39 protein-coding genes and 1 pseudogene (1 of these 40 running past the window's edge) are annotated in these 57,671 nt (G+C 39.2%); 23 read left to right on the forward strand and 17 right to left on the reverse strand.

Annotation, left to right across the window (positions count from 1 at the left end; all coding sequences use genetic code 11):
- Nucleotides 1-398 precede the first annotated feature (398 nt).
- From H6F62_RS07220 to radA, 7 genes are all read right to left on the reverse strand, one after another.
- The gene (locus tag H6F62_RS07220) at nt 399-1,145 is read right to left on the reverse strand and encodes a Uma2 family endonuclease (protein WP_190371683.1); all 747 of its coding nucleotides are present in this window, start codon (nt 1,143-1,145) and stop codon (nt 399-401) included.
- Between the two features lie 98 nt (nt 1,146-1,243).
- Nucleotides 1,244-3,409 carry a caspase family protein gene (locus H6F62_RS07225; protein ID WP_190371684.1) on the reverse strand — a complete coding sequence of 722 codons (2,166 nt, stop codon included), beginning with the start codon at nt 3,407-3,409 and terminating at the stop codon, nt 1,244-1,246.
- A 76-nt stretch (nt 3,410-3,485) separates the two neighbouring features.
- The gene (sat, locus tag H6F62_RS07230; protein ID WP_137906629.1) at nt 3,486-4,667 is read right to left on the reverse strand and encodes a sulfate adenylyltransferase; all 1,182 of its coding nucleotides are present in this window, start codon (nt 4,665-4,667) and stop codon (nt 3,486-3,488) included.
- A gap of 251 nt (nt 4,668-4,918) precedes the next feature.
- Entirely contained in the window at nt 4,919-9,265 is a 4,347-nt protein-coding gene (locus H6F62_RS07235) for an alkaline phosphatase (protein ID WP_190371685.1), read from the reverse strand.
- Nucleotides 9,266-9,520: 255 nt separating this feature from the next.
- Nucleotides 9,521-9,673 carry a hypothetical protein gene (locus H6F62_RS20885; protein WP_242025926.1) on the reverse strand — a complete coding sequence of 51 codons (153 nt, stop codon included), beginning with the start codon at nt 9,671-9,673 and terminating at the stop codon, nt 9,521-9,523.
- A gap of 361 nt (nt 9,674-10,034) precedes the next feature.
- Nucleotides 10,035-21,326, reverse strand: a complete 11,292-nt coding sequence (locus H6F62_RS20890; RefSeq protein WP_242025928.1) for an ExeM/NucH family extracellular endonuclease — start codon at nt 21,324-21,326, stop codon at nt 10,035-10,037.
- Nucleotides 21,327-22,512: 1,186 nt separating this feature from the next.
- On the reverse strand, nt 22,513-24,039 hold the full coding sequence (gene radA, locus H6F62_RS07280; RefSeq protein WP_137906627.1) for a DNA repair protein RadA: 1,527 nt from the start codon (nt 24,037-24,039) through the stop codon (nt 22,513-22,515).
- Nucleotides 24,040-24,314: 275 nt separating this feature from the next.
- Here radA and rpaB point away from each other — a divergent pair, with 275 nt between their 5' ends.
- From rpaB to rsgA, 6 genes are all read left to right on the forward strand, one after another.
- Nucleotides 24,315-25,043, forward strand: coding sequence for a response regulator transcription factor RpaB (rpaB, locus tag H6F62_RS07285; RefSeq protein WP_137906626.1), 729 nt, complete (start codon nt 24,315-24,317; stop codon nt 25,041-25,043).
- Between the two features lie 705 nt (nt 25,044-25,748).
- Nucleotides 25,749-26,390 carry a cofactor assembly of complex C subunit B gene (locus tag H6F62_RS07290; protein WP_190371686.1) on the forward strand — a complete coding sequence of 214 codons (642 nt, stop codon included), beginning with the start codon at nt 25,749-25,751 and terminating at the stop codon, nt 26,388-26,390.
- Between the two features lie 299 nt (nt 26,391-26,689).
- Nucleotides 26,690-27,358 (forward strand): nucleotide exchange factor GrpE, encoded by a 669-nt coding sequence (gene grpE / locus H6F62_RS07295; RefSeq protein ID WP_190371687.1) that lies wholly within the window; start codon nt 26,690-26,692, stop codon nt 27,356-27,358.
- A gap of 931 nt (nt 27,359-28,289) precedes the next feature.
- Nucleotides 28,290-29,423, forward strand: coding sequence for a molecular chaperone DnaJ (gene dnaJ, locus H6F62_RS07300; protein ID WP_137906623.1), 1,134 nt, complete (start codon nt 28,290-28,292; stop codon nt 29,421-29,423).
- Nucleotides 29,420-29,677 carry a sulfurtransferase TusA family protein gene (locus tag H6F62_RS07305; protein ID WP_190371688.1) on the forward strand — a complete coding sequence of 86 codons (258 nt, stop codon included), beginning with the start codon at nt 29,420-29,422 and terminating at the stop codon, nt 29,675-29,677. The genes dnaJ and H6F62_RS07305 overlap by 4 nt, the downstream gene beginning before the upstream one ends.
- Entirely contained in the window at nt 29,674-30,741 is a 1,068-nt protein-coding gene (rsgA, locus tag H6F62_RS07310) for a small ribosomal subunit biogenesis GTPase RsgA (RefSeq protein WP_190371689.1), read from the forward strand. The genes H6F62_RS07305 and rsgA overlap by 4 nt, the downstream gene beginning before the upstream one ends.
- 347 nt (nt 30,742-31,088) lie before the next feature.
- Here the strand turns inward: rsgA and H6F62_RS07315 are convergent, their stop codons facing one another.
- Nucleotides 31,089-32,843 (reverse strand): bifunctional serine/threonine-protein kinase/formylglycine-generating enzyme family protein, encoded by a 1,755-nt coding sequence (locus H6F62_RS07315; RefSeq protein WP_190371690.1) that lies wholly within the window; start codon nt 32,841-32,843, stop codon nt 31,089-31,091.
- Between the two features lie 245 nt (nt 32,844-33,088).
- On the opposite strand from H6F62_RS07315, the gene H6F62_RS07320 reads away from it, so the two are divergent.
- Nucleotides 33,089-34,681: a glycoside hydrolase family 57 protein gene (locus tag H6F62_RS07320; protein WP_190371691.1), complete on the forward strand. Its 1,593-nt coding sequence runs from the start codon at nt 33,089-33,091 to the stop codon at nt 34,679-34,681.
- Between the two features lie 118 nt (nt 34,682-34,799).
- Here the strand turns inward: H6F62_RS07320 and H6F62_RS07325 are convergent, their stop codons facing one another.
- Nucleotides 34,800-35,027: a hypothetical protein gene (locus tag H6F62_RS07325; RefSeq protein ID WP_190371692.1), complete on the reverse strand. Its 228-nt coding sequence runs from the start codon at nt 35,025-35,027 to the stop codon at nt 34,800-34,802.
- Between the two features lie 424 nt (nt 35,028-35,451).
- On the opposite strand from H6F62_RS07325, the gene H6F62_RS07330 reads away from it, so the two are divergent.
- Together H6F62_RS07330 and nifJ are read left to right on the forward strand one after the other, a co-directional pair.
- The gene (locus tag H6F62_RS07330; protein ID WP_190371693.1) at nt 35,452-35,898 is read left to right on the forward strand and encodes a tellurite resistance TerB family protein; all 447 of its coding nucleotides are present in this window, start codon (nt 35,452-35,454) and stop codon (nt 35,896-35,898) included.
- 440 nt (nt 35,899-36,338) lie between these two features.
- On the forward strand, nt 36,339-39,890 hold the full coding sequence (gene nifJ, locus H6F62_RS07335; protein ID WP_190371694.1) for a pyruvate:ferredoxin (flavodoxin) oxidoreductase: 3,552 nt from the start codon (nt 36,339-36,341) through the stop codon (nt 39,888-39,890).
- Nucleotides 39,891-39,957: 67 nt separating this feature from the next.
- Here nifJ and H6F62_RS07340 read toward each other — a convergent pair whose 3' ends face one another.
- The 3 genes from H6F62_RS07340 to H6F62_RS20895 all read right to left on the reverse strand — a co-directional run bounded on the left by H6F62_RS07340 (nt 39,958) and on the right by H6F62_RS20895 (nt 40,877).
- The gene (locus H6F62_RS07340; RefSeq protein ID WP_137906615.1) at nt 39,958-40,377 is read right to left on the reverse strand and encodes a PIN domain-containing protein; all 420 of its coding nucleotides are present in this window, start codon (nt 40,375-40,377) and stop codon (nt 39,958-39,960) included.
- 17 nt (nt 40,378-40,394) lie between these two features.
- Entirely contained in the window at nt 40,395-40,610 is a 216-nt protein-coding gene (locus H6F62_RS07345) for a hypothetical protein (protein ID WP_028082405.1), read from the reverse strand.
- Between the two features lie 126 nt (nt 40,611-40,736).
- A complete protein-coding gene (locus tag H6F62_RS20895) occupies nt 40,737-40,877 on the reverse strand; it encodes a UPF0175 family protein (protein ID WP_242025930.1) in 141 nt (46 codons plus the stop codon).
- Between the two features lie 243 nt (nt 40,878-41,120).
- Between H6F62_RS20895 and H6F62_RS07355 the strand changes: the two genes are divergently transcribed.
- Both H6F62_RS07355 and H6F62_RS07360 read left to right on the forward strand, forming a co-directional pair.
- Complete coding sequence (locus H6F62_RS07355) at nt 41,121-41,381, forward strand: helix-turn-helix transcriptional regulator (RefSeq protein ID WP_190371695.1); 261 nt, start codon at nt 41,121-41,123, stop codon at nt 41,379-41,381.
- Nucleotides 41,382-41,386: 5 nt separating this feature from the next.
- Nucleotides 41,387-41,677, forward strand: a complete 291-nt coding sequence (locus tag H6F62_RS07360) for a hypothetical protein (RefSeq protein WP_199306400.1) — start codon at nt 41,387-41,389, stop codon at nt 41,675-41,677.
- On the opposite strand, the gene H6F62_RS07365 is transcribed toward H6F62_RS07360, so the two are convergent.
- Nucleotides 41,634-42,827, reverse strand: a complete 1,194-nt coding sequence (locus H6F62_RS07365) for a DNA cytosine methyltransferase (RefSeq protein WP_137906613.1) — start codon at nt 42,825-42,827, stop codon at nt 41,634-41,636. The genes H6F62_RS07360 and H6F62_RS07365 overlap by 44 nt on opposite strands.
- Before the next feature lie 236 nt (nt 42,828-43,063).
- On the opposite strand from H6F62_RS07365, the gene H6F62_RS07370 reads away from it, so the two are divergent.
- Together H6F62_RS07370 and H6F62_RS07375 are read left to right on the forward strand one after the other, a co-directional pair.
- Nucleotides 43,064-43,360: a hypothetical protein gene (locus H6F62_RS07370; protein ID WP_190371696.1), complete on the forward strand. Its 297-nt coding sequence runs from the start codon at nt 43,064-43,066 to the stop codon at nt 43,358-43,360.
- Nucleotides 43,361-43,477: 117 nt separating this feature from the next.
- Nucleotides 43,478-43,768: a PIN domain-containing protein gene (locus H6F62_RS07375; protein WP_347238700.1), complete on the forward strand. Its 291-nt coding sequence runs from the start codon at nt 43,478-43,480 to the stop codon at nt 43,766-43,768.
- Nucleotides 43,769-43,863: 95 nt separating this feature from the next.
- On the opposite strand, the gene H6F62_RS07380 is transcribed toward H6F62_RS07375, so the two are convergent.
- A complete protein-coding gene (locus H6F62_RS07380; protein ID WP_190371697.1) occupies nt 43,864-45,441 on the reverse strand; it encodes a B12-binding domain-containing radical SAM protein in 1,578 nt (525 codons plus the stop codon).
- A 275-nt stretch (nt 45,442-45,716) separates the two neighbouring features.
- Between H6F62_RS07380 and trpS the strand changes: the two genes are divergently transcribed.
- The 8 genes from trpS (at nt 45,717) to miaE (ending at nt 53,155) form a co-directional block, all read left to right on the forward strand.
- Nucleotides 45,717-46,724 carry a tryptophan--tRNA ligase gene (trpS, locus tag H6F62_RS07385; protein WP_190371698.1) on the forward strand — a complete coding sequence of 336 codons (1,008 nt, stop codon included), beginning with the start codon at nt 45,717-45,719 and terminating at the stop codon, nt 46,722-46,724.
- Between the two features lie 127 nt (nt 46,725-46,851).
- Nucleotides 46,852-47,766 carry a methylenetetrahydrofolate reductase gene (locus H6F62_RS07390; RefSeq protein ID WP_190371699.1) on the forward strand — a complete coding sequence of 305 codons (915 nt, stop codon included), beginning with the start codon at nt 46,852-46,854 and terminating at the stop codon, nt 47,764-47,766.
- Between the two features lie 91 nt (nt 47,767-47,857).
- Nucleotides 47,858-48,601 (forward strand): Uma2 family endonuclease, encoded by a 744-nt coding sequence (locus H6F62_RS07395; RefSeq protein WP_137906607.1) that lies wholly within the window; start codon nt 47,858-47,860, stop codon nt 48,599-48,601.
- 436 nt (nt 48,602-49,037) lie between these two features.
- Nucleotides 49,038-49,292 carry a DUF6737 family protein gene (locus H6F62_RS07400; RefSeq protein WP_137906606.1) on the forward strand — a complete coding sequence of 85 codons (255 nt, stop codon included), beginning with the start codon at nt 49,038-49,040 and terminating at the stop codon, nt 49,290-49,292.
- A complete protein-coding gene (locus tag H6F62_RS07405; protein WP_190371700.1) occupies nt 49,276-49,989 on the forward strand; it encodes a TIGR04283 family arsenosugar biosynthesis glycosyltransferase in 714 nt (237 codons plus the stop codon). Before H6F62_RS07400 ends, H6F62_RS07405 begins: the two co-directional genes overlap by 17 nt.
- A 27-nt stretch (nt 49,990-50,016) precedes the next feature.
- Complete coding sequence (locus tag H6F62_RS07410; protein WP_190371701.1) at nt 50,017-50,703, forward strand: TVP38/TMEM64 family protein; 687 nt, start codon at nt 50,017-50,019, stop codon at nt 50,701-50,703.
- A 225-nt stretch (nt 50,704-50,928) separates the two neighbouring features.
- Nucleotides 50,929-52,476: a mercuric reductase gene (locus tag H6F62_RS07415; RefSeq protein WP_137906605.1), complete on the forward strand. Its 1,548-nt coding sequence runs from the start codon at nt 50,929-50,931 to the stop codon at nt 52,474-52,476.
- A 79-nt stretch (nt 52,477-52,555) separates the two neighbouring features.
- Nucleotides 52,556-53,155, forward strand: a complete 600-nt coding sequence (gene miaE, locus H6F62_RS07420) for a tRNA isopentenyl-2-thiomethyl-A-37 hydroxylase MiaE (protein WP_137906604.1) — start codon at nt 52,556-52,558, stop codon at nt 53,153-53,155.
- On the opposite strand, the pseudogene H6F62_RS07425 reads toward miaE, so the two are convergent.
- Nucleotides 53,152-53,484: pseudogene (locus tag H6F62_RS07425) on the reverse strand (DUF4351 domain-containing protein); the annotation flags it as partial. The gene miaE and the pseudogene H6F62_RS07425 sit on opposite strands and share 4 nt — an antisense overlap.
- A 108-nt stretch (nt 53,485-53,592) precedes the next feature.
- Here H6F62_RS07425 and recR point away from each other — a divergent pair.
- Nucleotides 53,593-54,150, forward strand: coding sequence for a recombination mediator RecR (gene recR, locus H6F62_RS07430; RefSeq protein ID WP_236097053.1), 558 nt, complete (start codon nt 53,593-53,595; stop codon nt 54,148-54,150).
- A 276-nt stretch (nt 54,151-54,426) separates the two neighbouring features.
- Here recR and hisS read toward each other — a convergent pair whose 3' ends face one another.
- Nucleotides 54,427-55,821: a histidine--tRNA ligase gene (gene hisS, locus H6F62_RS07435; protein WP_190371703.1), complete on the reverse strand. Its 1,395-nt coding sequence runs from the start codon at nt 55,819-55,821 to the stop codon at nt 54,427-54,429.
- Nucleotides 55,822-56,065: 244 nt separating this feature from the next.
- Nucleotides 56,066-57,487, reverse strand: a complete 1,422-nt coding sequence (locus tag H6F62_RS07440; protein WP_137906602.1) for an aldehyde dehydrogenase family protein — start codon at nt 57,485-57,487, stop codon at nt 56,066-56,068.
- Between the two features lie 166 nt (nt 57,488-57,653).
- Here H6F62_RS07440 and H6F62_RS07445 point away from each other — a divergent pair, with 166 nt between their 5' ends.
- Nucleotides 57,654-57,671, forward strand: partial view of an oxaloacetate decarboxylase gene (locus H6F62_RS07445; protein ID WP_137906645.1) — the 5' portion only. 846 nt of this gene lie beyond the right edge of the window; 18 of the gene's 864 nt are visible here — the first part of the coding sequence; its start codon is at nt 57,654-57,656; its stop codon lies beyond the right edge, outside the window.

The following is a 57,671-nucleotide window of genomic DNA, read 5'->3' on the forward strand; positions in this document are numbered from 1 at the left end:
TTTTAATGATATGTATTCTCATTAAGCTTATTTCTCTTTAATTGATCGTTAGTTATTATGTACTACTATCTCTGCTTTTTTGATCTGTGACAGTTCAGGGTGCGGAATGTGGGTTATAAGACACAAATACACCTAAAAAACCTAACCTCCCTAACTCCCCCTAACCCTCTCCTTTTAGGAGAGGGAAAAGGAAAAACTTTTGTTACTGGGATGGGGGTTTCAAAACCTCTATCCTTTTTGACTTTCCAAGCATCCTCATTAGAGTTTTAAAATCAATCAATGATATTACAACCGAATGTAAGTGTAGCCTAGTAATCGCAACAAATTTATATTGTTTAATTCGTCTTGGGCTTCATTTACCATGACAATTGGGTATTTTTGCATGGGAATACTCTTAGTTATAAACCATCGGGTTCAATACCTAATTCCTTCAACCGTTGAGTTAAAATTGCTACTTTAATCTCTGCCTCATCAGCCCTTCGCTGTTCAGTTTCAGCTTTTTGACGTTCAGCTTCAGCTTTTTGACGTTCAGCTTCAGCTTTTCTAATTTCTTCTAAATTTGCTTCTTCTGGCGTAAGTATTAATCTACCCTCAACGGTAAAATACCTTAACCTATTTTCCAGCACTCCTAAATATAATCCTAATTCCTGACTCCAATACCAACCATTTTCTGAAGGACCAATACTTTCGTATTCATTTCCTACTAATCTCCAGCCTACCAATTCTAAGGTATTCGGGGAAAACCAAAAATACTCAGGAGTCCTAAATCGAGTTTGATACAATTCTTTTTTTAATCCTCTGTCTACTTTGGCTGTAGAATCAGAAAGTAATTCAATAATCAAATTCGGATATTTACCGTCCTCTTCCCATATTACCCAGGAAGCACGGGGACGTTTTTCCGTGTTTTTGACTAGGAAAAAGTCTGGACCTCTAAAGTCTCGATTTTTTAACTGTTGTCGACTATAGTAGATGCTGAGATTTGCACCAATGAAGAAATCTTCTTGATCGCGCCATAACCATTCTAAGCAAGTTACTAATATTAATAGTTGTGTATAATGTAAGGAGCTTTCCATTTCTGGTTCGTCGCTGAGTAGTTCCGTGCAATCTGGCATTAATGCTTCTATTTCTTGTGCGGTTAAAGCCATAGGTTTGATTTTGATAAGTTACTATCCTTAGTATTAACTATAATTCATCACCAAAAATTTTTATGGCACTGATCACCCAAATTACCAGCAAATGCTACTTAAACAACTTGAAAACTAAAGTTTAAACTTGCCCAATTATTGACATCTAAAATATAAGCATCAGTGGTAGTAGGGTTAATATCATCTTTAACTTTACTGCTGTGATGTAAGTCTTGCAATAGAGCTTGGGCAACTTTTAAAGGATTAACTAAAGGACTAATGGCTTGTTGATCTGTGGTAGGATATTTGGCAGTGGCTAAGGCTGTGAGAGTTTCCTTAAAGGGGTTTGTGCTGAGAATAATTTGGTGTTGACAAAAGGTAGAAAGTGTCGGAACTAACCAACCGGGTATAGGTTGATTATCTGGAATTTTGACGGTTTTGCCCGGAGGAATGAGGATTTCTGTTAATTGGGGTTTGTGAGGAGAAATGTTGTTTGGTGGAAAAACTTGCCAAGGATAAAAGGCAAAGGCACTTTGGTTATTATTTAAAGCTACTAGAATCAAGTATACAGGGCGATCGCTCAAATTTTCAATTCTATATTGCACCAGACTACCTACAGAAATTGTGGGAATAGCGGTGGGGGAATAACTGGGTCTGGGATAGGTTTTATCGCTATTAGCAGTTTCTACGGTTTCCCTAACCATGAGAATACGAGGTAAAATGTTATTAACAACCTCTAAAGTTGCCCTAACTGGTAAACGGGAAGTACCCTCATTTTCCGTAAGTTGCCATAATTTTGATGCTAACAGGGTAGAAAATTTTGGTGTTAATCGTTGCACTGCTACTTTTACAGCTTCATCAATTTCCCCTACGGTATTGGTAATTAGTTCACCACCCAGGGAAAAAACACCATAACGGCTGGGTATTTGGGAAACTTTACCAAAGACATAATCAGCGGTTTCTGTGCTGGTGACAATATTAGCCACATTGCTAATTCCTGAAAAGGCGCTGGTAGCATCTACCCGTTCAATTCTTTCTAAACCCTGATCTAAGGCAATATTCACATGAATATTTCTGGGTAATACGCGAACAGCTTCTTGTACTATTTGTCCAAGTGCTAATTTGATAATTTCTTTATCTACTTGGGCTTTAGCTATTAAACCAGTTCGGGATTTAATAATTAACTCTTCTCCAGTCTCCAGAGTTAAACGAGAATTTACGCCATAATTTGCTAGAACCAGGGGAGGTAATCCTCCTAACCATAATTTGATTGTTTTACCATCATCTTCTGTGGCTTTAACTATACCTACACCCCTAAAGTTATCAATCGGGAAATAATCAGCAATTACAGCATTTTCAGGATTTTTCCGCGCACTTAATAGGCTTGGTTGTTGTTTACCACCTAGCTTATATATAGAACTACCCAGATGAGAGAGGAGAACTTGTATTGTTTTTTGGGGAGTAGTTTCCCACAAATATTGAGTTAACGCATAAGTAAATAATCCCGCACTCCAACTAGGAAAAAGTAATTCTCCTGCTTGTTGATTTGGTTCTGAAGTGGCTTTAAGAATCAGGGCATTATTAATAGGTGATTTTTGATTTTTGAGTTGTGATAAAAACTCTAATTCTTCCGTTGCCAAAGTCAGAGATGATAATTCTGGACGAGTACGAATTTGCAAACCTGTGGATTTTAATTCACTGGAATGATAGTAACTAGTATCAAATACTGCTGTAACTTGATTTGTAGGTAGAGATCGCAATAATAGTAAGAGAGTTTCTTCTAGTAAATAGTTTACAGATTTTCCATCTCCTAAATTATTTTCATCAACGGGAAGTATAGCATTTTGTAATATTCCCGTGCTGTAGATCCCCGAATTCTTGAAGAAGTCAGGGATTTGATCATTTGTCTTCACGCGAGTACCATAACCTGAAAAATGGAAAATCACCACATCTTCAGGTTTGACTTGCTTACCCAAATGATCTACAAAAGCCGCTGTAATTAGGTCTTTAGTTGCTTGTTTGTCTGTTAAATTCAGAATATCTGCTGCTGCAAAACCAAAGCGATTAATTAACAGTTCTGTTTGCAATTCCACATCAGTGACACAACCAGCCAGGGCAGGACTTTGTGAATATTGATTAATACCTATCAAGAATGCTAACTTGCGAGATTTGGATTGTGCTAAAGCCTGGTAATAAGGATTGCCTAAACTTAACCACTCTTCTTGTGCTAGTCCTAATGCTGCTAAGGCGCAGCTAATTTCTTGTAAAAACTTACGCCGTTTCATAATTAACCATCAGACCCCAGCCCGTCAGTAATAGCTTAAAGGCTGAAGTCCATAGAGTCAAGTTTCTAGTCTTAATCTAAACTAATACAGGCGAAATTTGCATAGCCCGTGTTAATTCAGCAGCTACTTCTGGACGAGAAAATTCTGGTGGTGGTAATTCACCCCGACGTAACATTTCCCGCACCTTTGTTCCAGACAGATGAACCCGTTCTTCTGGTCTGCTGGGGCTGGTTTTAGTTGTAGCCATTTGTTTGGTGCGTGTGCAGTAAAAAGCGTGTTCAAACTTCATTGGCACAATTCCCAACTCTTCTGGCGCGAATTCATCGAATATATACTGAGCGTCATAAGTGCCGTAATAATCACCTACACCAGCATGATCCCGTCCGACAATAAAATGTGTACATCCGTAATTCTTGCGAACTAAGGCATGAAAAATTGCTTCTCTCGGACCTGCATAACGCATTGCTGCGGGATTAATTGCTAAAATTACTCTATCTAGGGGATAATAGTGTTCTAGCAGAATTTCATAACAACGCATCCGCACATCAGCAGCAATATCATCTTCCTTAGTTGCTCCTACCAGTGGGTGTAGGAATAGACCATCAACAGTCTCTAAAGCGCACTTTTGAATATACTCATGGGCCCGGTGGATAGGATTACGAGTTTGGAAACCGACAATTGTTTTCCATCCTTTGTTTCTAAACATTTCCCGTGCAGCAGCAGGATCAATTTGGTAGCTAGGAAAATGGGGATGAGAGTCCCGTTGTAATAACCAGATATCACCAGCCAAGTTAATAGAACCCTGATTATATACTACCTGCACGCCGGGATGTTTACGGTCGTCAGTGCGATAAACATTAATAGCTTCCCGTTGTTTGTCGTAAGCATATTTTTCGGTTAATGCCAACACCCCAATAAACTGCCCGCTGGGGTTATCCAGACGCACCAAATTACCTATTTCTAAACGGTCTGCCACTGCTGGGGTTACAGATAATGTAATGGGAATTGACCAAACAATATCGTTAGCTAACCGCATTTCTGTAACTACTCGATTGTAGTCTGCTTGGTTCATAAAACCAGTCAACGGACTAAAACCACCAATAGCAATCATTTCTAAATCAGAAACTGCTCGTTCATCAAGTTCCACACGGGGTAAAAAGTCAGCTTTGGCCAGAAATATTTCTCTTTGTGCTGCCGAAGCAACTCGGTTAATTAACTCTCCACCGTGGGGGGCATTTGCTTCTGGATGATAACTCAAGGTAATGTTTCCCTAATTGTTGCGAATTATGTATTAATTTATCAAATTTTTGTAGACATTGTTAAATTTTTGTGAAATTTTTGTGAAATTCTAATTTTTGGTTGCCAGTTGTTAGCTAGAGTCTTCTGCTTTTACTGCTAAAAAAGATTTTAGCAGTTTTTCAGTGTCAAACAAAAAAAGTGGGGGATGATAGCGCGATCGCACTATCATCCCCCACCTCAGAGTCACTGATTAAGTGAACCAATTACTCATTAAACAAGAGAGAAATTACTAGCAGTCAGAGTGGGAACAGTAGCGAGAATAGCAAACTCACCACCAGTACCAAAGCCCGCAGCCGCGCCATTTTGGTTGTAGTAAAGACTACCACTGCTAGAGCTATAAACAATCAGCCCGTTACTAGTACCCGCCAAAACATCATCTTCAACCACAGCAAACTCGCTTGCTACGCTGAATCCTTGACCGACAACACTGGTAACAGAAGCGAATACAGACTTACTCAACGATATTTGGTCACTACCGATACCAAAGTCTTGGATAGTATCTAGACCTTGACTAGCTACAGTAAACGCAGCATTCCCTGCAAAGCTGAAGACATCATTACCAGCACCACCAGTCAGAATGTCATTACCAGCGCCACCAACCAGAGTATCATTACCTGCACCACCGGTCAGAATGTCATTACCAGCGCCACCAACCAAGCGGTTATCTAGGTCATTGCCGATAATTCTATCTGCTCCAATGCCAGCAATCACGTTTTCAATGGTATTGGCGGCAGTTAATGTCAGTTTTGAACCATTAGCAACCAGGGTTTGAGTAGTGGTAACGCCTAGATTTAGGCGGATTGCTGCGGTTGTACCAGTGAAGTCAATGGTATCTTGACCACCTACTACTGCTTCTGTAATGGTGTCAGCACCGAGGCTAGTTGTGGTAATGGAGAACAAATAAGTATCATTTCCTGTACCACCCAGCAAACTGTCGTTACCCGCACCACCAATCAGGGTATCATTTCCTGTACCACCATCAAGGGTGTTATCACCACTGTTACCTGTGATGGTGTTATCTAGTCCGTTTCCAGTGCCGTTAATGGCTGTATTTCCAGTCAGGGTCAGGTTTTCTACATTTTCGCTCAGAGTGTAAGTAACAGATGATTGTACTAAATCTCTACCTTCACCATTTGCTTCCGTAATCACATCACCTGCGTTGTCAACAATATAAGTGTCGTTACCTGCACCACCAATCAGGGCATCTGCTCCAGTACCACCATTGAGGGTGTTATTACCACTGTTGCCAGTCAGGGTGTTATTGAGGGTATTACCAGTTCCATTCAGGTCGGTAGTTCCTGTAAGAACTAGGTTTTCTACATTGGTTGCCAGCGTGTAAGTTACAGATGATCGAACAGTATCTATTCCCGCATTAGCAGCTTCAGTAATGGTATTAGTTAAGGTACTAATGATATAAGTATCATTACCAAAACCACCTCGTAGAGTATTTGTTCCTGCACCACCATCAAGGGTATCGTTACCAGCACCAGCAGTAATAGTGTCATTGCCTGTGCTACCAGTAGCGTTGAGAGTTCCCAAGAAGGTAGCAAAATCGAAGCTCTCAAAGTTTTGAACTACCAGTCCAGAAATACCGCTTAATTGATTGCTAGTATTGGCAATATTGGCAACATTCAATGTTAAAGCGGTTGACGCTGTTCCTCCAGATATTACTAAGGTATCTGTGCCTATGCCACCATCGAAAAGGTCATTTTGTCCGGCGTTAGCAATAGTTGAAGTGATAGTATCATTACCTCCATTACCCAAAATTCGATCTGGGTTAGTAGTGGCTGTGAGACTATTGTTACCACTTGTACCATTGATTAGATTGTAGACACCAAACATGGTTTGGTACATGAGGTCATAGATTACGGTATTGTCCAAGGTGCTAGGCAACTTTTCGGCATTCATCCCATAGGCTTTGGCAACAATGCTACCGGGGAAATCAGGAGTACCGACCCAAGCTACACCGAAGTTACCCATCGCTCCATCTATGCTGCTTTTAGCTGCAAAGGGTTTCCAAGGTGCTTCTGCTGTACCTGTGCTGCCGTTAACACCATCCAAAACTGCCTGATTCGTATTAGTTGTAGTGGGGTTAACACGAATAAATGGCGCACTAGGCTCAGTATTTGCCAGTGCGGGGTTGTTGGGGGTAAAGTTGCCAGCGGGACGGGTGTAAGGCTCGAATTGGAATACTTGCAATCCGCCAGCATCGCTATCTGCAGCTGTAATCACCAAAGTATTAGGGTCTTGAGTGTTGACGTAATCCATGGCTACACCGATCGCTGCATCAGCCCGGCGAACAGCTTCAATAGTGCCAACTGCATTATTGTTATTCGCAAAGTTGTCGCTACCTTCCTCCTCCACTACCACAAAGAAACCATCAGAGTCTTGACTGAGGATTTTTAAAGACGCATCCAGCATCTCTGCCACCGTGGGCGCAGTAGCTAAATATAAAGGCTGAGGATTGGCACTATTGAGTCCTAGTGCTTCTTCAGTGCGATCATTAAAAGTGTGGTTAGCAGCAAAAACTCCCAGTAACTTCGTAGAAGCAGTCGCACTTGCCACAGCAGTATTCATTTGCTCTTCCGTGTAAACCACACTATAACCCAAAGACTTTGCTAAATCAATCAGGTTAGTAGTGGGGCGATCTTCAGCATCAGCAAAAGCAGCATCAATTTCGGCAGTAACGTGGAAGCCAGTAGTACCCTTAGGTAGTAGATAAACCTCACCCCCCGCCATGATGACTTGAGTGCCAGAGCGAATTACCTGTTCAGCAATTTCAGCCGTCTTCTCACGGGCGCGGATGTTATTGCCAACACGATTAGTAGTGGCAGCAGCAAAAGCGGCCGTTCCAGGCTCACCAATATGACCCGATTGAATAAGAGCAGTTGCTTTACCAGCAGCGATCGCCTCTTCCAAAATTGTGTAGCCAACTTTACCAGAAGCAGGAGTAATCATAGATTGGTCTTCATTCAAGCCAAAAGACTCATTGAACACCTTCACACCATTAGCATGAGTGACAGCCCCGGCATTGGAAGTACCAGTTAACTGGTTTTCCATGTGTCCTAAATAGACACCAGCATTTGACATCTTATCCCAGTTGAGCCTACCATCAGGACCTAAATCAACATTACGGGTTGTCATGTAGTGAGAAGGACTAGTACCATCTGGATGGATAAAAATCACATTCCCAGTTAACTTGGTAGCCTTGGGAGCAGGTGTGGGGTCAGGATTCCGAGATACCAATTCAACATTAAACAGAGTCTCATACATCAACTCATAAATCTTAGTATTGTCTAAAGTAGCAGGTAATTTATCTGCATTAAGACCATGAGCTTTAGAAACAATTGAACCACTAAAATCCGGTGTACCCGCCCAAGCAACACCAAACCCAAACACATCACCATCAGCATCAGTCGCAGCGACAAAAGGTAAAGTATTAGCTCCCGTTTGACCGTCTAAAGGTACATTGCGAGCAGTCGTAGTCGGATTATTATTAATATTACCTAAACTTGTTCCAGGAATACGAGGATCAACTACTTGTAAACCACCAGCATCACTATCAGCAGCAGTCACCATCAAAGTATTGGGATACTTATTAATAAAGTCCATTGCTACACCAATAGCCGCATCCGTACGGCGCAATCCCTCTAAAGTCCCAGCAGCATTGTTATTATTCCCGAAATTGTCCGTACCTTCCTCCTCCACAATAGTAATAGAACCATTCTGGAAATTAGGGTGTTTTTCCATCAACTTCTGAGTTACACTCAGCATCTCAGCAATAGTCGGTGCCGTAGCCACATATAATGGTAAATTGTTCGCCGCTAAAACCTCCTCAGGGCGATCATTAAAAGTATGAACAGGTGCAAATACACCCAACACTTTAGTTGGAGCTACAGGCAAAGCCAGCAAAGCATTGAGTTGGTCCTCATTGTAAACAACCGTATAACCTTTACTCTTTGCCAGTTCAATCAAGTTTTCCGTAGGGCGTATTAAAGAATTAGTGCTTAAAGCATCGAGTTGAGCCGCAGTACCGTGAAAACCATTTGTACCAACCGGCAAAAGATTCAGTTCACCACCACCCATGATAAAGTCAACACCTGAGTTAATTACCTGTCTGGCAATTTCCGCAGCTTGAGCGCGAGGTACAGTGATACTTCCATTAGCGTTAGTAATTTGCTGAGTCTTAGCAACAAAAGCAGCAGTACCAGGCTCATAAATCGCCCCAGATTGAACTAAAGCAGTAACCTTACCTGCATCTCTAGCTTCTTCAACAATAGTTTTGGTAGTCCCAGAAAGAGATGTAATCGCTAAATTCCCTAATTCATAACCAAAAGACTCCGCATAAACCTTAACACCCGTAGCGTGAGTCACAGCACCAGCATTAGATGTGCCGCCCAACTGGTCTTCCATATGACCCAGATACACACCAGCATTAGACATCTTGTCCCAATTCAACCGTCCATCAGGACCCTTATCTACAAATCTTGCAAAAGCATAATGAGATGGACTAGTTCCATCTGGGTGCATGAAAATAACATGATTACCTGTTGTCATAAAACCTCTTAATCGCTTAATTTAGTTTTTACAAGTAACACTTAAATAATCATACGTATGTTAAAAACAGCCACCACAACAAGTTAAGAACAATTTATCTATTTCCTAAATTTCTTGATTTTGATCATAAGTATTTATCTATATAATAAATTTCCAGCACCTTGCACAACTCACTAGTACAGTAGCAGCAATCATAAAAACAGTAAGTTATTTTAAAAAAATCCCACAGATTAAACTCTATAGAAAGTAGTACAATCATCCGTGATGCCAGTCGAGAATCACAGAAAAACATAACACCATAAAGCAAAAGTTCAAATAAATCTTGTAATCTACTTCATTCATAAAACCAGTCAACAGACTAAAACCACCAACAGCAATCATTTCTAAATCTCCAAACCACTCCCTCATCAACTTCCACACAGAGTAAAAAGTCAGCTTTAGCCAGAAATATTTCTCCTTATGCTGCCGAAACAACTCAATTAATTAACTCTCCACCGTCGGGCATTTGCTTCTGGATCATAACTCAAACTAATGTTTCCCTAATTGTTGCAAATTATGTATTAATTTATCAAATTCTTGTGAAATTCTAATTTTTAGTTGCCAGTTGTTAGCTAAAGTCTTCTGCTTCTACCGTTAAAAAAATTTAGCAGTTTTTCAGCATCAAACAAAAAAAAGTGGGAGATGATAGCGCGATCGCACAACCTAAGAATCGCCACCTAAAAATCATCCCCCACCTCAGAAAGCACTGATTAAGTAAACCAATTACTCATCAAACAAGAGAGAAATTACTAGCAGTCAGAGTAGGAACAGTAGCGAGAATAGCAAACTCACCACCAGCACCAAAGCCCGCAGCCGCACCATTTTGGTTATAGTAAAGACTACCACTGCTAAAGCTATAGACAATCAGCCCGTTACTAGTACCCGCCAAAACATCATCTTCAACCACAGCAAACTCATTTACCACACTAGTCAAAGAAGCGAATACAGACTTACTCAACAATATTTGGTCACTACCGACACCAAAATCTTGGATAGTATCTACACCTTGACTAGCTACAGTAAACGCAGCATTCCCCACCAAGCTAAAGACATCATTACCAGCACCACCAGTCAAAACGTCATTACCAGCCCCACCAGTCAAAACATCATTACCAGCACCACCAACCAGAACATCATTACCAGCACCACCAACCAAGCGGTTATCTAAGTCATTGCCGATAATTCTATCTGCTCCAGCACCAGCAATCACATTTTCCATAGCATTCGCAGCATTCAATGTCAGTTTTGAACCATTAGCAACCAGGGTTTGAGTAGTGGTAACGCCTAGATTTAAGCGGATTGCTGCGGTTGTACCAGTGAAGTCAATAGTATCTTGACCACCATCAACTGCTTCCGTAATGGAGTCAACACCTAAGCTAGTTGTGGTAATAGAAAACAAATAAGTATCATCACCCGCACCACCAATCAGAGCATCTGCACCAATTCCACCATTGAGGATATTATTACCACTGTTACCTGTAATAGTATTATCCAAGCCGTTACCAGTACCGTTAATGTTAGCCGTGCCGGTGAGAACCAGGTTTTCCATATTGGCACTCAGAGAATAAGTAACAGATGATTGGACCAAGTCCGCACCTTGATTAGCTAATTCCGTTACTACATCACCTATGCTGTCAACAACATAAGTGTCATCTCCTAAACCACCAATCAAAGTATCATTACCAGCACCACCATCCAGGATGTTATTCCCACTATTACCTGTGAGGTTGTTACTTAAACTATTACCAGTAGCATTGATATTACCGCCGCCAGTAAGAGTAACTCTTTCTACATTGTTACCCAGACCGTAACTAACAGATGATTGGACTAAATCCGTACCTTCATTCAGATATTCAATGATGGTGTCAGTGTTTGTATCAATTATGTAAATGTCATTTCCTGTACCACCAACCAGGATATCTACTCCAGCACCACCGTTGAGAGTATCGTTACCAGCTTTGCCATCAATGTAATCGTTATTTGCAGTCCCCACAAGATTATTGTTACCAGCATTACCAATGATTTCGTTGAAGTCATTAACGTTGATAGTCAAAACCTTCTCAAAAGTCAAACCATCATTATCCCTAGTTCTCACCCGGATGCTGTAACTGGATTGAGTTTCAAAATCTGGAGAAGCGTTAATTTGCAGTTGATTTCCACTAATGGTGAAAGCACTGTTATCAATATCACCATCCCCTGCAACTAAGCTATAGGTAAAAGTGTCACCTGTATCTGGGTCTGTACTAATGAGATTACCAACCACTGTACCACTGGGTTGACCTTCATCAATTGCAGTAGTGTCAGTAGTATTATCATAAAACAAATCCGTCGGTGCTTCATTAACGTCATTAACATTAATAGTTAAAGCCTTCTCAAAGAATAACCCACCTTGATCCTCAGTTTTGACTCTAATGCTGTAACTTGCTTGGGCTTCAAAATCAAATACAGTATTAGCTATAAGTTGATTATCAACAATGGCAAATAAACTATTGTCAGTGTCACCATCCCCTGTAACTAAGCTATAAGTAAAAGTGTTTCCTGTATCTGGGTCTGTACTGATGAGATTACCAACTACACCATCCGTTTGATTTTCCGCAACTGTACTAGTGCTGAGAATTAAATTAGTCGGCGCTTGGTTAAAATCAGCAATAGTCAGGACTGCTGTGGGTTGCTGTGTACCTACAGATGTGCCACCACTGGAGTTTACCAAACTCAGATTGACAGTTTCGCTAAACTCAATCACATTATCGCCCGCAATCGGAATCTGTACATCCTTATAACTTTCACTCGGTGCAAAAGTAACAGTAATGGCACTGTTGATATAGTCCGTTTGGTAAGCTTTGTAAGTGTCAGGATTAAAAAGTGCCTGTAATTGTCCACCCTGTACCAATTCCCCAGTAATACTGTAGTGTGCCTGAGTATCAAGCAAAAACCAACCAGGTCCAAGAATATCTTGAGCATCAATAATCCCCGATGATTCCTCATCTTGAGTCAAAAAGTTAGAACCACCAGAAAGGAAGCGATTTGGGTCATGTTGCGCTATTAATTTTAAAGTGTCGGTGGCAATATTATACTGCCAAATTTTGCCAATATGGGCATTGTTCCCCACATCCTCCTGAAGCAGGATGTTACCATACTTGTCTATGGTCATATTATCCAACATCTTCTGTCCTTCAGTACCATCCAGAACCGCCTCAATAGTACCGCCTAACTCTGGATTAGTTGGATCATCAAAGCGCAGTCTCCACAAGCGACTAGGACTACTAAATGAATTAGTAGTGACAAAGTAGAAATCTCTCAGGTTAGATGGATCCCAATGTCCATCTTCAGGACGTAAGAAAGCCGTAACCCCAGCCGCTACACTCCGGGTTTCCAGTACTGCCCCTGTTGTATTTTGAACCTTGCCTAAGTCCGCCAATGTAAATCTGCTTCCCAACGCTAAGTTAGTTGTATTAGTTTCGCTTGCTAATCCAGTAACAGCAATTCCATACAGCTTACCGTTGTTTAATCCCGCTTTGTCAATCTCCGTTCCTGTGTTGGTTTTATCGCCAACGTAGAAGTAAACTTGACCACCCCCAGAGTCATCTAGTCCAGCTACTACCGTCTTATTACTAAGAGTCGGACTAGCAACAGTATTTTCCCAACTGAATTTACCTAAATAAGGCAATTCATAAGTTGTACCAGCACTTGTACCAGTAGCAATATGAGCAAAAGCACGACCTTCGGCTCCGCTTTCCTCGCCATTCAAATAAATACGTGCCGTACTACCGAGTCCCGTAGCACTATTGTAAAAGGCAGAAACCGCAGCTAAATCCCCAGCGCAGAAACGACTAAATACTGTAGTGGTGCTTTGAGCAAAGTTAGTACCATTCCATACATATACCGTCTGGGTTAAATCGCTACCATTGACCACCGATAAATCCGATTTATTGATTACCCACTTGGAAACAAATGCACCAGTACCGCCATGGGCGCGGACAATTCCAGACGTACCGCCTAATTCATGGTTCATCAACAAAGTGAAAGTCCCATCACCATTATCAAAAGCCCCCAAACCATCGGGAATACCAACCATTCTATAGGGTGTGCCATCAGGTTTGTTGTTAACCGAATCCCCAACCGTGAGGATAGATCTCAAACTAACACCAGAGCCTGGTGTAGTCGGGATAATATAAGAAGTAGCAGAACTGCTCGGTCCTTGGCTTATGTCCACCGTCGGAGCAGCAGCACTACCTTTGGCAGTACCACCACTCAATTGCAATTGCACCGAATTTGTACCAGATACATCTCCTTGACGGGTTACTCGCACCGTGGCATTAGAAAAACCAGAAGTACCACCCTCTGCAACCGTGTAGTTGGCGGTACTAAAGTTAAACACAGGAACAGCAGCATCAATACTAAAACTGAGAATTGAACGGACTGGATTAGCAGCAGATGGTTCTGGGAATGTGTTTACAGCATAAGAATTAACCCCTTGCACATTCACATTCAAAGTTTTACCATCAGCAGAAACATCAAAAACAGTGTAATTGAAAGTGTTGGGAGAATAGAAATCAACAGGTTCGATTCGTGAAGGATTGGTGTCATTCTCACGCCACACATTTCTTAACCCAGGGAAATTAGCATCTAAACCCACTGGATTGACCCCTGCTGCTATCTGACTGTTAGCAAGATTATTCGCTAAAGACTGGATATTAGCAAAACTATGGTTAGTAATAGTATCAGGTCCAGTAGCCCCTAGCGGTCCGCCTACAATTGATAAAGCATTGGGTAAAACCTTAACCACACCATTATCAGTGTAAGTTATTTCATTGATACGATTTTGGTGGTCATCAGCAGACAAAAACACCACGTTTTTGATGCCATTGTCAGCAATAAACTTGAGCAACTCATTACGTTCAGCCCGATAACCACCAATCCATGACTTACCACTATCCAAACCAGAACCAATAGCACCAATTTGATCTATAGGACTAGATACACTGACAAACTTCCAAATCGTGCCATTATTTTGCGCGTCTAACAAAGTTTGCTTCAACCAAGCCAGTTGAGTATCTCCTAGCATTGTGCGATCGCTATTATCAGCACGAGAACCCGTATCATCAGCACCAGTAGCAGTCTTTAACCGCACATCACGGTAACTGCGAGTGTCTGTATTGATATGAATAACATTCTTACCCCATTGTTGAGCTAAATAAAGCTGTTGTGTACCATTAGTGCGAGAATCAGTAGGAGCAGAAATTACACGCTCTCTAATCGGTTGGTAATCAGAGTATGCTTGAATCAGAGCTTTAAAACCAGGATTTTGGTTAATAAATACACCTGTTGTATTGACATCATCTACCGTATTACTAGAACCATTACCAGATACAGCAGCTAAAGCCCCCGGTGCGCCACCATTGATTAATTGTCTGTTCCCTAATTCATGGTTATCTAGCGCAGTGTAATTGCCTTGAGAACTATACAGACCTTTTAAACCAGAAAAACCGCCACTATTGACAGACCGGAGATTTTCTAAATATTTACGTTGGTAATCAGCCAAAGCTTGACCAGGATTACCAACAATATTAGTAGTTGCTGCCGGAGATCCAGCACTTGCCGCTCCATAAATTGTGTCCCCCAAGAACATGAAAAAGTCTAAATTCAAATTAGGGAAATTTTGGGTAGAAATGTAGGGTCGCATCAGACCGTCCGCATCTCCACTAAAAGCAAATTTCACAGGTGCTTGGGTTGTAGCATCATAAGCAGTTCTAAACGTCCCTACTTGACTCAATTCCCCAGCAGTTGTTTGGAAGCGGTAATAATATTTTGTCCCACTCTGTAAACCCGTAGCATCTATTTTCAGAGTATAGTCACGGTTCGCATCCCGGGTTACTCCACTAATTGACCTGACTATAGTAGTAAAATTAGCATCAGTAGACAATTGCAGAGTCACATTTTGGGTAACACCAGGTTGGGTGCTTGTATTAGCAGCGTCAAAAGTACGAGTCCAGAGTATAGCACTATTAGCCGTAGCATCTCCAGCAGCTACCCCTGTAAATCCAGCCGTAACTCCGTTAATAGCGATCGCTATATTTTGAGTAGCTGTACCATCAAAAGAAGTAACAGTAAAAGAGTCTATTTTGCTTTGACCTGCACCTAAATACTGTACAGCACTATTATCAACGCTATAGCTAAACGCTCCAGTTTCCGTAATCGTCAAACTACCTAAATTACCATTAGCAGAAACAACAGTAGTGGCAAACTTATTTTGACCAGCATCTTCATCTGTAACCGTTAACATACCCGAAGCAGTTAACTTACCAGCATTAACGTTAGTTCCTTCCTTAATAGTGACATTGCCGTTACCACTAATACTTGCGAGATTATTCATGTTGTTAATCCTTCCTGGTGAACCAATTTCTTTAGATGTAACATTCAGCGCGTTATTAAGGGATAAAAACCCTCCCCTAACTCCGACAGCGCTTATATTTGACACTGTTGGCAGAGGTAGAGTATTACTACCCAAGCCAGCAGCATTGTCGAAGGTTGTATAAGTGGTAGACCCACCAAAACTAACACCTGTGATTCTCGTACCATTGGCATTAAACAGATTCACAGCATCGCCACTAGTGCTTAGTCCTACGCCAATACCTGTATAACTACCAATAGTTAAACCACTGGGAACATTAGTACCAAACCAAGCGGTTTTAAATGCCGGGATAGTAGTGTCAGGTGTAGCAGTTTCTAAGAAAATCACCGACTGCCCAGGAGCAATACTAGTAACACCATTCAGGGCTACAGAACTAGCGAAAGAATTGGTATTGTCGTCCATCTTCCAACCAGTAATATCCACAGCACTAGTACCAATATTCGTCACCTCAAACCAATCAGCAGTATAGACACTACTGCCACTGCTCCAGGGTGATACTTCCGAGATAATCAGAGCCGGTAGGGTGGGTATTTCATTGACGATATCAGTAACAGCCAATGTAAAATTGGCAATTGCATCGGGATTGTTACCAAGAGTAGCATCATCTACATTAACAGTAACACTGTAACTAGTTTTAGTTTCATAGTCCAAAGTAGTACCAGCTTTCATGTACAATGCAGTGTCATTAACTTCAAAGAAACTAGCATCTGCTCCACTCAAACTCAGAGTATTTATTCCTAATCCATCATCAGTAACAGTAATATCAGCTACTTTAACAGCAGCGATGGTACTAGTGTTTTCAGCGATCGCTATCACCCTATTATCCAGAACCAAACCAGTCGGGGCTTGATTAGGAACAGTTGAAGGTGCATAAACCCAAAGTTGAGGATAATTAATACCACCACCACCATTTTCGCTCACCACATAGAGATAACCATTCTTATCCATAGTTAATCCCTCATGGCCTTGGTCAACAACCGAAACTGGATTACCAGAATCAGCAGTGATTTTTAATGAACTGGAAATATTACCAGAGCGGTCAATACTGACAACCTTGCCAGACTCTTGGCTCAAAACTAATAAGCGGCTATAATCCGGTTGTCCATTCAAAGACGATAAATTAGACAAAGCATAAACATCAGCAAAATCTAAAAGATTGGCCAACACCGGATCAAAAAGGTTTATCGAATTAACCGTAGTGGGAGAACCATTACTAGCCGTCCCCGCAGCAAAATCAATAGTAGTTTGGAAAATACCTGCCGGTTGTTTCTCCTTCACCCCAATAAATCCACCACTTTGGGGGTCCCAAGAAATCCCTTCTATACCGATATTGTCAATAGTTGTCCCCAGCTTAACAGTTTGGGCATTAGCTTTAGTCAGAGTGCTTCCAGGGGTATAAGTAAACAAATGGGCCTGTCTGTCTCGTTCTTCAATTAAGACAAACTTGCCATTACCAATATAAGTAAGCCCTTCAACATCATAAAAGTCTGTACCTTGGGGACTATTACCGGGAGCTAGGGTCATGGAATTGATTAACTGCCCTGTTTTTGATACCTGTACAATTGATGTACTGCCATCTCCAACAACAAACAGCGTATCTGTATCCCAGTTATAAGTCACAGCAGAGACTTCCTGAGCTAACAAGCTATTAGTGGGTGCAGTAGTGCGAGTAGGTTCAGGTAAATCGTATCGTCCCACCCGGACATAAGTAGACAAATCCACCGTTGTAGCTAAGTTGATACCATTAATGGTAATGCTGATATTTCGGCTGGCCGTACCATCTAAAGATGTGACAGTAAAAGTATCAACTTTACTTTGACCAGCATTTAAATACTGCACCGCACTATTATTAACACTATAGCTAAATACTCCCGCTTCTGTAATTGTCAAACTACCCAAATTGCCATTAGCAGAAACGACAGTAGTAGCAAATTTATTTTCACCAGCATCTTGATCTACAACCGTTAACGTACCGGAGGCGGTTAGTTTACCGGCATTAATGTTAGTCCCTTCAGTAATGCTCAGGGTACTGTTGCCATTAATAGTGGCGGAGTCGTTCATATTATTAACGTTAATTGTGAACAATTTATCAGTGTAAAGTCCACTTTGATCTGTGGAACGAACGACAATGCTATAACTAGACTGGGCTTCAAAATCTAGTGAAGTGTTAATGAGTAATTGATTGCTGTTAATTGTGAAAGCTGCATTGTCATTTACACCCGTAGAAGCGAACCCTTGTTCGCCCAAACTATAGGTAAAAGTATCACCATTGTTAAAATCAATAGTTGCAAGAGTACCTACAACGCTATTGGCAGGTACATTCTCATTAATGCTAGTAGCAGTTAAAGTGATATTAGTAGGAGCAGAATTAAGATTTAATCCCACAATTACCGGGTCATGATCAGAAGAGCGGAATTGGTCAGGACTGTACAAGCTAGTAACTTGACCTACAGACTTAAATTCAACATTATAGTCTAATACGCTAGGCTCATCAGCATTAATGTGCCATATTTCCACACCAGATACCTGTGCAGCTAAACTACTAGTAGCTAAAGCATGATCAAGAGAACCTAACTGACCATCAAAAACATAAGAATAGGAAGTATTAGGCAGAAGATTATTATATCCAGCGATCGCTAATGTAGTCAGAGGGTCTTCTTGAGCATAAGCATTGAAATCACCCAACAACAGATAATCACCATCATCAACCCCAGTAGGCTTAGTAGCCAACCATGCCGCTAAATCCTGGGACTGACGGGTGCGAGTACCATTAGATAAACCTTGACCATCACCAGCATCAGCATCACCAACACCACCAGAACTAGAACCTTTAGACTTAAAGTGATTAACAACAGCAGTAAATAATTCACCATTAGAGTTTTGTTGGAAAGTCTGCGCTAAAGGTTTACGTCCCACCAAATCAAAAGCACCAGTACCAAAGCCATCGGGTAAAGTAGCAGCAGCACCATAAGGAGTAACCTGACTAGACTTGTAAATCAAACCCACAGTAATAGCATCAGTCCCCAATCTTGTACTAGAACTAATAAAACTGTAACTACCCGCACCAGCAACCCCATTTAGTCCAGTGATTAAACCTTGAATAGCACTATTAGCACCATAGCCATTGTTTTCCAATTCCATCAAACCCAAAACATCAGCACCAGAAGTAATAATGGCTTGGACAATCTTATTCAATTGACGAGTTAACTCAATAGCAGTATTAGCACCACGAGGCTCAAAACTCAATCCATTAGTATTGATATTAACGTTCGTATCCAAATCATTGAAATAATTAAGAACATTAAAACTAGCCACCCTCAGAGTACCACCAACCGTAGGGGCGAACGGCCGTTCGCCCAAACCTCCACCCAAACCTCCACCCAAACCTCCACCCAAACCTCCACCCAAACCTCCACCCAAACCTCCACCCAAACCTCCACCCAAACCTCCACCCAAACCTCCACCCAAACCTCCACCCGGAGTAAAATTAACACCATCTGTAGTTTGGATGCGATACCCCTCATAACGCTGGTCCAAAATACCCGTGATACTAGCAACAGTATCACCACCGCGCAGAGTATTAATCGCACTTAAAGAATTACCACCACGACCAAAAATAATCGGGTCTGGGTTTTGAACAGCACTACCATCATCAAGATAGATCTTGCGAGCAGCAATATCCGCCAAATAAGTAGCATAACCGCTGACACTGGGAGCATTGAATTGAGTATATTGATCTAACCTAGCATCCGTACCCGGCTGATTACTAGAACCCATAGCCGAGAGCAGAACTTGCCCATAACGTCCCAATTGATAATACTCAGTCACCGTGAGGCTGCCACTACCAGCACTCAAATTAACCAACATTCCCTCATAGCCCTCTAAATTGCCATTAGGTAACTGGACATTAACCACCGTCGGTAACGTACCTGCTCCCAGATTAACAACACTCGTTAAATTAAATAATTGGGTTAAACTGCTAATATTAGACCCGCTAGTAGTAATAAATTCCCCAACAGTTCCCGTAATTCTGACCTGATCACCGACATTACCCGTAAATAATCCTGATGGATCATAAACAAAAATAGCTTCCGAAGTAGCAGCATTACCATCAATATCAGCGTCTTCCTCTTGAACATAAAAGCCATTAAGTTTAGTAGCACCAAAGAAAGCGCGAGTCACAATACCTTCAATAGTTTGAATTCCCGTCAACGCCGCCGTTGCACCACCACCTTGAATAGCGCTAATTTTAGTAACAGCAACGTCATCATCAGTGATAACGATATTTTGACTAATAGTGCTACCTAAAGTCAGACCACTAGAAGCACTGCCAATACTTAAAATCCCAGTTTCCGTTCCTTCCACTAAAACATCATCAACAACCGTAAAAGTGACAGTCCCAGCGATCGCACCATTAAGAATAGTGATAATGCTATTACTAAGAGTATAATCTCCAGTAGTGATACCTATTCCAGTAACATCTAAGTTAACCGTTTCATCACCAGAAACAGCACTAGAAGCTGTAGCAGTAACAGTGATAACCGTTGTCCCTACTTCCGTTCCCCTGTTGGCACTTACCGAGAGGTTAACCATGGGATTTGCAATCACATCATTATCCGTGATAACGATATTTTGACTAGTGGCGCTACCTAAAGTCAATCCACTAGAAAGACTGCTAATACTCAAAATCGCGGTTTCCGTTCCTTCCACTAAAACATCATCAACAACTGTAAAAGTGACAGTCCCAACCGTTGCACCATTGGGAATAGTGATAGTGCTATTACTGAGAGTATAATCTTCAGTAGTGATACCTGTTCCGGTAACAGCTAAGTTAACCGTTTGATCACCAGAAACAGCACTAGAAGCTGTAGCGGTGACAGTGATGACCGTTGTACCTGTTTCTGTTCCTGTGTTGGAACTGACGGAGAGGTTAACAGTTGGTAGAGGTGAAATGTTGCCTGAAGAAAGTGTAGTCAAGTCAACAACCGTTGAGTCTCTAGCCGTAAAGTTATTGGCGGTACTCAGAGTGCTGATAGTCTGTAAATAAGCGTTTGCGGCATTAGTAAAAATAGCATTGTCCAAATTGGCGAGAACAAGAACTTGACCGCCAGGAATCGTTGGTGTACTGGATGATTGTGCAGAACCAGAACCATAGGGGGAAACACCAAAGCCTATAAACGCAATCAGATTGGGCGTACCAGTGAGGTGCGTACCACTGCTAACAGTGTAGGCTGTGAGTGAGTCTCCGCTAGTAGAAAAGCTAAAGTTATTCGTCGCATTGTTGGGATTAGGTAATAGCGTCACCGCACCAGCACTACCTCCACCATTGCGTGCCACGGATGATGGGGTTGGGGGGGTGGTGCTACTATCACCAGCATTGATTAGGAGTACGCTGCCAGCAGCGATTCCCCCCGTAGGTGCGGTATACTGTAGAAAACCTTCGCTCGGACGGAAAAAACTCGATGCGGCTCCCCCATTTCCAGTAATACCACCATCGGTAACATAGAATGTATCACCAGCAGCAATTGGTTTTAATGCAAGAATTGCAAATTGATCAGGATTGGTAGAATTTACCCCAAGAAAAGCAATGTCGCCCGCGAAAACTGCCATACTAGAATCTCCTTTAATAGTCTAGTTACCAAAGTGATCATGTCACCTGAGAATTCTTGTCAGTTTTTCAGTTGTATTTATTCAGTTGTATTTATGTCGAAAATTTGCCCATTAGAAATTAGACAATTTTTCTTTCCTATTATTAATACACTTACGATAGTATGGATAAATTAAGATATAGTTAATAAGTAGTTAAAATAATGATAATATTTGGTTTCTATCATCAGATAGAGTTCCCAACTACTTTTACCTTTTTCAGTTCTGATTTAATTAGCTACTCTTGAGAATGTTTTATTTTGTCTGATTTTAAGGATTTTCTGTCACACAGGAGCAGGTTTAAGGTTAATTCCCACTCTTGTCCAGTCTCAGATCAGGACTTTCACCACTACTCAAGAATCTACCCTTCTTGAATTTAAAACTAATATATCACATCACATTCCCACTTCACAAATGTAGACAAATAACTATAACTATGGCTTGCTGATAGCGTAGCGTGGCGTTAGCCATATAAAGCTAAAACCATTTATTAATAAGGGTTTCGCGGATTTTTACCACAAAAAAGTGCCAGGTTTTGGCTAATGGTGTCTCAAAATGAATTGCATTTTTCTTTGTTGGATTTGGAAAATTGAGGATATCCAGACAGTTAAAACTGTTACCTCTTACCTGTTAAGAGTTACCTGTTAAGAGTTACCTGTTAAGAGTTACCTGTTAAGAGTTACCTGTTAAGAGTTACCTGTTAAGAGTTACCTGTTAAGAGTTACCTGTTAAGAGTTACCTGTTAAGAGTTACCTGTTAAGAGTTACCTGTTAAGAGTTACCTGTTAAGAGTTACCTGTTCCTGTTACCTGTTAAGAGTTACCTGTTACCTGTTCCTGTTACCTGTTAAGAGTTACCTGTTACCTGTTAAGAGTTACCTGTTAAGAGTTACCTGTTACCTGTTAAGAGTTACCTGTTAAGAGTTACCTGTTCCTGTTACCTGTTAAGAGTTACCTGTTAAGAGTTACCTGTTACCTGTTAAGAGTTACCTGTTACCTGTTAAGAGTTACCTGTTACCTGTTAAGAGTTACCTGTTACCTGTTAAGAGTTACCTGTTACCTGTTAAGAGTTACCTGTTAAGAGTTACCTGTTAAGAGTTACCTGTTACCTGTTAAGAGTTACCTGTTAAGAGTTCCCGTCTCACCTGATTTCTATTCATCCTCAGGTTCTAAATCTTCTACTGTCAATTCTTGATGGGGAACAGCAGCAATAATTGCATCTATTACCTTAGATACTGGTAATATCTCTATACCAAGATCGGGAAATTTTGTGCCTTTGGGAACTATAGCTCTTTTAAATCCCAATTTTGCAGCTTCTTTTAACCGTAGTTCCATTTGGGAAACTGTTCGCACTTGTCCCCCTAATCCTACTTCTCCAATTAAGACTGTACCAGGGTGAACTATTCTATCACGAAAACTGGCAACGATCGCTACGGCAATTCCTAAATCTACTGCTGGTTCTTCTACGTTTAATCCCCCCGCAGAGGCAACGTAGGAATCTAATTTGGACATGGGTACTCCCACCCGTTTTTCCAATACGGCAAGTATCTGCACCAAGCGATTATAATCTATGCCTGTACCCGCTCTGCGCGGAGATGGGTAACTGGTAGGACTAACTAAGGCCTGTAGTTCTACTACTATTGGTCTTGTTCCTTCACAAGCCACGACAATGGCCGTACCAGGAGCGGGATCATCACGGTTGCCTAAAAATAGCTCGGAAGGGTTCTCAACTTCCTTTAATCCTTGAGACACCATTTCAAATATACCAATTTCGTGGGTTGCTCCGAAACGATTTTTTACAGTTCTTAATAATCTGTGGGAGGCAAAGCGATCGCCTTCAAAGTATAATACGGTATCCACTAAATGTTCTAATACCCTAGGACCGGCAATCGTCCCTTCCTTAGTCACATGACCGACAATTAACATAGTGATATCCTCATGTTTTGCCACTTTCATCAAAGCTGCGGTACATTCCCTGACTTGAGTAACGGAACCTGGTGCTGATGTCAAAGCTGGTAAAAATACTGTTTGGATACTATCTATTACAGCTACATTCGGTTTGAGGGAATCTATTTCTCGCAAAATTTCCTCTAAATCCGTTTCTGGCAATACATATAAATCTGCGCCTATACTATCAGGATCTATGGGTTTTTCGGACTTTGTAACGGTTTCCCCATCATCCTCTGTGACGATAGTAGGAGCTTTGGACATCCCCAACCGAGAAGCACGCAATTTAACCTGTTGTCCTGATTCTTCTCCAGTGACGTAAAGAATCCGATATTTTAAAGCTAATTGATTAGATACTTGTAATAATAAAGTAGATTTACCAATACCAGGATCACCTCCAATTAACACCATTGAGCCGGGAACTATACCACCGCCTAAAACTCGATCTAATTCACCATAACCCGATTCCCAACGAGCAATTTGTCTATCACTAATTTGATCAAAAGTCAAGGCAGATCTAGCTTTAGCTGGTTTAGTATTAGATGATCTAGCATTACCCTGGGTATTGTGCCAATTTCCCACACCACCCCGACTAGGTATATCTCCAATCAAAGAACTAATATTCTGTTCAACTAGAGAATCGTAAGTGTCGCAATTTGAACATTTTCCGAACCATTGGGAAAATTCTGCTGCACAATTACTACAGATATAAATGGTTTTTGCCTTAGCCATACTGAAATTTTATCTAAAAATCTTAATTATTTCTTAATTCTGGGAAAAATGGGAAATTTAATAATAGAAATAGTGAGAGCATTTCTGTTCTCAGTCAGGTACAAGAATAGGGAAGTTCATCGCAGATAAACGCAGATAAACCTAGAGAAATCTGTACCTTGGTGGACTAGGAAATTGTATAGAGCTTTTTCCCAATCAATTGAGAGAATGATATCCTAATATTATGATATTAAAAATTAATCATGAAAAATTTTAGTTAAGGAGCATGACAAAACTTGGAAAGTCATAAAGAAAAAATCCTGGTCGTAGACGACGAGGCCAGCATTCGTCGGATTTTGGAAACACGCCTTTCCATGATTGGCTATGATGTGGTGACAGCAGGGGATGGTGAGGAAGCTTTAGAAATGTTTCGCAAGGCTGAACCGGACCTGGTAGTTTTAGATGTAATGATGCCAAAACTCGATGGTTATGGTGTTTGTCAAGAATTACGCAAGGAATCTGATGTCCCCATTATTATGCTCACGGCTTTGGGAGATGTGGCAGACCGCATTACTGGGTTAGAATTAGGTGCTGATGATTATGTGGTCAAGCCATTCTCACCCAAGGAATTAGAGGCGCGAATTCGTTCAGTTTTACGCCGGGTAGATAAAATAGGTGTAAATGGTATTCCTAGTTCTGGTGTTATCCATGTCAGTAATATCAAAATTGATACTAATAAGCGTCAAGTTTATAAGGGTGATGAGCGTATCCGCTTAACCGGCATGGAATTTAGCTTATTAGAATTGTTAGTCGGTCGTTCTGGTGAACCTTTTTCCCGTTCGGAAATTCTACAAGAGGTGTGGGGATATACTCCCGAACGTCATGTAGATACTCGCGTTGTGGATGTACATATTTCCCGTTTACGGGCAAAGTTAGAAGATGACCCTAGTAACCCGGAATTAATTATCACCGCTAGGGGAACTGGTTATCTTTTCCAACGCATATTGGAACCTGGGGAAGAGTAGGAAGAGTGGGAGGCTGGGGAGATGATTTTTTCTCATTTTTTCTCATACTCCGTACTCCGCTCTGGACGCTCTTGTATTTTTTCACTATTGTCTATTGTCTATTGTCTATTGTCTATCTTTGTAGATTATTTCTCAGTGGAGTTTTGTAGTTTTGGGTGCTTAACTACTACCCCTGCTTACCATAACTTAACTTATTTGTCAATAGTATGTTTGTTCTACCGATCAATTTACATAATTTCTTGGAAAATTTTTTCCTAAACTTCTCTCAGATATTGCTGCTAAGAAAGTAAAGTTTTGTATTATTTGTCGGTATCGATTTCTGAAATAACTATGAATAAAGGGTTTTGGAAATCGTCTAGACAGACAGAGATAAAATTGACAATATAAGCCCAATTATGAAATTCTCAAAAATTGTAGCAAATCGCCGAAAGTATTGCAAGCTCGTGACTAAATAAAAATAATTCTCAATTAATTGTTAAGCAAATCTAAACTTCAATTATGATCAGTTATGAATATTAAAACTAATATCGTCTTTTCATAAGTTTTAATTATGATTTATTGTTAACGAAGAACCACCCGGTGATAATGGAAAAACTAACCTCAAAGTACACAAACAAAGAGGGTTTAAAAAGGATTATGTAAAATGCTATCTGTATCAACGTTAAAGTATCTGTTAATCACTGATAACTAACTAATAAATAAGTAATGACTAAATCTGATCCTAATCGAGTTTTGCGGCGTTTACCCTTAGTAGTTGGGGGTGTAGGTACTGTCTTGTTGTTAATAAATCGGTTATTAACTCCACAACTAACAGATTCCCAAGCACGAGGAGATGTACTGGGAGTGATTTTAAGTGCGATATTAATTTTAACTGGTTTAATTTGGCAACAGGTACAACCAAGGACACCAGAGACAGTAGAATTAATTGGAGAAGAGGGATTCTTTTTAGCAGGGGATTTATCAGAAACCGCAAAAACAGAATTAGCCTGGGCATCGCGGCTATTATTAACAAATACAGTCACGCGATCGCTTATAGTTTACTATCAAGGTAAGGTTTTATTACGTCGCGGTATATTAGCTCCTAAATCGGAAGTAGTACCAGGAACAATCTTAAAAAGGGTATTGGCAACACAAAAGCCAATTTATCTAGTTGCTTTGTATGTCTATCCTGGTAAAATTGAATTTGATTATTTACCAGAGAACACACAAGGTGTAATTTGTCAACCAATTGGTAAAGAAGGAGTTTTAATTTTAGCTGCAAATGCTCCCCGCAGTTACACAAAACAAGATGAAAACTGGATTGCGGGAATGGCGGATAAATTAGCTGTTACTCTTGGTAATGAATGATTAGACTTTTTCAGCAAACCCTATATAGAAAAACTTGGCCTATTTTTTGTGGTGAAAAGTCGGTAATTCATATACAATGTGAATTATCTGAAGTGTTTAATAAAACTATTGCTTACGCGAAAACAAAGCAATCATAGTGATAGTTTTTTCGGATTCCAGCAACAAAGTGATATCGCGTCAGGCTTTGGCCTGTAAGCTTACTGAGGGATAACCGCTCCCAAGCTCCCATTCAAGTAAGCAGCAAGTGTCTAGCTTTGTCTAGAATTTACATAGCAGTTTCTAATTTACTGAGTATTTGTATGAAAAGTGAATTTTCGTCCGAAATCAACCCTAACGAACCTGGCCACGAGGTGAATGAGCAAACACCAGAGCAATTTCAGCAATTTAATCAACCGCAAGATATTCTCATGACTGAAGAAATTGACCAAGATAGGCCACAGCCTGTCGAAATAAATATTGCTGCCTTGTCAGATTTAACTGGGCAAATTGAATCTCTCAAAGTACAACTAGAAGAACGTAGCACTCAATATATGCGAATTGCAGCAGATTTTGAGAATTACCGCAAGCGTACTAGTAAGGAAAAAGAAGAAATAGATTTACAGGTGAAGCGAAATACAATTACGGAATTGCTGCCTGTAGTTGATAATTTTGAGAGAGCCAGGTCGCACCTCAAACCCCAAAGCGAAGGAGAAATGACAATTCATAAAAGTTATCAAGGGGTTTATAAACAATTAGTAGATTGTCTAAAACGGTTAGGTGTAGCACCCATGCGTCCTGAAGGTCAACTATTTGACCCGAATTTGCATGAAGCCGTGATGCGAGAAGCCACGGATGAACATCCAGAAGGAACAGTGTTAGAAGAGTTAGTTCGCGGCTATTATTTTGGTGATAGAGTACTGCGTCATGCAATGGTGAAAGTAGCTGCGCCTAAAGAAGATGTATCTTCCTCCCCAGAAGATTCAGTCTAACGAAAATAACAATTAGGGATCATCTTCAATCGTAGGAATACGGTTTAGATGTCAACCAAACCTCCCTATCAAGGGATTTTGCTAACTATATAAGAGGTTGTTGGAAAAGTTTTTGATTGTGATGTTAGACACCAGACCATCCCTGCTAGTAGAGTCAAAGTCCCCCAAATCATAGGGGATTTAGGGATATCTGAAAACATTTGATACATCACGATAGACTTGGAAAACACCCTCTCAGGTTGAAGAAGTGAACCAGAAGAGCATCATTCACTCAACTCCATGAGGAACGGACATAGCACAAATACCAAGAAAAGTATAGGTTGGGTTTTCCACCTCTAATGGTACGGCTAGTTCCCATCATCCATAGGTGGGTTTTTCTACACCTGAATAGCACAATGATAAAAGGTTCATCAAAACTAGCAGCAATAATTAACAATTAACAATTAATGAATGCTATGATTCGATTAAAAATAGAAATTTGACCAAAAATCTGGGATACAAGCCCCGTCCACTTCGGCCAGCTCAGTGCATCGCTTTTAGGACGGCTTTATGTTAAAATTTGGTCATAGTCGCCATAGGGCATTGGGAGACTTTAAACGGACATGGAGGGACGATAAGACCACTTGTGGCGTGTTCCGGTGAAGTGTCAAGTGTTTCCCCGCACCTTCAGGTCGGTGAGTATGTCAATAACATTGTCTTATAGACAAAATAGGTCAAAGACCAAAACCAGAGAATGATCCTTGATTAAATTTGTACGTATTAGTCTGAAAATCTAGATTTTTGTACTTATGAGCAAACTTTAGCAAAAAAATACCAATAAAATTAATTATTAACAAAAATTAAAGTGTTACCTTAAACCTATTACCTACTATCCACGGCTTAAGCCACGCTATCGGTACTTTCGCTTCCTTATAACTTTTAACCCTGCTATATGGCCCGAGACTATTATGAAACCCTGGGTGTCTCTCGTGACGCCGACAAAGAAGAGATTAAACAGGCTTATCGCCGCCTAGCCCGAAAATATCACCCAGACGTTAACAAAGAATCTGGGGCAGAGGAACGATTTAAGGAAATCAACCGCGCCTATGAAGTGCTGTCAGAACCAGAAGTTCGCGCTCGTTATGACCGCTTTGGTGAAGCTGGCGTTTCTGGAGCAGCAGCATCTGGCGCTGGTTTTCAAGATGACATGAGTGGTTTTGCTGATATTTTTGAAAGCATTTTCAGCGGCTTTGGTGGCGCTCCAGGTGGACAACCTCAACAAAGACGGCGTAGCGGACCGGTGAGAGGTGATGATCTCCGCCTAGACCTGAAATTAGACTTTCGGGAAGCGATATTTGGTGGGGAAAAAGAAATCCGCATTTCCCACTTAGAAACCTGTGAAGTTTGTAATGGTTCGGGTGCTAAACCGGGAACACGCCCCCGCACTTGTGGAACTTGTAGTGGTTCAGGTCAAGTCAGACGAGTCACAAGAACTCCGTTTGGGAGCTTTACCCAAGTATCAACTTGTCCCACTTGTGATGGGACAGGAACGGTGGTTGAGGATAAATGTGATGCTTGTGGTGGTAAAGGCGCGAATCAGGTAACAAAGAAACTAAAAATCAATGTTCCCGCTGGGGTAGACAATGGCACACGTTTAAGGATTTCCCAAGAAGGAGATGCGGGTCAACGAGGTGGACAACCTGGTGATTTATATGTCTACTTATTTGTCAATGAAGATCAAGAATTTCATCGGGATGGAATTAATATTATCTCGGAAATTAAAATTAGCTACCTACAAGCAATTTTAGGTTGTCGTTTAGAGGTAAATACGGTAGACGGTCCAGTGGAGTTGGTAATTCCCTCAGGAACTCAACCAAATACGGTGATGAAATTAGAAAATCGTGGTGTCCCCCGTTTGGGTAATCCCGTGAGTCGGGGTGATCAAATGTTGACGGTGTTAATTGATATTCCCACTAAGATCATCCCAGAGGAACGGGAACTCCTGGAAAAACTGGCTAGAATTAAGGGAGATAGAACAGGTAAAGGTGGTTTAGAAGGATTCTTAGGAGGCTTGTTTAAGTCATGAGTGGGTCTTCTGTATTAACCCCTGACTCTCAACTGGATTTACGTGGTACTCCTTGTCCCATTAATTTTGTGCGGACAAAACTGTATTTGGAAAAAATGCCCCCTGGTGGTTTACTGGAGGTCTGGTTAGATGCTGGTGAACCCATAGAACAAGTTCCTGATAGTCTGACTATGGCTGGTTATCATGTAGAACAAATTACAGACTGTTCGGGCTATTTTTCCCTGGTTATTCGTCGTCCGGTTGCTAGGGAATGACAAGGGAAATTGTTACTACTGGACAGTTATTGGGTACGGTGTTAGCTGTACAGGCGAATTTTTACCGCGTGCAAATGGATGAGTCAGCAATAAGACCTGATCCTTTGATTCTTCTCTGTACGCGGAGAACACGCCTGAAAAAAATTGGTCAACAGGTGATGGTGGGAGATCGTGTTATTGTTGAAGAACCAGATTGGGTTGGGAGAAGAGGGGCTGTGACTGAGGTTTTACCCCGTCATAGTCAATTAAATCGCCCAGCGATCGCTAATGTCAATCAAATTCTGCTGGTGTTTGCAGTTGCTGATCCTCCCTTAGAACCTGTACAATTAAGTAGATTTTTAATCAAGGCTGAGTCTACAGGTGTTGATGTACTACTTTGTTTAAACAAGTGTGATTTAATTTCCTCCCTAGAAAAACAACAAATTAATGATCGTCTCCTGGCTTGGGGCTATCAACCTTTATTTATTAGCGTTCAGAATCACATTAATATCAATCAAATAGCCACATATTTGCAGGATAAAATTACTGTGATTGCAGGTCCTTCTGGTGTGGGAAAGTCCAGCTTGATTAATAGTTTGATTCCCGACGCTAACCTGCGGGTAGGGGAAGTTTCCGGTAAATTAGCTCGTGGTCGTCATACCACCCGTCATGTAGAATTATTTGAAATGCCGAAAGGTGGTTTATTAGCAGATACCCCCGGTTTTAATCAACCTGATTTAGATTGTAGTCCTGAAGAACTAATTCACTATTTCCCAGAAGCCAGAAAACGCCTGGCTGTTGCCCATTGCCGCTTTAGCAATTGTATACATAAAGATGAGCCTGATTGTGCTGTTAGTGGAGAATGGGAAAGATATCAGCATTATTTAGAATTTTTAGAAGATGCTTTAGCCCATCAAAACCAGATTAATCAACAATCTGACCCAGAATCAAGTTTAAAATTAATATCTAAAGGTAAAGGTCAGAGTCAGTACGAACCAAAACTAGAAAGTAAAAAATATCGTCGAGTTTCCCGGAAAACCCAATTACAAGACTTACAGGAATTATATCGAGAAAGTGAGGATTAATACTAATTGACACTCTCAGGGCTAAAGTCCATTTCTTGCTTTGTTGGGTTAAGGGACAGCACAACCCAACGCTTATGTTGGGTTTCATGCTTCAACCCAACCTACAAATCAAGGCTTTTTCTAATTTGGACAAGGTATTGCTTGAATGAACCGAATTTACTAACTATCCTGTAAATCCTTAAATCCTGGAAATCCTGATTCTGACAAAATGAAAAATCTGTGCTATAATCAATCCAGACACCAAAACCAGATTTTTGTAGAAAAATATTTTCCGCCTAACGGCGGTGGGTTAAGAAGGGAAAAGAAAAAAAGAGAAGAGGGCAAAAGAGCAAGAGTGTAAAGGGCTACTAAGTCCTCGCTGCACCACTACATACAACCCGAAAACCAATATTGTCGTAGTCGAGGTTGAGGCTGAGGCGATAAGCAGAACGGCAATCCCCAGGATCGTCGTCCCACGAACCACCGCGCAGCAGCTTTCGGATCCAGCTTGTACTTGTCAAAGCACTGCCATCTGTAGGCGCGTTTATATAATCATTTTTATAGTCATCTTGACACCATTCCCACACATTACCGTGCATATCGTACAAACCAAAAGAGTTAGGGGGAAAAGTTCCTACATCTGTGGTCTGCTGACGATATTTTCCTTTTGGTGCAGAAGCATAGGTATAATTACCATCATAATTTACCAAATCTGGAGTAATACTTTCACCAAAATAAAATGGTGTGGTAGTTCCGGCACGACAAGCATACTCCCATTCTGCTTCACTGGGTAATCTGTAGTTTTTCTGTGTTTTTTGACTTAACTTTTTACAGAACTCAACCGCATTATTCCAACTAACTCTTTCCACAGGGCGGTTATCGCCTTTGAAGTTGGAAGGGTTAGTTCCTATGATAGCTTGATATTGTACCTGTGTCAATTCATATTTTCCCATGTAGAAACTGGGAACTGTAACTTGATGTTGGGGACCTTCATTTGAACCTCGTTTTGCTTCACTTTTCGGTGAACCCATGATAAATGTTCCCCCTGGGATTTCCACCATGTCCAACGTCACACCATTTCCTAAGTCTTCTGTAAAGTATTTCGCGCTTGCGTTGCGTCGGTTGGTGATATTTCCCCGTGCGTCTGTGGTGACAACTTCAAAACTAAAGGTTTTAAGGTTATTGGAAGGTATTGGTGCTTGGGGTTTTGGTCGTTGGGGTTTTAAAGCTTTTTCTATTGCTGCTATTCTTTGCAAAATCACCTGAGTATTTTGAGGACGATCTTTATATAAACGCTGCATCATATCATCTAATAAATCTGCCAACATAGATGATATTTGTGGTGCATGATTCCGCCAATTTAATCTTTCATTATAGGAATCATAAATGATTGGGTCAAGTGGTTCTTTACCCGTGAGTAAATAAACAAATGTCCGTCCTAAAGCAAAAAAATCAGATTGAGGTACAGCATTATGATTAATTTGTTCCGAGGGTGTGTAACCTGCGGAAATTATTCCTGTGACACCACCTTGTTGTTTAAATACTGTAGATGTTACCTTCCTCACAGTCCCAAAATCAATTAATACCAATTCGGCACTTTCAGACCGCAACATAATATTAGATGGTTTAATATCTCGATGAAAGAAGTCTTTATTATGTACCTGTTCTAAAATAATGATTAGATCTTTTAGCCATTCTATAGCTGTAGTTTGGTTAATAGGACGCAAACCACGTTTTTGCATATATTTTTCTAAATCTTCTCCCACAACTTTTTCCATTACCAAACAATGAATTGGATTTTGGCTATTGTAGGGATAATATTCAAAATAAGCGTCTAATTCTACATGAGGAATACCGGAATGATGGAGTTGACTTAAAACATCAGCTTCTTGTTTAAATAATTCTACAGCTTTAGGGTCGTTATTAATCAAGACTTTGAGAACTTTAGCCTGATTGGTTCTGACTTCGTTAATCTCATAAGTCACACCAAAGCCACCCCGTCCTAACTGACATTGTACCCGATAACGTTGTTGTAGCAAAACTTCCGAGCCACAGGCTTGACAAAAAAGGATTTTATCGGGATTTTGTGGCTTTGGGCAGTTAGAATTGATGCACAGGCTCATAATCTTGGTAGTTAGCACGTTTATTCGATATTCTACCTTGATTTAAGGATTTGAGGTTTTGCCTGTGTAGACGCGGTTTATAACCGCCCGTTTAACTTCCGCGCAGCGGTGCTAGGCCAAAATATTTTTCTAATAACTATTAACTTAGCATTCATGACCAATGACCTATATAGTCTTAAAATATTCTTAATTTCCCCACACAGACTTTTTGTCTGTAACCTCCAAGTACCACACAGAAAAATATTATGGCTATAGGCTACGTCGCGCTTGTACTTCATGCACATCTACCCTTCGTTCGTCATCCGGGAAGTGACTACGTGCTAGAAGAGGAATGGCTTTATGAAGCGATTACAGAAACTTACATTCCCTTATTAAAAGTATTTGAAGGGTTAAAGCGAGATGGTGTTGATTTTAAACTCACTATGAGCATGACACCTCCCTTAGTGTCCATGCTTCGTGATCCTCTATTACAAGAACGCTATGATGCTCATCTAGCTCAATTAGAAGAGCTTGTAGAATTAGAAGCCGAGCGCAATATCCATAATGGTCATGTTCGTTATTTAGCGGAACATTATGCAACTGAGTTTAATGAAGCGCGGGAGTTATGGGAACGTTATCACGGTGATTTAGTTACAGCATTTAAACAGTTCCAAGATAGTAATAACTTAGACATTATCACCTGTGGTGCTACCCACGGCTACTTACCATTAATGAAAATGTACCCCCAAGCTGTATGGGCGCAAATTCAGGTAGCTTGTGAACATTACGCGGAAACCTTCGGCCAAGCCCCCAAAGGGATTTGGTTGCCAGAATGTGCCTATTATGAAGGTGTAGAACGAATGCTGGCTGATGCTGGCTTACGTTATTTCCTCACAGATGGACATGGTATTTTATACGCTCGTCCCCGCCCGCGTTTTGGTAGTTATGCCCCAATTTTTACGGAGACTGGTGTAGCAGCTTTTGGTCGAGACCATGAATCTTCTCAGCAAGTATGGTCTTCTGAGGTGGGTTATCCTGGTGCAGCAGAATACCGGGAATTTTATAAAGATTTGGGTTGGGAAGCTGAATATGAGTATATTAAGCCCTATATTATGCCCAATGGACAGAGGAAAAATACAGGTATTAAGTATCATAAAATCACTGGTCGGGGCTTGGGTCTGGCGGATAAAGCCCTCTATGATCCTTACTGGGCAAAGGAAAAGGCCGCAGAACACGCCGCTAATTTCATGTATAATCGTGAGCAGCAAGCTGGACATTTACACGGTATGATGGGTCGGCCACCAATTATTGTTTCTCCCTATGACGCGGAGTTATTTGGTCACTGGTGGTATGAAGGTCCCTGGTTTATTGATTATCTGTTCCGTAAGTCATGGTATGATCAAAAAACCTATGAAATGACCCATTTGTCCGATTACTTACGTGCTAATCCTCATCAGCAGGTATGTCGTCCCTCTCAATCTAGTTGGGGCTTTAAGGGTTTCCATGAATATTGGTTGAATGATACTAATGCTTGGGTTTACCCGCATTTACATAAAGCTGCGGAAAGGATGATTGAAATTTCCCAAATGGAAGCAGAAGATGAGTTACAATTAAAGGCACTTAACCAAGCTGCGCGAGAATTGTTATTAGCACAATCTTCTGACTGGGCTTTTATCATGCGCACAGGAACAATGGTTCCCTATGCGGTGAGAAGAACTAGATCACATTTAATGCGCTTTAATAAATTGTATGCAGATGTGAAAGTGGGTAAAGTTGATAGTGGTTGGCTGGAAAAAGTTGAGTCCATAGATAATATTTTCCCCAATATTAACTATCGCGTTTATCGTCCTGTATTTTAATGGAGTCGTAGATCCTCGACTTTTTCTTCATGTCGGGTCTATGCCTAGAAAAGCAAAACCCCCAGTTATAATCCTGGGGGTTATTTTTATACACATCTTGTCAAGCTGCCATTAAATACTATTGAGGTAAGTTACGGCTGTTGTAAGCATCTATGGCATAGGCTGGCGTGCGTTGGGTATAGTCTGTATCTATACCAGTAATAGATTTAGCTAAAGCTTCAAATTTATCAGAAGCCCAATTACGTTCGTGAATGGGCTTGCTTTGTTCACCCATGAAGTATGCTAAAGAACCAATAACGGAAGCTGCTACCCAACCAACAACCAATAGAGAGATTAAAATAGTCATTTGAGAACCTCGGTTTTTACTTTTTGTAACCTTATGTAAATAAATATAACAGATTATTAACAAAGCTTGCAAATTGTTTTTTGGTGTGCATACCCAGCAAAGAGGTGAGGAAATCCCCACTGTCATAATTTTGTAACAACAAGCACTAAAATAAGACACTGTGATCAACAAAGAATGAATATAGGCTATTTGGGGATCAAACAGAATAAAGTGTAGCTTGGGTTTCACTTCGTTTAACCCAACAAATTCAAGTTTCTTTACCTCAACCCAACCGACAAGATCAGCGATTCCTGCGGAGCGCAACGCTTACGCACTAAATAACGTTCAATTACAAAACTTTATTTACTGTAAAATACCCCATATACTGATCTATAGGTGTTAAATTAATAAATAGACTTATAACCTTTGTCAGGAGGGTGAAATTATGGGTTTATTTGATAGAATTGCTGGTAGTACCAAAAAAGCCTCCAGCGCATTAGGTCTTGCGGAAGCTTTTGCAGCAATTGCTCTGATTGCAGTGGCATCTGATGGATATATCAGCGATACAGAAGCCGAAGCACTCAGCACGATTTTAGGACGGATGCAGCTATTTAGAAGCTATCCCGGTGATGTGATGCGAAAAATGTTTGATAAACTTCTCGGTATCATGCAGAGGGAAGGTTTGGATGCTTTGTTGAATGCTGCTATTGCTGTCCTACCTCATGATCTCACAGAAACAGCTTTTGCGATCGCCACTGATATTGTTTTAGCTGATGGTGAAGTCACAGAAGAAGAACAAAAACTATTGAATGATTTGTTTCAACTTTTAGAAATTCCCGAAGAAACAGCAATTAAAATTATTGATGTGATGTTGATTAAGAATAAGGGTTAAAAAGTTGGCTAAGGTGTCTTCATTGACACCTTATTTTAATTTAATTGTCAGGATTCAGGATATAGAAAACTTGATCTAGCAGGGAACAGGCTTCATGCTTCATTCTCAACTCCTGATCAGGAAATAGGCCAATTTAGAATAAAATGGCAACGAAAAAAACTCCCGCACCTCTACCCCATGAAAATCATCAAACTTTGATCAATCAAAGATGATAAATATTGAGTACAACATTAATATTAATAGTAATAGTATATTTACCATCTGCTATAATCAAAATATTGGCTAGAAGTCAGAATAACTAATAACTAATAATTAATAATTAATAAAAATGTAATATATCTGACAAATTAACTTCCTGACTCTAGCTATTTCTAATGCTTATCTTTTTGGTTTCTCTGCATACAGTTGAAACAACCACAAAAGACTCAGGAAGAAAAATCATGAACAAATCTTATGCCACAATTGATGGTAACGAAGCTGTTGCCCGTGTAGCCTACAAATTAAACGAAGTTATCGCTATTTATCCTATCACCCCATCTTCAAATATGGGTGAATGGGCTGATAGTTGGATGTCGGAAAATAAACCAAATCTTTGGGGTACAGTTCCCAGCGTCACCCAAATGCAAAGCGAAGGAGGGGCTGCTGCTGCTGTCCATGGGGCATTACAAACAGGGGCATTAAGTACAACCTTCACCGCTTCCCAGGGATTATTATTAATGATTCCTAACTTGTACAAAATTGCCGGAGAATTAACTAGTTTTGTCCTTCATGTTTCTGCCCGTTCCTTAGCTACCCATGCGTTATCTATTTTCGGTGATCATAGTGATGTTATGGCTGCTAGGGCGACTGGTTTCGCTTTTTTGTGTTCGGCTTCTGTCCAGGAAAGTCATGATTTTGCCTTAATTTCTCATGCTGCGACTTTAGAAACAAGAGTGCCATTTTTGCACTTTTTTGATGGGTTTAGAACTTCCCATGAAGTGCAGAAAGTTGAGTTATTATCAGATGAAGATCTCCGGGAATTTATACCTATAGAATTAATATCTAACCATCGTCAACGCTGCTTAACTCCAGATAAACCAGTATTACGAGGAACAGCCCAAAATCCCGATGTTTACTTTCAATCTCGTGAAGGTGCAAACCCTTATTATCATGTTTGTGCCGATATTGTTGAAAAGATCATGGATAAATTTGGCAAACGCACAGGTAGATATTACAAACTCTATGAATATCATGGTGTAGCAGACGCAGAAAGAGTAATTGTGATCATGGGTTCTGGTTGTGAAACTGTCCATGAAACTGTAGATTATCTCAACAACGCAGGGGAAAAAGTTGGAGTTATTAAAGTGCGACTTTTTCGCCCTTTTGATATTGCTAGATTTATAGAAGCATTACCCAATAGTGTCAAATCCATTGCAGTTTTGGATAGAACTAAAGAAGCCGGCAGTGCAGGAGAACCATTATATTTAGATGTGGTGACAGCTATTTATGAAGGCTGGAAAAAAACTACATTTCCAAAAATTGTTGGGGGGAGATATGGACTTTCTTCTAAAGAATTTACTCCCGCAATGGTTAAGAGTGTTTTTGATAATCTTAGCCAAATTAAACCCAAGAATCATTTTACAATTGGGATTAATGATGATGTTAGTTTCACCTCTTTAAATTTTGACTTTAATTTCTCTACAGAACCGGATCATGTAGTTCGGGCAATGTTCTATGGTCTGGGTTCAGATGGTACAGTGGGTGCAAATAAGAACTCCATCAAAATCATCGGTGAAGGCACAGAAAATAACGCCCAAGGTTACTTTGTTTATGATTCTAAAAAATCCGGTTCAATGACAGTTTCTCACCTGCGTTTCGGACCTGAAAAAATTCGTTCAACCTACCTCATAGACAAGGCTAATTTTATCGGTTGTCACCATTGGGGATTTGTGGAAAGTATTGATATTTTAAAAGCTGCTGCACCAGGGGCGATTTTATTGTTAAATAGTCCTTATGATGTAGATACAGTTTGGGAAAATCTTCCCTTGAAAGTAAAACAGCAAATTCTCGCCAAAAATCTCAAAGTTTACACTATTAATGCCAGTCAAGTGGCGAAAAATAGTGGTATGGGGCATAGAATTAACACTATTATGCAGGTCTGTTTCTTTGCTTTGGCGGGAGTATTGCCAGAAAAAGAAGCAATTGCTAAAATCAAACAGTCCATAGAGAAAACTTATGGCAAAAAAGGTGTGGAAGTTGTCCAGAAGAATTTAAAAGCTGTAGACAACACCCTAGAAAATCTCCATGAAATCGAAATTCCTCTCGTACAAATAGGTAATAAAGAAAATTGCCAATTAGCAATTACCAAACCCAAATTTGTTGAGAATGTTCTCAGTAAAATTATGGTCTGGGAAGGTGATGATTTACCTGTGAGTGCTTTACCCGCTGACGGAACTTTTCCCAGTGGGACTGCAAAATGGGAAAAACGCAACGTGGCGGCAGAAATACCAGTTTGGGATAGTGATGTCTGCGTTCAGTGTGGTAAATGTGTGATGGTTTGTCCCCACGCGGCTATTCGCGCTAAAGCCTATCCAGCTAGTGAATTAGTCAAAGCACCGACAACTTTTAAATCAACTAACGCCAAAGATAAGAGTTTTGCTAACCAGAAATTCACTATTCAGGTAGCCCCAGAAGACTGTACAGGCTGCGAAATTTGTGTTAGCGTGTGTCCTGCCAAAAACAAAGCCGAACCCACCCGCAAGGCCATTAACATGAGTCCACAATTACCCTTGCGGGAACAAGAACGAGAAAATTGGCATTTCTTTTTGAGTTTACCAAATCCTGACCGGAAAACTTTGAAAGTAAACCAAATTCGACAACAACAATTACAAGAACCATTGTTTGAGTTTTCTGGTGCTTGTGCTGGTTGTGGAGAAACCCCCTACCTTAAATTATTAACACAATTATTTGGCGATCGCTCACTCATTGCCAACGCCACCGGTTGTTCTTCCATTTATGGAGGAAATTTACCCACAACTCCCTGGAGTCAAAACGCAGACGGAAGAGGTCCGGCTTGGTCTAATAGTTTATTTGAAGATAACGCCGAATTTGGTTTTGGTTATCGTTTATCCATAGACAAACAAGCAGAATTTGCAGCAGAATTATTATCACAATTAAGTAATGAAATTGGCGATAATTTAGTTAATGCCATTCTTAAAACGGAACAAAAAACCGAAGCTGATATTTGGGACCAGCGGGAAAGAATTGTCATCCTCAAACACAAATTAGCACAACTTTCCGAAACCACAACAGAAGCCAATCTAAAATCCAAAATCCAAAATCTCCAATCCTTAGCTGATTATTTAGTTAAGAAAAGTGTGTGGATAGTTGGGGGTGATGGTTGGGCCTATGATATAGATTTTGGAGGAATTGATCATATAATTTCCACAGGTCGCAATGTGAATATTTTGGTCATGGACACAGAAGTTTATTCTAATACCGGAGGACAATCTTCTAAAGCTACTCCCAAAGCCGCAGTAGCTAAATATGCGACTGGAGGTAAACCTGCACCCAAGAAAGATTTAGGTTTAATGGCCATGACTTATGGTAATGTTTATGTTGCCAGCGTCGCTTTAGGTGCGCGAGATGAACATACACTCAAAGCATTTTTAGAAGCGGAAGCTTTTGATGGTCCATCAATCATAATTGCCTATAGTCATTGTATTGCTCACGGGATTGATATGACCACTGGTTTACAACAACAAAAGGCTTTAGTAGACTCAGGAAGATGGTTATTATATCGCTATAATCCGGCATTACAAGACCAGGGTAAAAATCCCCTACAATTGGATATGAAAGCGCCTTCTGAGTCAGTAGAAAAATCCATGTATCAGGAGAACCGCTTTAAAATGTTGACGAAGAGTAAACCGGAGGTGGCGAAATTGTTGCTAGAACAAGCGCAAGCAGAAGTTAATGCTAGATGGGAGATGTATCAATATTTGGCTAATAGGTAATTGGTAATTGGTAATGGGTAATTGGTTTTTACCTGTTACCTATTATCAAATAATCAATCACAAATTTTCATTCTCGCCAATTATCTATGATTAAAGGATAACCTAATGCTTGAATTTTCTGATAATGCTTAGTATTACCTGTGACTAAAATTAAATTGTTTTGGATAGCAATAGAAGCTATTAATACATCTGCTAATCCTATTGGTTGTCCAGTGCTTTCTAAATCAGCATGAATCAATCCTGAAAGTTCTGCACTTTTTTGGTCTAAATGTAGGATTTCGATTTGAGATAAATCTGCTAAAAATTCTTGAATGCGATCATGACGATTTAATTTTCTCCATCCCTTAACAATTTCGGAAACAGTAATTACAGAAATTGTATAATGTTTCCATATTGCTCTATATGCAATAGCATTGGCATTTATTTTAGGATTTTTACCTTTACGGATTTCTGAAGTAATATCTGTATCAATTAAAGATTTTCTCACAACTCAATTATTTTTGATTAACTTCTATGGTGTAAAATATCTTCAACCATTTTATCTACTAATTCAGCATCATTAGACCATTCACCAATAAATGAATTATTGATAATTTCTGGTTTGGTTAATTGCTCAATCATTGCTTTGATTAAGTCGGCAACTTCACAATGATGTGTTTGTGTCAATTGTTCTATTTTCTCAAAAGTTTCTTGATCAAGTTCAATTTCTATTTTTTTCATGATTTCAGTTATTTTTATTTGATATAGTTATTATATTATAGCAAAGTTTTTTAAATCAACATCTAAATCAGTTTCATCATAATGAATATTAATGTTTCTGAGAGCTAATTCATTCTGAAATTGCAGTCAAGGCATTTTAGCCAGTTGGGATGCTTTAACGATACTAATTTTTTTTCTTTCAAAGAATAAAATAATCAATTCTAAAACTAATTCTTTTTCTGATAATCCACTGGCTTGGACAATATCTTCGGAAATGACTAAGATCATTGTGATCCTCCTGTTAACACAGACTAGAAAAATTATAACACATAGGTAGATATTTGTTGTTTTCTGGCATAAATTTGAGAACGGACAATTTTCACTTCTTCCGTAATTTCCTCTAAGGGTACAAGCAGTAACAATCGAACGCAGATGGACGCAGATAATTTTGTACTTCATTTGATAGATCATATCCTCTAATGTGACACATCGTCCGTAGACTGATCGTCCATAAAGACTCATAATCAGTACATGAATGAATCAAAACAAAAAATTCTTGATGCTTTAGGTTATCTGGTCAGACAACGTAGAACGGAGTTAGGAATTTCACAAGAGGAGTTAGGACTACGCGCTAACTTAGACCGCACATACATTTCTGGTGTGGAACGTGGAGTCAGAAATCCTTCCCTCACTGCTCTTGTCAGTCTTGCAGATGGCTTAGGTATTAGTGTTTCTACTCTTTTAACAAATTTAGAAATCGAAGCTGATAAAATAGTGAAGCTCCACATTTAACCTCTATGAGTGAAACCGAAATCAGGAAAAAATTTCAATTACTCAAGAAAGATGCTTCTGGAAATCATAATCTTTTAAAATCGAGAAGTTGTGAACGTTGTATTAAAACTGGTAAACGCGGTACACCTTTTGGCATTAAATTCTGGTATCAATCAGGTGAAGATTGGCCTTCCCAACATCAGCGAGGTGATGAAGCTGAGGAAGGTTGTATTGGCTGTGGTTGGTATGATTTTGAAACTTGGCGTAATGCACTTAACCAAAAACTATCTCAGGTTGATGAAAATGAGGTAAATTAGCAAATTGTTTTCTGTTAATTGCAATATCATTTAAGTAAGGAATCAGTGCATAACCAATACACTCTGCTAAACGTGGTGGAACAGCATTACCTATTTGCCACATGGCTTTTTTCATACTACCTTCAAAAATAAATGAATCGGGAAATGTTTGTAATCTTGCCATTTCCCTAGCAGAAATCACACGATTTAAATAAGGGTGAATATGTGTACCACCATGATTTTCTTTTACTGTCATACTCGGTTTACCAGGATATTGTCTTTTGAAAGCATCAACATATTTTGTATATAAAGAACCGCCAGGAGGAACTTGAGCAAGACGTTCCATATACTCCCGTGAATGTTTAGTCCACTCGTGATTAATTTCAGGGATGGGTGTGTATTCTGGTAAATCAGAAATTGCTGATTCAATAGCTTTGTATTCTTCTCGGTTTAATTGAGATTTAGGATAAGGGTTAGGCATCCCAAATCTATTAGCGATAAAAATAGCTCTTGGTCGAATTTGTGGGACTCCATAAGCAGCAGATTCTAAAATTGCCACAGAAATATGAGGATAACCAATAGATTCAAAAGCTTCAATAATTGCTGTCTTTACATCCCCTTTTTGTATTGTCAAAATACCTGGTACATTTTCCATCACTACATACCAAGGGCGTATTTCGGAAACAACACGCACGAATTCATAAAATAATCTATTTCGAGGATCTTTTGGATCACGTTTTCCTGCTACTGAAAATCCTTGACATGGTGGACCACCAACAACAATATTAACTTGAGGTGATCCGATTTTTTGCAGCCAATTTTCGGGGGAAAATTGTTCAATATCTCCACAGAAGTTATGACATTGTGGGAAATTTTTTTTGTGCGTAGCAGAAGCGATTGGACTAATTTCTACACTAGCTAATGGTGTAAATCCAGCTTGGAATAATCCTTGTGTGATCCCTCCAGCACCACAAAACAGATCCACAAAAGTATATTGAGATAATGGACTTGCTGGGGAACTAACATCAGTAAATATCTTATATGGATCAGAATTTTCTTGATCTAGTTCGCGCTGAATACGCTCATAGCGCCCTAACTTTGGCTTTTTTTGCTTTTGGCTAGGATTATGCTCATCCTCGTTAGGTAAAAAAGAGATTTGTGTTCCTTGCATTCGATAATTGATATGAACGTTTGCTTTGCTGTGACATATAGTCTACAATACATCAAGCATAGCAAAATTGGCAACATAATTCTAAAAACGAGAAACGAGAAAATTTATCTCGTTATCTGACACAATCTATTACTCAAAAATTAACACTGGAGTAATGAACAGGCATCAGATAACTAAAAAATGCTAAAATATATAACATTCATGAATATCATTTACATTTCTCTGGAGGAAATATTATGTTATCAACAGAACTTCAACAAGAATCAATGAAAACAAGAATTGAGAAAATTGTGGCTATTTTAATGGAAGAACGTCCTTTATTTAAGGAAGAACTAAATGCAGAGGAAATGATTCAGCATTTATGTAACATATTTCAGAAAAATTTATCTGTTGAGGAGTTTAATCTTATGGAAGATCAAGACTTAAAAAAACGTTGTAGCGGTATTTTATCTGTAGAAATACTGGCAGGATTGTTAGATGATTTAACTCCTGAACAAATAGCTATTTTTGACGAAGCAGTTAAAAGGAAATAAAAAATGACTTATTTATTAGATACCAACATTGTTTCTTTTGCTATCAAAAACAATCTCGTAATTAAGGAAAGATTAGAAGAATTACGTTCACAATAAGAATTAATATCCCTTAGTTGTATTACTTATTTTGAGGTTAAAAGAGGTTTATTTGCAGTCAACGCAATTAAACAATTAGAAAGATTTGATAATTTCTGTAAGGATTTTCAAATCATTTTTCTAGATGATTTAGCAATTGTGGAAAAAGCCGCAGAAATTCATGCAAATCTCAGATTAAGAGGATTACCAATCCAAACAGAAGATATTTTAATTGCTGCAACTGCTATCGTTAAAGGGTTTATTCTAGTTTCTCATGATAGTGATTTATTGAGAGTTGAGGAATTAACTTTAGAGAATTGGTTAGAAGAATAGGTTTTATGTACATTTTATTATGAGAAATAGAAATAGATCCCCGATTTCTCTAGAAAGTCGGGGACATGGGTATTCAGTATTTTAAATTAATCAACTTAACTCACAGTTTCTAACTGTAAACTTATTGCTTTTTTATCCTCTTCATGCTGCTGAAATTCTGCTAATTCTGATTCTATTTCAGCTTTGACCTCATGACGGAACTTAAAAAAATGTTCACCCACACCTAAAGCAATTAAATAATCATATAATAGATGAGGTTTACGGCGTATCATTGTAATTAATTGCTGCCAAAAAACAAAACGAGTAGAACGTAATACACCTTGTCGCCAACAAATAGATATTAAAAATTTTAACTCTGATTTAGTTAAAATTCGTTGATATTTAGCCCGCCAACCTTCTATCATCATAAAATGTTTAAAAGTCCGTTTCAGGTATGGCATAGGTTCATATAAATTCCAAAAAGTATCAATAAATTCCTGAGCAATTTCCGACATTGGCCGAGTCGGAACAAAATTCATTAAAGCTTTTTGAGAACCAACAAATTCACCCAAACCATCTCTTAATCTTCCCTCTGTTTGCAAGCGATTCCACATAGCTGTATTGGGTAAAGCTTGCAGCAAATTTAAATGCGCTTGGGGAATACAAGTTTCTTCTACAAATTCTTGAATCCGTTTACCTGCACCTGGTTTTTCATGATCAAATCCTAAGATAAAACCAGACATAATTTGTAATCCCGCTTTAGTAATTTTATGGCAGGATTCCACTAGAGAACTGCGAGTATTTTGTGGTTTATTAATTCCTACCAGACTGTCTATATCAGGGGTTTCAATGCCCATAAAAACTTGCACAAAACCAGCCTTTACCATTAATTCTAGTAATTCATCATCCTCTGCTAAATTTAAAGAAGCTTCCGTCAATAAAGCAAAAGGATAATTGCGTTTTTCCATCCAAGGAATTAACTCTTTTAAAAAGACCTTAGCATTACGTTTATTGCCAATAAAATTATCATCAACTATAAACACATAACGCCACCAACCCATATTATATAAAACATCCAATTCTGCTAGAATTTGTTCAGGTGTTTTGGTGCGGGGTTTACGGCCAAAAAGAGTAATAATATCGCAAAATTCACATTGGAATGGACAACCACGGGAAAATTGCACAGTCATTGCTATATAAGCATTCAAATCTAATAAATCAAATCGAGGTAAAGGAGTTGTAGTGACATCTGGTTTTTCTGTAGCCCGGAAAATTCCTTTTTCTTCTCCCTTTTCTAAAGCTTCTAAAAACATGGGAATAGTGATTTCTCCTTCATCTAAGATTAAATAATCTGCCCCCGCTTCTAAAGCAAATTCTGGAACAGATGTGGCAAATGGTCCGCCGACTGCCACTTTTTTACCTAATCTTTTACCTTTTTTAATTAATTCACTAAAATCCTGTTTTTGAATAATCATGGCCGAGATAATGACAAGATCACACCATTGCCAATCTACATCATTTTCTAGACGAACATTGCGATCGCTCAATCGCAATTCCCAATCACTTGGTAACATTGCCGCTACCGTAATTAAACCCAATGGGGGATTAGTAGCCCGCAGATTTGCTAAATCAAGAGTTTCCTGATAAGACCAAAAAGAATTAGGCATTATCGGCCAGATTAATAACGCTTTCATCAAGCATATCCCCCTGATTTATTTTCCTATTCAAGCCCATTTAGTCTGAACTATAAAAGCTGGGTTACTTACTTTTTATCTCTCTGGAGGTACAGATTTTTTATTTTTATATCTAGAAAATAATTCCATAAGATAATGATGTTAGAAAAATTTTTCCCTCAGCAGACTGGGAAATTTTGCCAAACACCAATAACTAATCCCCAATGACGGCTAAAATGAGTCTTGTAACCGCCCCATTGACAAAGCGGGGAAGAGGAGATAAATAACGGATAATTATGGGTAAGCAGCGCGTTCTGTCGGGAGTTCAACCAACTGGTAATTTACACTTAGGTAACTATTTAGGTGCGATTCGTAACTGGGTAGAAATTCAAGACCAGTATGAAAATTTCTTTTGTGTGGTAGATTTACACGCCATCACTGTACCACATAATCCCGCCACTTTAGCGGCTGATACCTACACCATTGCGGCTTTATATCTAGCCTGTGGTATTGATTTACAATATTCTCATATCTTTGTTCAGTCCCACGTTTCCGCACACAGTGAACTTTGTTGGTTACTCAACTGCATTACTCCCTTAAATTGGCTACAGGACATGATTCAATTTAAGGAAAAGGCACTTAAACAAGGTGAAAATGTCAGTGCTGGTTTATTGACATATCCAGTATTAATGGCTGCGGATATTTTGCTTTATCAAGCGGATAAAGTTCCTGTCGGTGAAGATCAAAAGCAACATTTAGAACTAGCGCGGGATATTGTTAACAGGTTTAATCATCAATTTGCTAAAAATAAACCTGTATTCAAGTTACCAGATCCTTTGATTAGAAAGGAAGGTGCAAGGGTAATGAGTTTGACAGATGGAACACGGAAAATGTCAAAATCAGATCCCTCGGAATTAAGCCGGATTAATGTTTTAGATTCACCTGAGCAAATTGTCAATAAAATTAAACGCTGTAAAACCGATCCAGTTCGCGGTTTAACCTTTGATGATGTAGAACGTCCCGAATGTCATAATTTATTAACCCTGTATACCCTATTAGCGGGAAAAACGAAGGAAACCGTAGCGGCCGAATGTGCAGATATGGGTTGGGGACAATTCAAACCTTTGTTAACAGAAACAGCGATTAATGCTTTAAAACCAATTCAGGATAAATATAAGGAGGTAATGGCAGATAAAGGCTATTTAGAGTCAGTTTTAAAAGATGGTAAAGAAAAAGCCGAGGCTATAGCTAATCAAACCTTAGCAGATGTAAAAGCAGCACTAGGTTATACAGTGCCATTATAAGTAGAATTGTATAGATGTTAGATTCCCTACCTCTTTGACCAGTCAGGGATCTGACTCATACTAAGGTTTAAACTAGAAAGTGTAATTCAGTTTACCTTTAAGAAAACCTTAAAATTAAATTTGCATCATGCAGAATAGCTATAGCACCAGTACATTAAACAACTTCCGCACCGCCGTAGCAGCAGGAGATTTTCTCATTACCGCTGAAGTTGCACCTCCGAAAGGGGGAGATATCACCCATACCATAGAAATGGCGGCGACTCTTAAGGGGAGAGTTCATGCTGTCAATATTACTGACGGTAGCCGCGCTGTGATGCGGATGTCTTCCTTGGTAGCTTCGGCAATTTTACTGCAAAATGGGATTGAGCCGATTTGTCAATTTGCTTGCCGCGATCGCAATAGAATTGGATTACAAGCTGATTTAATGGGCGCTCATGCTTTGGGTATCCACAACATTTTAGCTTTAACTGGCGACCCGGTAAAAGCAGGTGATCATCCTCAAGCCAAAGCTGTTTTTGATTTAGAAGCTGTGCGATTATTGCAGTTAATTAAAAACATGAATCAAGGAGTTGATTTTAATGAAAAACCTTTAACTGATGGTAAATTAGACTTATTTGCAGGGGCGGCGGTAGATCCTCAATCTCCCAGTTGGTCTGGTTTACAAAGTCGGTTTGAAAAGAAAATAGCAGCCGGAGCGCAATTTTTTCAAAGTCAATTAATTACTGATTTTGAAATATTAGAGAAGTTCATGGATAAAATTGCCTGTGGTTATAATAAACCAATTTTAGCAGGAATTTTTCTCTTGAAATCGGCCAAAAATGCCCAATTTATTAACAAATCTGTTCCCGGTGTGAATATTCCTGAACACATTATTGAGAGATTAGCTAAAGCAAAACATCCCCTGGAAGCAGGAATGAAAATTGCCGCAGAACAGGTACAAATTGCTAGAGAATTGTGTCAAGGAGTGCATATTATGGCGGTCAAGCGGGAAGATTTGATCGCGCCAATTTTGGATTTAGCGGGGGTAGAGAAGGTTAGTTAGGAGGAAAAAGCGATCGTATTTAGTTAGGTGCGATCGCTTTCCCCCCCAATTTTGCTAAACTAGAATAAACCTCACACTATTAGGAGGATATATGACTTTTACAACTGATGTTCAGGAAGATCCAGACTTACGCCCTTATCCAGAAACCTCGCTTCCAGATCATACCCAATTACCAGACTCTAACGGTACATTCGTGAAAAATTGGCAAGAACATCCCCAAAGTATTCTACTAACTGATTCTATCAAACCAGTATTACAAAAACTTTATTCTGATGGTCAATATTTTATTGGTCAGGATTTAGGTATTTATTGGCGTATTACTGAACCACCAGAAATTGGTGCAGCAGCGCCAGACTGGTTTTATGTTCCCAATGTCCCACCTTCTTTAGATGGTAAAAGCCGACGTTCCTATGTTCTTTGGCAAGAATATATTTCACCATTAATTGTGTTAGAATTTGTTTCTGGGAATGGTGCAGAAGAGCGAGATAAAACGCCTTGGAAAGGTAAATTCTGGATTTATGAACAGGTGATTAAACCCGCCTTTTATGGCATTTATGAAGTGAATAAAGCCAGTATAGAAGTTTATGAATTAATTGGTGGACAATATCAGTTATTACCAGCAAATGAACGAGGACATTATCCAATTACACATACAGGTGTGGAGTTAGGTTTATGGACGGGTGAATATCAAAATATGGAGTTACCCTGGTTGCGGTGGTGGGATTTGCAAGGTAATTTATTATTAACTGGTGAAGAAAGAGCCGAACAGGAAACACAAAGAGCAAATCGCTTGGCTGCACAATTACGGGCTTTGGGAATTGAACCGGAAGCGTAATATTAAATTACAGCAAATTGTCATCAAACCCGGAACAAGAACCCCACCCCCAAACCCCTCCCCGCAAGGGATCAGAAGGCTAAGATGTACTTTATATGATTGGAAATCGCTGTAAATGTAATGGTGACGATTTTGGATTTAACGGGAGTAGAGACAGATGATCAATAACCTTTTCACCACCAAACAAACTATCAGACTAATAAACTTCATCATGATTACCAATATCAAGTAAAAGAATCACTTCTTCTGTATTATTTTCATCAATTTCTAAAGTAAACAAAATTCGACAGTCGTAACCACAAGAACAAGCTTTTAATCCTCATAATTTTCCCTGTAATGAATGAGTGCTTAATTGACTTGACCAACAACCTCCTAGCCTAAAATAGACATTTCCTGCTAAACTAAAAAACAAATCCATAAATTTCTTCATAGAAAAATGTCTCAACAACAAACAATTAACCCCTGGAAATATAAACCTTGGTGGTGTCAACCTTGGTCAATTGTCCTGACTGCTATCACATTAATTAGTGGTAGTTGGTTAGTATTTAAAATTATGTGGTTAACAATTTTAGTGGCTATTCCACTATTAATTTGGATGGGATTTTTTCTATTAATTTGGCCGCAGATGATGGTTGAAAGTGGGCTTTTGAATAATATAGATAACAATGATCATCATGAAAGAAATGATTAGTCAAAATACTCACCAAAAGCAAATTTCTATTATTATTCCCACTCTCAATGAAGCGGATAATATTCAATCTGCAATTAATAGCACAAAATCCAGCACAAATATAGAAATAATAGTTGTTGACGGTGGTTCAAAAGATGAAACATTATTGATAGCTAAATCCTTGGGTGCTAAGATAATTGTCTCTCCCCCCGGACGCGCTAATCAAATGAATGTGGGTGCTATGGCTGCTAGTGGGGAAATTCTCCTGTTTCTCCATGCTGATACCCGTTTACCAACTAATTTTGAGCAAATGATTCGGAAAACATTAGCAAAACCAGGAATTGTGGCTGGTGCATTTGCTTTACAAATAAATTCACCTCATTGGGGGTTGCGTTTTGTCGAATTTGGGGTAAAATGGAGATGCAATCTTTTACAAATGCCCTATGGTGATCAGGCTATTTTTTTGACTAAGGATGTATTTCAAAAAGTTGGTAATTTCCCCCAAATACCGATTATGGAAGATTTTGAAATGGTCAGGAAATTAAAACATATCGGCAAAATTTATCTATTATCCACACCTGTAATTACTTCACCGCGTCGGTGGTTAAAAAAAGGAATTTTGCCAACTACTCTTCTGAATCAAATTATTATCATTGCTTATTTATTGGGTATTTCCCCCAATCAAATTCGTAATTGGTACTCTTCTTCAAAATTGTAAGAATTGTAAAAATTGTAAAAAATTTTCATGGTTATGACATTTTTATCAGAAATAGATTTGGCTTTAGCACAGGAATCTATTAAAGCATCTTCTCCCAGTTTTCTCTCATTTTTACAAAATACTTTACAATGGATTAATGGCCTTGGTGCTTTGGGAGGAATAGTATTTATTGCTATCTACATTCTTGCTACTTTGGCTTTTTTACCAGCCGCAATTCTCACTTTAGGTGCTGGAGTAATTTTTGGTGTAATTTGGGGTTCTTTATATGTGTTTATCGGTGCTACCTTGGGTGCTGTAGCTGCATTTTTGGTAGGACGTTATGTAGCTAGAGGTTGGGTAAAAGAAAAAATCTCTAGTTATAAAAAATTTGCCAATATTGATCAAGCAGTTAGCAAAGAAGGATTAAAAATTGTCTTTTTAATTCGACTCTCTCCTTTATTTCCTTTCAATTTATTAAACTACGCTTTGGGAGTTACTAGTGTTTCTTTAAAAGACTATTTTTTGGCTTCATTCGGGATGATTCCGGGGACAATTATGTATGTTTATCTGGGACATTTAGCAGGAGATTTAGCGTTAATTGGTAATAAGAGCCAACCTGATAATATGATTCTCCATTGGGTAATTCAAATTATTGGTTTAATAGCCACAATTGCGGTTACGGTTTATGTCACTAAGATAGCTAAAAAGGCTTTAAAAGAGGAAATATTAGAATGATTTTCCTAAGCATTTAGTAAACTTAAATATTAGTGTTATTACTAGGAAAGTATGATTATATATCAGTGCTTCACTGCTAATGATTAATCTCCCCAACTCTGAAATATTCTAGATTTGTTAAATATAAAACTGACAAATTTTTGATGATGATCTATTTATTAAATAAAGATTAGATAATCAAAAAATACTTTATCCTTTATCCTTGATAATTTAGAGGTAAAATAAATGTCAATTCCCGAATCTCCAAGAGTAACAATTCGTCCCATGGATGAGTATAATCAAAAACTACTCAAAAATGTTCACCCCGATAATTGGGTTAATCCCCAAGGGGCTGATTTGTATGATTTGGTAGTAATTGGTGGGGGAACTGCGGGTTTAGTTGTGGCTGCGGGTGCTGCGGGTTTAGATATAGGTCTAAAAGTCGCATTAATTGAAAAAAATCTTATGGGAGGAGATTGTTTAAATTTTGGTTGTATACCTTCTAAATGTTTAATTCGTTCTTCCCGTGTAGTTGGAGAAATGCAGAAAGCTAAGGATTTAGGTGTTAATATTTCCCAACAATTTGATATTGATTTTTCCACAGTTATGGAAAGAATGCGACGGATTCGGGCTAGTATTAGTCATCATGATTCCGTGGAAAGATTTAAAGGTTTAGGAATTGATGTTTTTTTAGGTGATGGTAAATTTACAAATAATAATACTATAGAAGTTGCCCAGAAAACATTAAAATTTAAAAAAGCTGTAATTGCTACGGGTGCTAGGGCTATTAAACCGAAAATTCGCGGAATTGAAGCAGCGGGTTATTTAACTAATGAAACTGTTTTTTCTCTAACTCAAAAACCAGAAAAATTAGCAATCATTGGTGGTGGTCCTATTGGTTGTGAATTAGCCCAAACATTTCGCAGGTTGGGTTGTGAGGTAATATTATTTGATCGTGGTTCACAGATTTTAAACAAGGAAGATAGGGAAGCAGCAGAAATTTTACAAAAAGTTTTAATTGATGAAGGTATTCGTTTAGTATTAAATTGTCAATTAGAAGAAGTGGTGACAGTAACCGAGGGAAAACGACTCTATTTTTCTGTGAATAGTGAACGAGACTCGGTGACAGTTGATGAAATATTAGTTGGTGCGGGACGGTGTCCCAATGTAGAGAATTTGAATTTGGCAGCAGTAGGTGTAGAATATGATCAGAATTTGGGTGTCAAAGTGAATGATTATTTGCAAACTACAAATCCCAAAATTTACGCCGCTGGTGATGTCTGCATGAATTGGAAATTTACTCACGCAGCTGATGCGGCGGCGCGAATTGTGATTAAAAATACTCTATTTTCCCCCTTTGGTTGGGGACGATCTAAACTCAGTAGTTTAATCATGCCCTGGGTGACATATACTAGCCCGGAAATTGCTCATGTGGGAATGTATGAAAATGACGCTCAAAAATTGGGGATAGAAATAGAAACTATCAAGATTCCCTTTAGAAGTATAGATCGAGCGATCGCAGATCAGGAAGAATCTGGTTTTTTAAAGATTCATCACCAGAAAGGATCAGATCAAATTCTCGGTGCAACCATTGTTGCTAATCATGCTGGGGAGATGATTTCGGAAATTACCACAGCTATTGTCAATAAAATTGGTTTAAGTAAACTTAGTAGTGTAATTCATCCTTACCCAACCCAAGCAGAAGCAATTAAAAAAGCCGCAGACGCTTATCGTCGCAGCTTACTAACACCAAAAACCAAGCAGTTATTGAGATTCTTAACAAAGTTTTCTTAATTATCAAAAAAATCAGCAATTACAGAAAATCACTGTAAAATTAATTAGCTAAATTGTTCAACTCGGAGTTATTTTTGCTGTGCTGAGTTCACCTTTACCCACTATTAATGCTCTCAAACAACCTACTAATGATGCTTGGGTAGAGCAAGCGATCGCTAATCTTGATATTATTTTATTAGATCACTCCCACTGTGAACGCAAAGCCGCCGGAGTAGCATTAAATATGATGTTTCGTTATCCTTCTCATCATAAAATGGTTAGGGAATTAACAGCGATCGCTTGTGAAGAATTAGAACACTTTGAACTAGTCAACCAATGGCTAGAACGCCGTCAGATCAAACTTACAGCCCTATCCGCACCCCCCTACGGTGCCGGCTTAAAATCCCAAGTTCGCGGCCAAGAACCCCATAGATTTTTAGATTCTTTACTCGTTACCGGTTTAATAGAAGCCCGCAGCCATGAACGTTTAGGACTTCTAGCTGCTAATTGTCCAGAACCCGAATTAGCTCAATTTTACCGCAGTTTAATGGCCTCAGAAGCCCGACATTTTGGCACATATTGGGTTTTAGCGGATACCTATTTTGAGCGAAAAATTGTCATGGACAGATTAGATGAATTAGCAGAGGTGGAAAGTCAATTATTATCAACTTTACACCCAGAACCGAGAATACATAGTTAGTCAATTTTTCCCGGAGTATGTATTAATAACCAAGATTGTAAATCAGCTAAACTATTAAAATCTAAAAGTGCTTCGCTCAATTCTTCCAAAACAGATAATGGTAAACCAGAAATAGATTTTATCTTTCTTTGAGATATTTTACCAAACCGCTTTGTTAATAGTCGAATCACCAAACCAATTGTCGCTTGTTGTATGCCTTGTTCTATTCCTTGTTCCAGACCTTGTTCTAGTCCTTCCTCCAGTCCTTCTTCTCTTCCCTCTTCCCTTCCTTCCTCTTTAATTTCTCGATAAACTCTAGTTTCTTTGAGCGTAATATCTAACATTGCATCTTTGCTCCTTTGTGCCTTGGTGCAAAACATATTTATTGTAAAATAGAGAAAAAGCCCGGAGGTAAAATTACGGTTTACGCACGTCCCTTAGCTCGATTAATTGAACAACTGCAACGGCTACCCGGAGTTGGTCCCAAAAGCGCCCAACGATTAGCCTTGCACATCTTAAAAAGACCAGAAGCAGAAGTAGAAGCTTTAGCTCAAGCACTTATTGACGCAAAAAAACAAGTGGGTTTGTGTCAAGTTTGTTTTCACCTGTCCGCGGACCCAGTATGTGAAATTTGTCGTCATCCTCAGCGAGATAATAGCACTATTTGTGTAGTTGCAGATTCTCGTGATCTGATTGCCTTAGAAAAAACCCGCGAATATAAAGGTAAATATCATGTTTTAGGTGGCGTAATTTCCCCCATGGACGGTATTGGTCCCGAACAGTTAACTATTCAAGCTTTAGTGAGACGGGTAAGCGGACAAAAACCCCAAGAGGTGATTTTAGCCATTAGTCCCAGTATCGAAGGGGAAACGACAACATTATACATAGCTCAACTACTCAAACCCTTTACTAAAGTAACTCGTATTGCCTTTGGTTTACCCGTAGGTGGTGATTTAGAATACGCTGATGAATTAACCCTGGCCAGAGCATTAGAAGGACGGAGAGAGTTAGATTAAAAGCTGCTATATTGCCTTTTTCTCTCTACAATTTAGAGAATGTAGAGACGTTTTCTATAACATCTCTACAAGGTTTGTGCATAAAGTATAGTTAAATTTGGTCGAGGTCTAATCTTTAATTACAGCAGTTCCCGATATTATGAAGTACAGATATTAATAATAAAACTCTTGTGGTGCGGGCATACTATGGCTAACGCCACGCTACGCGAACGACCAATCTCAGTACAAGTCTTGCCTGCACAAAGTGTACCTCACTCAAAGCTACTTGCTGTATGTTTAATGATTAGTAATTCTCCGTTTAATTTCCTCTACCAAATCTGCCAAATTTACTTCTATTTGTTCACCACTTTGTAGATCTTTTAACGACGATTTTTGCGCGGCTGCTTCCTCCCCACCAATAATTACACAAAACCTAATTCCTTGTTTATCTGCGGCTTGAAATTGTTTACCTAAAGGGCGTTTTTCAAAGTTAGTTACAACATTAATCCCCCCTTGACGTAATTGTTGTGATATTTGTAAATACATAGGCATTAAATCCTCTTGCATATTCACTACCACTACCTGAGTTGGTGTCGCAGATAAAGTATTAAGAATACCCGCTTTTAACAAGCGACTAATTAACCGAGTTAAACCGATAGAAATACCCACACCAGGCATTTTTTCACCGATAAAAATTCCTACTAATTCTTCATATCTCCCACCAGAACAAATACTCCCCAAAGCCTCATGGCCTAATAGAGTAGTTTCATAAACCGTGCCAGTATAGTAATTTAAACCACGAGCAATAGATAAATCAATACAAAAACGTTTATCAGCAACTCCTAAATTTCTCACCCCATTAACCACAGTTGCTAATTCCGTTACCCCTAAATTAAATTCTGCTGCTTCGGGAATATTTTCGGCTAAATGTTTGAGTTTATCTAAAATATCATCAACACTACCATCAATTTTAATAAACTCAATAATTTTCTCCGTTTGTTCGCAAGAAATACCTTCTTTTTCTAACTCTTGTTTAACCTTAACCTCGCCAATTTTTTCCAAATTATCAATAATACTAATACAGGTTTTAATTTGCTGTTCTGCAATTCCTACAGACTGAAAAAAACCTGTGAGGATTTTGCGGTTATTCATGCGAATAACAAAATCACCAATATTAATTTTTTCAAAGATTTCCGTAATAATTGCCGGCATTTGGGCATCATAAAGTAAACTGAGTTGACCACGAGCAACCACATCAATATCACATTGTCGAAACTGCCGAAAACGTCCATCTTTTGCCCGTTCTCCCCGGAATACCATATCCATTTGATAACGAGCAAAGGGAAAAGTCAATTCATTCAAATGACGTGCAATATAAGCAGCAAAAGGAACAGTTTGATCAAATTTTAAAGCTCTAGCTTCTGAACCAGTTTCTCCCGATTTATCCTTTTCTGCTTGACGATTTGGTGGTAAAATTGGTTCGATACCATAAATAATATTATCACCTTGATTACCTTTAGCTTGCAACACTTCTAACCGTTCCACTGCTGGGGTTTCAATGGGTGTAAAACCATAACTTTCAAAAACCTTGCGAATAATATCTAGTAAATGTACTTCTAGTCGCTTTTCGCTGGGTAGAAATTCAGGAAAACCACTGGGAGTAGAAAAGTTGATTTTGTCATTTTTAGTCATGTTCTTACCTTACTAAATGGGAAATTAACTAGAGTATTAGTAAATATTAAGTAGTAAATATTAAGTAGGGTGTGTTACGGCTTGAGAATATTTGTTACCTTTAAAGATTAATGATTAGCCGTAACGCACCTTATATGTCCGTGGGTTATGCTGACGCTAACAAACCCTACTACTTACTACTATTTAAGTTTACTTTATCTTTGTTTTACTACATTTTTGCTAAACAGGCTCATATCCTATATGGTTAATTTCCATCATTAAACCACCAAGGATCTTTACTAGAGTTAGTTTTCATCAAAAATGCTTTTTTTCGTAAGAAGCGATTTAAACCCATTGTACCAATCCGTGAACCTCCCAAACCAGAAAATTTAAAAGCATTTCTGTCTCCTTCATTAATTAATGAACTTAAACCAGCATCATTAATACTAATAGTACCAGCTTCTATTTGATTGGCAACTTCTATTGCTAATTCGTCTGATTCTGCAAATACAGCAGCACTAAGTCCATAAATAGAATCATTGGCTAAATTTATCGCTTCTTCAAGATTAGCAAAAGACATCACAGGCATAATCGGTCCAAATGTTTCTTCAGTCATTATCTGCATGGAATGGTTAACTTGAGTGATAACTGTGGGACGACACCACCAACCTCCACCTAATTCTTCTACTTTACCACCACAGTGAATTACAGCCCCTTTTAACATAGCATCTTGTAAATGATCATTAATAATAGCTGCTTGTTTTTCAGAAATAATTGGACCAATTTCACCACTGTCAATAGTTGGGTAGGCTAGTTTTAATTGATGGGCTTTAGTCACTAATTGATGATAAAATTCTTCAAATATAGATTCAGCAACATAAATTCTTTCAATGGCTGAACATGACTGTCCTGTATTAGTTACAGAAGCCCATAAAATTGCTGAAGTTGCTAAATCTAAATCCGCTGATTTTAAAACAATAGCCGGGTCTTTTCCTCCCAATTCTAAAAAAGCTGGAATAAAATTAATTGCCGCATTTTCAGCGACTAAACGCCCAGTTTCCACACTCCCTGTAAAACAAATTAAATCTACATCTTCAATTAAAGCTGCTCCTGTTTGTGCTCCTCCTTCCACAAAATTTAAAACCTCTCTTAATTGGGGTATATTGTTTACGGAAGTCATTAAAGGAGCGACAAAACGAGGAGTTATTTCACTGGGTTTAACTATCACAGCACAACCAGCTAATAAGGCAGGAATTGTATCAATGGTAGACAAAGATAGGGGAAAGTTCCAAGGACTAATTACGCCAACAAGAGGATAAGGAACAGCAGTTTGTTGTAAGGAAATAAAAGGAATAGATGTATTTTTTGCCGTGCTTTGTAGTAATTGCGGAGCTAAGTTACACCATTTATCAATATTAGCAAGAAATGAATCTATTTCCATGATTGATGTTGATAATCTACCCGTATCACTAACTAAAGCTTCTGTTAATTGAGTCCGTTCTGATAATATAGCTTGTTTCCATTTTTTTAAGGCCGCAATTCTTTCCTCAACTGCTAATTTTTGCCAGATAATTTGTCCTCTCCGCAGCCTGTGACATTGCTGGGAAAGTAATTTTGGTGGTGGAGGAACAATGACATAATCAAATTTACCTGTGCGGGGGTTGCGAACTTCTATGGGTTTACTCATTTGTGATTAATTTAAATGTGAATTTAAAAATATTTAATTTGATTTCGCGTCAAGGAGCAAAGGAGCAAAGACGCAAAGGAAGAATTACAATCAATATTGTAGGTTTCTTAAAACGTTTTTACAGTATTTATTGTATTCTGAAAATAGTCCATTTATGGTTACTGGTATGTTGGCTGCTCAAAAA

Source organism: Anabaena sp. FACHB-1391 (genome assembly GCF_014696755.1).
Taxonomy (GTDB): Bacteria; Cyanobacteriota; Cyanobacteriia; order Cyanobacteriales; family Nostocaceae; genus Dolichospermum; species Dolichospermum planctonicum.

Coding starts and splice junctions, on each gene's coding strand:
- trpS (WP_190371698.1), top strand. CDS start 45,717: ATGGGTAAGCAGCGCGTTCTGTCGGGAGTTCAACCAACTGGTAATTTA.
- H6F62_RS07290 (WP_190371686.1), top strand. CDS start 25,749: ATGACTAAATCTGATCCTAATCGAGTTTTGCGGCGTTTACCCTTAGTA.
- H6F62_RS07225 (WP_190371684.1), bottom strand. CDS start 3,409: ATGAAACGGCGTAAGTTTTTACAAGAAATTAGCTGCGCCTTAGCAGCA.
- hisS (WP_190371703.1), bottom strand. CDS start 55,821: ATGACTAAAAATGACAAAATCAACTTTTCTACTCCCAGTGGTTTTCCT.
- H6F62_RS20895 (WP_242025930.1), bottom strand. CDS start 40,877: ATGATCTTAGTCATTTCCGAAGATATTGTCCAAGCCAGTGGATTATCA.
- H6F62_RS07320 (WP_190371691.1), top strand. CDS start 33,089: ATGGCTATAGGCTACGTCGCGCTTGTACTTCATGCACATCTACCCTTC.
- H6F62_RS07220 (WP_190371683.1), bottom strand. CDS start 1,145: ATGGCTTTAACCGCACAAGAAATAGAAGCATTAATGCCAGATTGCACG.
- rsgA (WP_190371689.1), top strand. CDS start 29,674: ATGACAAGGGAAATTGTTACTACTGGACAGTTATTGGGTACGGTGTTA.
- H6F62_RS07440 (WP_137906602.1), bottom strand. CDS start 57,487: ATGAGTAAACCCATAGAAGTTCGCAACCCCCGCACAGGTAAATTTGAT.
- H6F62_RS07405 (WP_190371700.1), top strand. CDS start 49,276: ATGAAAGAAATGATTAGTCAAAATACTCACCAAAAGCAAATTTCTATT.
- dnaJ (WP_137906623.1), top strand. CDS start 28,290: ATGGCCCGAGACTATTATGAAACCCTGGGTGTCTCTCGTGACGCCGAC.
- H6F62_RS07330 (WP_190371693.1), top strand. CDS start 35,452: ATGGGTTTATTTGATAGAATTGCTGGTAGTACCAAAAAAGCCTCCAGC.
- H6F62_RS07345 (WP_028082405.1), bottom strand. CDS start 40,610: ATGAAAAAAATAGAAATTGAACTTGATCAAGAAACTTTTGAGAAAATA.
- H6F62_RS07355 (WP_190371695.1), top strand. CDS start 41,121: ATGAATGAATCAAAACAAAAAATTCTTGATGCTTTAGGTTATCTGGTC.
- radA (WP_137906627.1), bottom strand. CDS start 24,039: ATGGCTAAGGCAAAAACCATTTATATCTGTAGTAATTGTGCAGCAGAA.
- grpE (WP_190371687.1), top strand. CDS start 26,690: ATGAAAAGTGAATTTTCGTCCGAAATCAACCCTAACGAACCTGGCCAC.
- H6F62_RS07360 (WP_199306400.1), top strand. CDS start 41,387: ATGAGTGAAACCGAAATCAGGAAAAAATTTCAATTACTCAAGAAAGAT.
- H6F62_RS07305 (WP_190371688.1), top strand. CDS start 29,420: ATGAGTGGGTCTTCTGTATTAACCCCTGACTCTCAACTGGATTTACGT.
- H6F62_RS20885 (WP_242025926.1), bottom strand. CDS start 9,673: ATGAGGGAGTGGTTTGGAGATTTAGAAATGATTGCTGTTGGTGGTTTT.
- H6F62_RS07315 (WP_190371690.1), bottom strand. CDS start 32,843: ATGAGCCTGTGCATCAATTCTAACTGCCCAAAGCCACAAAATCCCGAT.
- H6F62_RS07390 (WP_190371699.1), top strand. CDS start 46,852: ATGCAGAATAGCTATAGCACCAGTACATTAAACAACTTCCGCACCGCC.
- H6F62_RS07235 (WP_190371685.1), bottom strand. CDS start 9,265: ATGACAACAGGTAATCATGTTATTTTCATGCACCCAGATGGAACTAGT.
- H6F62_RS07400 (WP_137906606.1), top strand. CDS start 49,038: ATGTCTCAACAACAAACAATTAACCCCTGGAAATATAAACCTTGGTGG.
- H6F62_RS07365 (WP_137906613.1), bottom strand. CDS start 42,827: ATGCAAGGAACACAAATCTCTTTTTTACCTAACGAGGATGAGCATAAT.
- H6F62_RS07325 (WP_190371692.1), bottom strand. CDS start 35,027: ATGACTATTTTAATCTCTCTATTGGTTGTTGGTTGGGTAGCAGCTTCC.
- H6F62_RS07380 (WP_190371697.1), bottom strand. CDS start 45,441: ATGAAAGCGTTATTAATCTGGCCGATAATGCCTAATTCTTTTTGGTCT.
- H6F62_RS07370 (WP_190371696.1), top strand. CDS start 43,064: ATGTTATCAACAGAACTTCAACAAGAATCAATGAAAACAAGAATTGAG.
- H6F62_RS20890 (WP_242025928.1), bottom strand. CDS start 21,326: ATGGCAGTTTTCGCGGGCGACATTGCTTTTCTTGGGGTAAATTCTACC.
- H6F62_RS07395 (WP_137906607.1), top strand. CDS start 47,858: ATGACTTTTACAACTGATGTTCAGGAAGATCCAGACTTACGCCCTTAT.
- nifJ (WP_190371694.1), top strand. CDS start 36,339: ATGAACAAATCTTATGCCACAATTGATGGTAACGAAGCTGTTGCCCGT.
- H6F62_RS07410 (WP_190371701.1), top strand. CDS start 50,017: ATGGTTATGACATTTTTATCAGAAATAGATTTGGCTTTAGCACAGGAA.
- H6F62_RS07415 (WP_137906605.1), top strand. CDS start 50,929: ATGTCAATTCCCGAATCTCCAAGAGTAACAATTCGTCCCATGGATGAG.